This window comes from Serratia sp. NCCP-200 (assembly GCF_059697885.1).
This window is the reverse complement of record NZ_BAAKUJ010000003.1, coordinates 829451-885469: the sequence shown is the minus strand read 5'-3', so window position 1 is coordinate 885469 and position 56019 is coordinate 829451. Positions and strand designations below refer to the sequence as shown.

At 53.2% G+C, this 56019-nt stretch carries 57 protein-coding genes and 2 tRNA genes (1 of these 59 running past the window's edge); 31 read left to right on the top strand and 28 right to left on the bottom strand.

Translation table 11 applies throughout. The features are described 5' to 3' along the window. Both mdtJ and mdtI read left to right on the top strand, forming a co-directional pair. Window positions 1-256, top strand: the 3' portion of a protein-coding gene (gene mdtJ / locus AC6HVW_RS14215; RefSeq protein WP_021181165.1) for a multidrug/spermidine efflux SMR transporter subunit MdtJ. 113 nt of this gene lie to the left of the window's left edge; only the last 256 of its 369 coding nucleotides appear in the window; its start codon lies beyond the left edge, outside the window; it ends in the stop codon at window positions 254-256. Beyond that, complete coding sequence (gene mdtI, locus AC6HVW_RS14210; protein WP_021181166.1) at window positions 243-572, top strand: multidrug/spermidine efflux SMR transporter subunit MdtI; 330 nt, start codon at window positions 243-245, stop codon at window positions 570-572. The genes mdtJ and mdtI overlap by 14 nt, the downstream gene beginning before the upstream one ends. Window positions 573-635: 63 nt before the next feature. On the opposite strand, the gene AC6HVW_RS14205 is transcribed toward mdtI, so the two are convergent. Further along, window positions 636-980, bottom strand: a complete 345-nt coding sequence (locus AC6HVW_RS14205; RefSeq protein ID WP_021181167.1) for a RidA family protein — start codon at window positions 978-980, stop codon at window positions 636-638. A 133-nt stretch (window positions 981-1113) separates the two neighbouring features. Here AC6HVW_RS14205 and yoaA point away from each other — a divergent pair, with 133 nt between their 5' ends. The 5 genes from yoaA (at window position 1114) to rnd (ending at window position 7615) form a co-directional block, all read left to right on the top strand. Next, complete coding sequence (gene yoaA, locus AC6HVW_RS14200) at window positions 1114-3015, top strand: DNA repair helicase YoaA (protein ID WP_021181168.1); 1902 nt, start codon at window positions 1114-1116, stop codon at window positions 3013-3015. A gap of 72 nt (window positions 3016-3087) precedes the next feature. Further along, window positions 3088-3789 (top strand): tRNA (adenosine(37)-N6)-threonylcarbamoyltransferase complex dimerization subunit type 1 TsaB, encoded by a 702-nt coding sequence (gene tsaB, locus AC6HVW_RS14195; RefSeq protein WP_071683693.1) that lies wholly within the window; start codon window positions 3088-3090, stop codon window positions 3787-3789. A gap of 105 nt (window positions 3790-3894) precedes the next feature. Next, complete coding sequence (locus tag AC6HVW_RS14190) at window positions 3895-4485, top strand: Slp family lipoprotein (RefSeq protein ID WP_046808505.1); 591 nt, start codon at window positions 3895-3897, stop codon at window positions 4483-4485. Between the two features lie 230 nt (window positions 4486-4715). Then, window positions 4716-6404, top strand: coding sequence for a long-chain-fatty-acid--CoA ligase FadD (gene fadD, locus AC6HVW_RS14185; protein WP_497569491.1), 1689 nt, complete (start codon window positions 4716-4718; stop codon window positions 6402-6404). Window positions 6405-6493: 89 nt separating this feature from the next. Further along, window positions 6494-7615 carry a ribonuclease D gene (gene rnd / locus AC6HVW_RS14180; protein WP_497569490.1) on the top strand — a complete coding sequence of 374 codons (1122 nt, stop codon included), beginning with the start codon at window positions 6494-6496 and terminating at the stop codon, window positions 7613-7615. A gap of 234 nt (window positions 7616-7849) precedes the next feature. Here rnd and minE read toward each other — a convergent pair whose 3' ends face one another. Genes minE through minC form a run of 3 tightly spaced genes read right to left on the bottom strand, consistent with a single transcriptional unit; the run spans window position 7850 to window position 9653 of the window. After that, complete coding sequence (gene minE / locus AC6HVW_RS14175) at window positions 7850-8119, bottom strand: cell division topological specificity factor MinE (protein WP_021181173.1); 270 nt, start codon at window positions 8117-8119, stop codon at window positions 7850-7852. A gap of 3 nt (window positions 8120-8122) precedes the next feature. Then, complete coding sequence (gene minD, locus AC6HVW_RS14170) at window positions 8123-8935, bottom strand: septum site-determining protein MinD (protein ID WP_497569489.1); 813 nt, start codon at window positions 8933-8935, stop codon at window positions 8123-8125. Between the two features lie 25 nt (window positions 8936-8960). Continuing rightward, a complete protein-coding gene (gene minC, locus AC6HVW_RS14165) occupies window positions 8961-9653 on the bottom strand; it encodes a septum site-determining protein MinC (protein ID WP_021806639.1) in 693 nt (230 codons plus the stop codon). Window positions 9654-9788: 135 nt separating this feature from the next. Here minC and AC6HVW_RS14160 point away from each other — a divergent pair, with 135 nt between their 5' ends. The 4 genes from AC6HVW_RS14160 to ycgN all read left to right on the top strand — a co-directional run bounded on the left by AC6HVW_RS14160 (window position 9789) and on the right by ycgN (window position 12589). Further along, a complete protein-coding gene (locus AC6HVW_RS14160) occupies window positions 9789-10061 on the top strand; it encodes a YcgL domain-containing protein (protein WP_071683376.1) in 273 nt (90 codons plus the stop codon). 87 nt (window positions 10062-10148) lie between these two features. Beyond that, window positions 10149-11183 (top strand): lytic murein transglycosylase, encoded by a 1035-nt coding sequence (locus AC6HVW_RS14155; protein WP_071683377.1) that lies wholly within the window; start codon window positions 10149-10151, stop codon window positions 11181-11183. Window positions 11184-11273: 90 nt separating this feature from the next. Beyond that, window positions 11274-11930, top strand: coding sequence for a fumarylacetoacetate hydrolase family protein (locus AC6HVW_RS14150; RefSeq protein ID WP_021181178.1), 657 nt, complete (start codon window positions 11274-11276; stop codon window positions 11928-11930). 212 nt (window positions 11931-12142) lie between these two features. After that, complete coding sequence (gene ycgN / locus AC6HVW_RS14145) at window positions 12143-12589, top strand: cysteine cluster protein YcgN (RefSeq protein WP_021181179.1); 447 nt, start codon at window positions 12143-12145, stop codon at window positions 12587-12589. A 203-nt stretch (window positions 12590-12792) separates the two neighbouring features. Here ycgN and AC6HVW_RS14140 read toward each other — a convergent pair whose 3' ends face one another. From AC6HVW_RS14140 to nhaB, 4 genes are all read right to left on the bottom strand, one after another. Beyond that, the gene (locus AC6HVW_RS14140) at window positions 12793-13230 is read right to left on the bottom strand and encodes a universal stress protein (protein ID WP_094981347.1); all 438 of its coding nucleotides are present in this window, start codon (window positions 13228-13230) and stop codon (window positions 12793-12795) included. A 140-nt stretch (window positions 13231-13370) separates the two neighbouring features. After that, window positions 13371-14270 carry a Kdo hydroxylase KdoO gene (kdoO, locus tag AC6HVW_RS14135; protein ID WP_059200987.1) on the bottom strand — a complete coding sequence of 300 codons (900 nt, stop codon included), beginning with the start codon at window positions 14268-14270 and terminating at the stop codon, window positions 13371-13373. 669 nt (window positions 14271-14939) lie between these two features. Then, complete coding sequence (gene dsbB / locus AC6HVW_RS14130) at window positions 14940-15470, bottom strand: disulfide bond formation protein DsbB (RefSeq protein WP_021181182.1); 531 nt, start codon at window positions 15468-15470, stop codon at window positions 14940-14942. Between the two features lie 122 nt (window positions 15471-15592). After that, complete coding sequence (gene nhaB, locus AC6HVW_RS14125) at window positions 15593-17167, bottom strand: sodium/proton antiporter NhaB (protein WP_071683380.1); 1575 nt, start codon at window positions 17165-17167, stop codon at window positions 15593-15595. A gap of 243 nt (window positions 17168-17410) precedes the next feature. Here nhaB and fadR point away from each other — a divergent pair, with 243 nt between their 5' ends. Further along, the gene (fadR, locus tag AC6HVW_RS14120; protein WP_021181184.1) at window positions 17411-18130 is read left to right on the top strand and encodes a fatty acid metabolism transcriptional regulator FadR; all 720 of its coding nucleotides are present in this window, start codon (window positions 17411-17413) and stop codon (window positions 18128-18130) included. Between the two features lie 67 nt (window positions 18131-18197). Here fadR and AC6HVW_RS14115 read toward each other — a convergent pair whose 3' ends face one another. Beyond that, window positions 18198-19733, bottom strand: a complete 1536-nt coding sequence (locus AC6HVW_RS14115; RefSeq protein ID WP_065685847.1) for a SpoVR family protein — start codon at window positions 19731-19733, stop codon at window positions 18198-18200. A 526-nt stretch (window positions 19734-20259) separates the two neighbouring features. Between AC6HVW_RS14115 and AC6HVW_RS14110 the strand changes: the two genes are divergently transcribed. Both AC6HVW_RS14110 and dadX read left to right on the top strand, forming a co-directional pair. Continuing rightward, window positions 20260-21564: a D-amino acid dehydrogenase gene (locus AC6HVW_RS14110; RefSeq protein ID WP_059200983.1), complete on the top strand. Its 1305-nt coding sequence runs from the start codon at window positions 20260-20262 to the stop codon at window positions 21562-21564. Window positions 21565-21587: 23 nt separating this feature from the next. Then, window positions 21588-22664 carry a catabolic alanine racemase DadX gene (dadX, locus tag AC6HVW_RS14105; protein ID WP_071683381.1) on the top strand — a complete coding sequence of 359 codons (1077 nt, stop codon included), beginning with the start codon at window positions 21588-21590 and terminating at the stop codon, window positions 22662-22664. A gap of 2 nt (window positions 22665-22666) precedes the next feature. Here dadX and AC6HVW_RS14100 read toward each other — a convergent pair whose 3' ends face one another. The 3 genes from AC6HVW_RS14100 to AC6HVW_RS14090 form a co-directional block, all read right to left on the bottom strand. Then, complete coding sequence (locus AC6HVW_RS14100) at window positions 22667-23860, bottom strand: multidrug effflux MFS transporter (protein WP_071683382.1); 1194 nt, start codon at window positions 23858-23860, stop codon at window positions 22667-22669. A 122-nt stretch (window positions 23861-23982) separates the two neighbouring features. Continuing rightward, window positions 23983-24543, bottom strand: a complete 561-nt coding sequence (locus tag AC6HVW_RS14095) for a 3'-5' exonuclease (protein WP_021181189.1) — start codon at window positions 24541-24543, stop codon at window positions 23983-23985. A 295-nt stretch (window positions 24544-24838) separates the two neighbouring features. Continuing rightward, window positions 24839-25321: a hypothetical protein gene (locus tag AC6HVW_RS14090; protein ID WP_071683384.1), complete on the bottom strand. Its 483-nt coding sequence runs from the start codon at window positions 25319-25321 to the stop codon at window positions 24839-24841. Between the two features lie 324 nt (window positions 25322-25645). Here AC6HVW_RS14090 and AC6HVW_RS14085 point away from each other — a divergent pair, with 324 nt between their 5' ends. Next, window positions 25646-27763, top strand: coding sequence for a TonB-dependent siderophore receptor (locus tag AC6HVW_RS14085; protein ID WP_071683385.1), 2118 nt, complete (start codon window positions 25646-25648; stop codon window positions 27761-27763). A gap of 45 nt (window positions 27764-27808) precedes the next feature. On the opposite strand, the gene AC6HVW_RS14080 is transcribed toward AC6HVW_RS14085, so the two are convergent. Beyond that, the gene (locus tag AC6HVW_RS14080; RefSeq protein WP_021181193.1) at window positions 27809-27985 is read right to left on the bottom strand and encodes a GhoT/OrtT family toxin; all 177 of its coding nucleotides are present in this window, start codon (window positions 27983-27985) and stop codon (window positions 27809-27811) included. A 359-nt stretch (window positions 27986-28344) separates the two neighbouring features. Here AC6HVW_RS14080 and cspE point away from each other — a divergent pair, with 359 nt between their 5' ends. The 7 genes from cspE to lysC all read left to right on the top strand — a co-directional run bounded on the left by cspE (window position 28345) and on the right by lysC (window position 31955). After that, entirely contained in the window at window positions 28345-28557 is a 213-nt protein-coding gene (gene cspE, locus AC6HVW_RS14075) for a transcription antiterminator/RNA stability regulator CspE (protein WP_024485401.1), read from the top strand. Between the two features lie 412 nt (window positions 28558-28969). Then, on the top strand, window positions 28970-29530 hold the full coding sequence (locus tag AC6HVW_RS14070) for a fasciclin domain-containing protein (protein WP_497569488.1): 561 nt from the start codon (window positions 28970-28972) through the stop codon (window positions 29528-29530). Between the two features lie 60 nt (window positions 29531-29590). Further along, window positions 29591-30145: a sigma-70 family RNA polymerase sigma factor gene (locus AC6HVW_RS14065; protein ID WP_021181195.1), complete on the top strand. Its 555-nt coding sequence runs from the start codon at window positions 29591-29593 to the stop codon at window positions 30143-30145. Next, complete coding sequence (locus AC6HVW_RS14060; RefSeq protein ID WP_071683386.1) at window positions 30142-30804, top strand: anti-sigma factor; 663 nt, start codon at window positions 30142-30144, stop codon at window positions 30802-30804. The genes AC6HVW_RS14065 and AC6HVW_RS14060 overlap by 4 nt, the downstream gene beginning before the upstream one ends. Before the next feature lie 97 nt (window positions 30805-30901). Further along, a complete protein-coding gene (locus AC6HVW_RS14055) occupies window positions 30902-31153 on the top strand; it encodes a hypothetical protein (RefSeq protein ID WP_071683387.1) in 252 nt (83 codons plus the stop codon). A gap of 246 nt (window positions 31154-31399) precedes the next feature. After that, the gene (locus AC6HVW_RS14050; RefSeq protein ID WP_071683388.1) at window positions 31400-31834 is read left to right on the top strand and encodes a DUF2570 family protein; all 435 of its coding nucleotides are present in this window, start codon (window positions 31400-31402) and stop codon (window positions 31832-31834) included. After that, entirely contained in the window at window positions 31737-31955 is a 219-nt protein-coding gene (gene lysC / locus AC6HVW_RS14045; RefSeq protein WP_071683389.1) for an Rz1-like lysis system protein LysC, read from the top strand. Before AC6HVW_RS14050 ends, lysC begins: the two co-directional genes overlap by 98 nt. 101 nt (window positions 31956-32056) lie before the next feature. On the opposite strand, the gene AC6HVW_RS14040 is transcribed toward lysC, so the two are convergent. Together AC6HVW_RS14040 and yeaG are read right to left on the bottom strand one after the other, a co-directional pair. Continuing rightward, on the bottom strand, window positions 32057-33325 hold the full coding sequence (locus tag AC6HVW_RS14040) for a YeaH/YhbH family protein (RefSeq protein WP_037375997.1): 1269 nt from the start codon (window positions 33323-33325) through the stop codon (window positions 32057-32059). Window positions 33326-33442: 117 nt separating this feature from the next. Continuing rightward, a complete protein-coding gene (gene yeaG / locus AC6HVW_RS14035) occupies window positions 33443-35377 on the bottom strand; it encodes a protein kinase YeaG (RefSeq protein WP_021806619.1) in 1935 nt (644 codons plus the stop codon). Between the two features lie 493 nt (window positions 35378-35870). Here yeaG and AC6HVW_RS14030 point away from each other — a divergent pair, with 493 nt between their 5' ends. Further along, window positions 35871-36575, top strand: coding sequence for a MipA/OmpV family protein (locus tag AC6HVW_RS14030; protein ID WP_071683695.1), 705 nt, complete (start codon window positions 35871-35873; stop codon window positions 36573-36575). Window positions 36576-36696: 121 nt separating this feature from the next. Here the strand turns inward: AC6HVW_RS14030 and AC6HVW_RS14025 are convergent, their stop codons facing one another. Further along, window positions 36697-37572 (bottom strand): D-hexose-6-phosphate mutarotase, encoded by an 876-nt coding sequence (locus AC6HVW_RS14025; RefSeq protein WP_071683390.1) that lies wholly within the window; start codon window positions 37570-37572, stop codon window positions 36697-36699. Between the two features lie 83 nt (window positions 37573-37655). After that, window positions 37656-38651, bottom strand: a complete 996-nt coding sequence (gene gapA / locus AC6HVW_RS14020; RefSeq protein ID WP_021181204.1) for a glyceraldehyde-3-phosphate dehydrogenase — start codon at window positions 38649-38651, stop codon at window positions 37656-37658. Between the two features lie 347 nt (window positions 38652-38998). Here gapA and msrB point away from each other — a divergent pair, with 347 nt between their 5' ends. After that, entirely contained in the window at window positions 38999-39412 is a 414-nt protein-coding gene (gene msrB, locus AC6HVW_RS14015; RefSeq protein WP_021181205.1) for a peptide-methionine (R)-S-oxide reductase MsrB, read from the top strand. Between the two features lie 64 nt (window positions 39413-39476). Continuing rightward, the gene (locus AC6HVW_RS14010) at window positions 39477-39749 is read left to right on the top strand and encodes a YeaC family protein (RefSeq protein WP_021181206.1); all 273 of its coding nucleotides are present in this window, start codon (window positions 39477-39479) and stop codon (window positions 39747-39749) included. A gap of 41 nt (window positions 39750-39790) precedes the next feature. Here AC6HVW_RS14010 and chiD read toward each other — a convergent pair whose 3' ends face one another. The 4 genes from chiD to sppA all read right to left on the bottom strand — a co-directional run bounded on the left by chiD (window position 39791) and on the right by sppA (window position 44927). Continuing rightward, window positions 39791-41071 carry a chitinase ChiD gene (gene chiD, locus AC6HVW_RS14005; RefSeq protein ID WP_497569487.1) on the bottom strand — a complete coding sequence of 427 codons (1281 nt, stop codon included), beginning with the start codon at window positions 41069-41071 and terminating at the stop codon, window positions 39791-39793. 242 nt (window positions 41072-41313) lie between these two features. Continuing rightward, on the bottom strand, window positions 41314-41946 hold the full coding sequence (gene pncA / locus AC6HVW_RS14000) for a bifunctional nicotinamidase/pyrazinamidase (RefSeq protein ID WP_021806615.1): 633 nt from the start codon (window positions 41944-41946) through the stop codon (window positions 41314-41316). An 18-nt stretch (window positions 41947-41964) separates the two neighbouring features. Further along, the gene (gene ansA, locus AC6HVW_RS13995) at window positions 41965-42981 is read right to left on the bottom strand and encodes an asparaginase (RefSeq protein ID WP_021806614.1); all 1017 of its coding nucleotides are present in this window, start codon (window positions 42979-42981) and stop codon (window positions 41965-41967) included. Between the two features lie 92 nt (window positions 42982-43073). Further along, window positions 43074-44927 (bottom strand): signal peptide peptidase SppA, encoded by a 1854-nt coding sequence (gene sppA / locus AC6HVW_RS13990; protein WP_186486208.1) that lies wholly within the window; start codon window positions 44925-44927, stop codon window positions 43074-43076. A gap of 193 nt (window positions 44928-45120) precedes the next feature. Between sppA and AC6HVW_RS13985 the strand changes: the two genes are divergently transcribed. From AC6HVW_RS13985 to AC6HVW_RS13965, 5 genes are all read left to right on the top strand, one after another. Then, complete coding sequence (locus tag AC6HVW_RS13985; RefSeq protein ID WP_071683393.1) at window positions 45121-45672, top strand: NAD(P)H nitroreductase; 552 nt, start codon at window positions 45121-45123, stop codon at window positions 45670-45672. A 171-nt stretch (window positions 45673-45843) separates the two neighbouring features. Next, complete coding sequence (gene selD, locus AC6HVW_RS13980) at window positions 45844-46887, top strand: selenide, water dikinase SelD (RefSeq protein WP_021806611.1); 1044 nt, start codon at window positions 45844-45846, stop codon at window positions 46885-46887. Beyond that, a complete protein-coding gene (mnmH, locus tag AC6HVW_RS13975) occupies window positions 46887-48005 on the top strand; it encodes a tRNA 2-selenouridine(34) synthase MnmH (protein WP_071683394.1) in 1119 nt (372 codons plus the stop codon). Before selD ends, mnmH begins: the two co-directional genes overlap by 1 nt. Further along, window positions 48005-49930 carry a DNA topoisomerase III gene (locus AC6HVW_RS13970; protein WP_021806609.1) on the top strand — a complete coding sequence of 642 codons (1926 nt, stop codon included), beginning with the start codon at window positions 48005-48007 and terminating at the stop codon, window positions 49928-49930. Before mnmH ends, AC6HVW_RS13970 begins: the two co-directional genes overlap by 1 nt. After that, on the top strand, window positions 49927-50208 hold the full coding sequence (locus tag AC6HVW_RS13965) for a DUF1496 domain-containing protein (RefSeq protein ID WP_186486207.1): 282 nt from the start codon (window positions 49927-49929) through the stop codon (window positions 50206-50208). The genes AC6HVW_RS13970 and AC6HVW_RS13965 overlap by 4 nt, the downstream gene beginning before the upstream one ends. Window positions 50209-50315: 107 nt before the next feature. Here AC6HVW_RS13965 and AC6HVW_RS13960 read toward each other — a convergent pair whose 3' ends face one another. From AC6HVW_RS13960 to AC6HVW_RS13930, 7 genes are all read right to left on the bottom strand, one after another. Next, window positions 50316-50768 (bottom strand): pyrimidine (deoxy)nucleoside triphosphate diphosphatase, encoded by a 453-nt coding sequence (locus AC6HVW_RS13960; RefSeq protein WP_081367100.1) that lies wholly within the window; start codon window positions 50766-50768, stop codon window positions 50316-50318. A gap of 44 nt (window positions 50769-50812) precedes the next feature. Further along, the gene (xthA, locus tag AC6HVW_RS13955; RefSeq protein WP_071683395.1) at window positions 50813-51616 is read right to left on the bottom strand and encodes an exodeoxyribonuclease III; all 804 of its coding nucleotides are present in this window, start codon (window positions 51614-51616) and stop codon (window positions 50813-50815) included. 102 nt (window positions 51617-51718) lie between these two features. Further along, window positions 51719-52291 carry an LOG family protein gene (locus tag AC6HVW_RS13950; protein WP_024486669.1) on the bottom strand — a complete coding sequence of 191 codons (573 nt, stop codon included), beginning with the start codon at window positions 52289-52291 and terminating at the stop codon, window positions 51719-51721. A 631-nt stretch (window positions 52292-52922) separates the two neighbouring features. Next, a tRNA-Tyr gene (locus tag AC6HVW_RS13945) sits at window positions 52923-53007 on the bottom strand. Between the two features lie 226 nt (window positions 53008-53233). Continuing rightward, a tRNA-Tyr gene (locus tag AC6HVW_RS13940) sits at window positions 53234-53318 on the bottom strand. A gap of 223 nt (window positions 53319-53541) precedes the next feature. Next, window positions 53542-54390: a formyltetrahydrofolate deformylase gene (gene purU, locus AC6HVW_RS13935; RefSeq protein WP_021181219.1), complete on the bottom strand. Its 849-nt coding sequence runs from the start codon at window positions 54388-54390 to the stop codon at window positions 53542-53544. 37 nt (window positions 54391-54427) lie between these two features. Further along, entirely contained in the window at window positions 54428-54886 is a 459-nt protein-coding gene (locus AC6HVW_RS13930; RefSeq protein ID WP_059200970.1) for a YchJ family protein, read from the bottom strand. Window positions 54887-55032: 146 nt separating this feature from the next. On the opposite strand from AC6HVW_RS13930, the gene rssA reads away from it, so the two are divergent. After that, window positions 55033-55944, top strand: coding sequence for a patatin-like phospholipase RssA (gene rssA, locus AC6HVW_RS13925; protein ID WP_071683396.1), 912 nt, complete (start codon window positions 55033-55035; stop codon window positions 55942-55944). The last annotated feature ends 75 nt before the right edge of the window (window positions 55945-56019 follow it).

Sequence of the window (56019 nt, the reverse complement as noted above, 5' to 3'; positions counted from 1 at the left end):
GATGATCACCCTGTCTTACATCATGCTGTCATTAGCGGTAAAACGCGTGGCCTTGGGCGTTGCTTACGCCTTATGGGAGGGGATCGGCATCCTGTTTATTACCCTGTTTAGCGTGATGCTGTTTGATGAGCCAATCTCTGCGCTGAAAGTGCTGGGTCTGGTGGCGTTGATTGCCGGGATCCTGCTGGTGAAATCCGGCACCCGCAAGCCACGAAAACAGGTCAGCCCGCGAGGTAACAACCATGCAACAGCTTGAGTTGTACCACATTGGGTTTCTGGCCTTGGCCATCGTACTGGAGATTGTGGCCAACATCTTTCTGAAGATGTCGAACGGTTTTAGCCGAGTTTGGCTGGGGCTGTTGTCTCTGGTGTCGGTATTAGGGGCGTTCAGCGCGCTGGCACAGGCGGTGAAGGGGATCGATCTTTCGGTCGCTTATGCGCTGTGGGGCGGTTTCGGTATTGCTGCCACCATCGCTGCCGGTTGGATCCTGTTCGGTCAACGGCTCAATGCCAAAGGCTGGATGGGGCTGGCCCTGTTATTGACGGGTATGGTCATCATCAAACTGGCTTAACGGCCAAATAAAAACCGCAGGTAACTCCTCTTGGATTAAGGGTATGACCTGCGGTTTTTTGTTTTACAGCGCCGCGATGATCTTGATTTCAACTTTGTATTTAGGATTCATCAGACGCGCTTCTACGGTACAACGTACCGGCGCGCTGCCTGCAACTACCCAGGCATCCCAGGCGGCATTCATGGCGGCAAAATCATCGCCGTTGGCCAGGAAAATGGTGGCGTCTAAAATCCGGCTCTTGTCCGAACCCACTCGCTCCAACAGCACATCGATAGCGGCCAAGGTGTTGGCGGTTTGCGCTGTAGCGTCATCGTCCAGATTTTCCGGGACGCTGGTGTAATAAACGGTGTCATTGTGGATCACCGCTTCTGACCAGCGCTGTGCCGGATCAATTCGTTCGATATTCATGCAATTATCTCCTTATCATCAACGTCATAAGCGTATCACAGCCAGCAATGGATGTGTGTGTGGATAAAGTCGGTGGTAGCGGCGTGGCAGGCTTGGCATAATCACCGCTGAATGATACCGGCAGAGAGATAGCGTGGCAGACGATTTCGCACCAGAAGGCGCATTGGCGCAGGCAATTAAAGGGTTCAAACCCCGTGAACCGCAAAGATTGATGGCAGAGGCGGTAACGGAAGCCATCAATTTCAAACAGGAACTGGTCGTCGAGGCAGGAACTGGCACCGGTAAAACCTACGCCTATCTGGCACCGGCGCTGCGTTCAAAGCGCAAGGTGATTATTTCCACCGGTTCCAAAGCCTTGCAGGATCAGCTTTACGCCCGAGATCTGCCCACCGTGGCCAAGGCATTAAAATACAAAGGCAAGCTGGCGCTGCTGAAGGGGCGTTCCAACTATCTGTGCCTGGAACGTCTGGAGCAGCAATCCATGGCCGGTGGCGATCTGGCTGGCCAGACGCTGATCGATTTGGTCCGGCTGCGCAGTTGGTCAACCCTGACGGAAGAAGGGGATATCAGCTCCTGTAGCGATGTGGCGGAAGACAGCTTTGTCTGGCCGCTGGTGACCAGCACCAACGATAACTGTCTGGGAAGCGATTGCCCGCTGTATAAAGAGTGCTTCGTCGTCAAGGCTCGACGCCGGGCAATGGATGCCGACGTGGTGGTGGTTAACCATCATCTGTTTCTGGCGGATATGGTGGTCAAGGAGGGCGGTTTTGCCGAACTGATCCCGGAAGCGGACGTGATGATCTTCGATGAAGCGCATCAGATCCCGGATATCGCCAGCCAATACTTCGGCAAGCAGCTCACCAGCCGTCAACTGATGGATCTGGCTAAAGATATCACCATTGCTTACCGTACCGAGGTGCGCGACAGCGCACAGTTGCAAAAGAGCGCCGATCGACTCAGCCAGAGCACGCAGGATTTCCGTTTGGCGCTGGGAGAACCAGGTTTTCGCGGTAACCTTCGTGAGGTGCTCACTCAACCTAACGTCCAGCGTGCCTTGCTGCTGCTCGATGATGCGTTGGAGCTGTGTTACGACGTGGTCAAGCTTTCCCTTGGCCGTTCGGCGTTGCTGGATGCCGCCTTCGAGCGTGCGACGCAGTTCCGCGCCCGTCTTAAGCGGCTCAAAGAGGTCAACGAACCCGGCTTCAGCTATTGGTATGAATGTAACTCGCGCAGTTTTGTGTTGGCGCTCACGCCATTGACGGTATCAGACCGCTTCCGCGAGATGCTGGACGAAAAGCCGGGCAGTTGGATTTTCACCTCGGCAACGCTGTCGGTGAATGAGCAAATGGGCCATTTTACCGATCGCTTGGGGCTGAATAAGGCCAAAACCCTACTGCTACCCAGCCCGTTTGACTATGCCAATCAGGCGTTGCTCTGTGTGCCACGTTTCCTGCCCTCGCCGAATCAACCCGGTGGTGCACGTCAGCTGGCCCGAATGCTGCGGCCAATGATTGAGGCTAACCAGGGCCGCTGTTTCTTCCTGTGCACCTCGCATCAGATGATGCGTGAGCTGGCCGAAGAGTTCCGCGCCACCTTGACGCTGCCGGTGCTGTTGCAAGGGGAAACCAGCAAGGGTCAACTGTTGGCGCAGTTTGTCGAAGCGGGCAATGCGTTACTGGTGGCAACCAGCAGCTTCTGGGAAGGGGTTGACGTGCGCGGTGATGCGCTCTCCTGCGTGATTATCGATAAGTTGCCCTTTACCTCGCCGGACGATCCGTTGCTGAAGGCGCGCATTGAAGATTGCCGTTTACGCGGCGGTGACCCGTTCAATGATGTGCAACTGCCCGATGCAGTGATTACGCTCAAGCAGGGGGTTGGCCGTCTGATCCGCGATACCGACGATCGGGGCGTGCTGGTGATTTGTGATAACCGCCTGGTGATGCGCCCTTATGGTGAAGTGTTTCTCAACAGCCTGCCACCAACGCCACGTACCCGCGATCTGGCACAGGCTATTGCCTTCCTCAAGGGTGAATAGGCGCGACTTCTGGGGTGTGCTACAATGCGCGCCCTGTATGAAACCACTGATATTTCCCGCCTGAGGTTTGGCATGTCCACGCGAATTTTAGCGATCGATACGGCGACGGAAGCATGTTCTGTCGCAATCTGGAATCAAGGCGAAGTTCATGCCCTGTTTGAACTGTGCCCACGCGAGCACACCCAGCGCATTTTGCCGCTGGTGCAGCAGGTGCTGGCCGAATCCGGATTATCCCTTTCACAACTCGATGCCTTGGCCTTTGGCCGTGGCCCCGGTAGCTTTACCGGCGTGCGTATCGGCATTGGTATTGCCCAAGGGTTGGCGCTCGGCGCCGAACTGCCGATGATCGGGATTTCCACGTTGCAAACCATGGCGCAAGGTGCCTGGCGCATGACCAGCGCGCAACGAGTGTTGGCGGCGATAGATGCCCGCATGGGCGAAGTCTATTGGGGCCAGTTTGAACGCCAGCCTGATGGCCAGTGGCTGGAAAGCGCAGGGGAAGCGGTGCTGTCTCCACAGCAGGCTCTGGAGCGAGCGCAACATTTGCAAGGCGATTGGGCCCATGTGGGGACTGGTTGGCAAACCTACCCAGATTTGGTTGCAGGTTCCTCGCTGCACGTTACCGACGGGCAAATGCTGTTGCCGCAGGCCGAAGATATGCTGCCTCTGGCGCTACAGGCTTGGCAACAAGGCCTGGCGGTTAGCGTGGAGAATGCTGAACCGACCTATTTGCGTAACGAAGTCACCTGGAAGAAGCTACCGGGGCGCGAATAGTTTCCTATAGTTAATCTAAAGTTGCCGCCGATAGAAAACAGCTCCGCCTGCAACTTGCACTGATGAACGTTGTCGAAGTTACAGCTAATTCAGGAGATTGCGATGATCTTAACCCGTACTGTGAGTAAAAAGCTGTTAACGCTGGCAATCGCAAGCAGCGTGTTGGCGCTCTCTGGCTGCGTGACCATTCCGGATGCCATCCAAGGCACCAGCCCCACGCCGGTCGATCGGCTGTCGGTGGTGCAAAACGCACCGAAACAGTTTACCGGCGCGGAGGCACGCTTCGGCGGTACCGTGGTTGCGGTGGCTAATGAACGTGGGCGCACCATTCTGGAGATTGCGGCGGTACCGCTGGATTCTGGCGCTCGCCCGATATTGGGGGAACCTTCGCAAGGCCGTTTGCTGGCTTCGGTTAACGGCTTCCTCGACCCGGTCGACTTCAGAGGACAACTTGTTACCGTGGTTGGGCCGATTACCGGCCTGCGGGATGGTAAGATTGGCATGACGCCTTACCGCTTTGTCACCATGGATGCGACCGGTTTCAAGCGTTGGCGCATCGCTCAGCAGATTGTGATGCCGCCACAGCCAATGGGGCCGTGGGGCTGGCATAATGGCCCATGGGGCCCAGGTTGGGGCGGGGGTTATGGCTGGTATAATCCAGGTCCGGCGCAGGTGCAAACTTTCGTTACGGAGTAAGGACGCAGATCTGAGGCTTCGGCAAGTAGGATAGTTTTTATACTTTAGGGCGGCTTAATGGCCGCCTTAACTTTTTTTGTTATGCGGTTGCGTCGGCAATTAGTGACGCACATCGCAACCTGAATATTGTTTAAAACCCAAACTGGTACGCTGAGTTAAAATATTGTTAAAGTTTGGCTGCAATTTTGGGGGCTACGATGATAATTAGTAATGATTTCAGGAGTAATAGCTTGGAAAAGGTCTGGTTAAAACGTTACCCGGCGGATGTTCCGGCAGAAATCGATGCCGATCAATACTCATCCCTGATCGAAATGTTTGAGAATGCGGTTGCCCGTTACGCGGATCAACCCGCCTTTATCAACATGGGTGAGGTGATGACCTTCCGCAAGCTGGAAGAGCGCAGCCGAGCATTTGCCGCCTACCTGCAAAACGAGTTGGGGCTGAAGAAGGGCGACCGTGTGGCACTGATGATGCCCAACCTGTTGCAATACCCGATCGCTCTGTTCGGTATTTTGCGGGCGGGAATGGTGGTGGTTAACGTCAACCCGCTGTATACCCCTCGTGAGTTGGAACATCAACTGAACGACAGCGGTGCCAGCGCGATTGTCATCGTTTCCAATTTCGCCCACACCTTGGAAAAGGTGGTGTTCAAAACCCAGGTTAAACACGTCATTCTGACCCGCATGGGCGACCAGCTTTCTGCAGCCAAAGGCACGTTGGTCAACTTTGTGGTGAAGTACATCAAGCGGCTGGTGCCTAAATACGACCTGCCGGATGCCATCTCGTTTCGCAGCGCGTTGCAGCGTGGCCGCCGCCTGCAATACGTGAAGCCAGATATTATCAATACCGATCTGGCCTTCCTGCAGTATACCGGCGGTACTACCGGCGTGGCGAAAGGGGCGATGCTGACCCACCGCAACATGCAGGCCAATCTGGTACAGGCCAAAGCGGCTTATGTGCCGTTACTGCGTGAAGGGCAGGAGTTGGTGGTTACCGCCTTGCCGCTGTATCACATCTTTGCGTTGACGGTGAACTGCCTACTGTTTATCGAGTTGGGCGGCCGTAGCCTGCTGATCACCAACCCACGTGATATTCCGGGGCTGGTGAAGGAACTGGCAAAATACCCGTTCAGCGCCATGACCGGGGTAAATACCCTGTTTAATGCGTTATTGAACAATGAAGATTTCCAGAAGCTGGACTTCTCCACGCTGCGGCTTTCCGTTGGCGGAGGGATGTCGGTGCAGAAATCGGTGGCGGAAAAGTGGGAAAAGCTGACCGGCCATCATTTGCTGGAAGGCTATGGGCTGACGGAGTGCTCTCCGCTAGTCTCTGGCAACCCGCATGATTTGAAACACTATAGCGGCAGCATTGGCCTGCCGGTGCCATCTACCGATATCCGTTTGGTGGATGATGAAGGCAAAGATGTGCCGGTCGGTCAACCCGGTGAACTTTGGGTTAAAGGGCCGCAAGTTATGTTAGGCTATTGGCAACGCCCTGACGCGACGGACGAAGTGTTGCGCGATGGCTGGCTGGCGACTGGGGATGTGGTTACCGTGGATGATGAGGGCTTTATCCGCATCGTTGACCGTAAGAAAGATATGATCCTGGTTTCTGGTTTTAACGTCTACCCGAACGAGATCGAAGAGATCGTTAGCCAGCACCCTAAAGTGCTGGAATGTGCGGCCATTGGGGTACCCTGCGATGCTTCGGGTGAAGCGGTGAAGATTTGTGTGGTGAAGAAAGATCAGACACTCACCAAAGAAGAGTTGCTAACCCATTGCCGTCGGCACCTGACAGGGTATAAAGTGCCAAAAATTGTTGAGTTCCGTGACGAGTTGCCGAAGTCGAACGTCGGCAAAATCTTACGACGGGAACTGCGTGACGAACAGAAAAAGCCCAAGGCTGACGATGCCGCCTAGGCCAATCGTTGCTCCCCTTTTCAACAGCGCCGGTGAATAAGCCGGCGTTGTTGTGTTTGAATCCTAAAAATGACCAAGAGAATGATGTTTTGAATTATCAGTTGATCACTACCGACGCCGGATTGCAGCAGGTCTGCGAGCAGGCAAGAAACTACGCCCAGGTGGCGCTGGATACCGAGTTCGTCCGCACGCGTACCTATTATCCGCAGTTAGGCCTGATCCAGTTATATGATGGTGAACAACTTTCCCTGATCGATCCTCTCCCCATCAAGCAGTGGCAACCCTTTATCGACCTGCTGGCCGATACCGCCGTCGTGAAATTCTTGCACGCTGGTAGCGAAGATCTTGAGGTGTTTCTGAACGCCTTCAAGACGCTGCCGACACCGATGGTCGATACCCAAATCCTGGCGGCCTTCAGCGGCCATACGCTGTCCTGTGGCTTTGCCAAGCTGGTGACGGAGTACATGCAGGTCGATCTCGATAAGAGTGAATCGCGTACCGACTGGGTGGCGCGGCCATTGACCGAGCGCCAATGCGTTTATGCCGCAGCTGATGTGTTCTACCTGTTGCCGATGGCCAAGCAACTGGTGCAGGAGACCGAGGAGGCGGGTTGGACCGCTGCAGCCGATAACGAGTGCCGTTTGCTCTGCCAACGGCGCAGTGAAGCGCTGGCGCCGGAATTGGCCTATCGCGAAATCACCAATGCCTGGCAGTTACGTCCGCGTCAGTTGGCTTGCCTGCAAAAACTGGCCGAGTGGCGTTTACGTCAGGCGCGTGAACGCGATCTGGCGGTGAACTTTGTCGTGCGTGAAGAGAACCTATGGGCCGTGGCGCGCTATATGCCGGGTTCGCTGGGTGAACTGGAGGCGCTGGGGCTGAGTGGCCCGGAGATCCGCTATCATGGTAAAACCCTGGTGGCGCTGGTGGCGGAGGCTAACGCTCTCGAAGAATCAGCCTTGCCGGCACCGTTGAGTAATCTGGTCGATCATCCTGGCTATAAGAAAGTATTCAAAGAGATTAAGGCTGCCATTACGTTGGTGAGTGAGCAGAGTGGCCTTAGCGTCGAACTGCTGGCTTCGCGGCGGCAGATTAACCAGTTGCTGAATTGGCACTGGAAATTGAAAGAGAGTGAGTCACAGCCTGAGTTAATCAGTGGTTGGCGTGGTGAGCTATTGGCCGCGCCGTTGCAGGCGATCCTACAGGATTATTAATCGTTAAAGATCGGGCGGGGCAGTTTAAATCAAACTGTTCCGTTTTATCTCGCTAAAAATAAGGCGAAGAAAATATTAATCGCCAGCCTTCACCATAAAGAAAGTGGTGTCAAAAAGAACTGAGAGTCGTCTCAATAGTGCGGATTTTTTATTTTTTCACGCGCGTTTATAACTGGACGAATATACAGTTGCCCCCTGTATAAAAATATACAGGGGGCACTCATTGCATCGCAATCATTTAGGTGTTTCTTCCGATTCCGGTAGCGTCACGTTAAGTTCAAGTACCGAAATATCGTCCCCTTTCTGCTCGAATTGCACGTGCAGCATTTCGGGGTCGATCTGAATGTATTTACAAATTACCGCTAGAATATCGCGCTTTAAATCAGGCAGATAGTGGGGTTCGCTGTCCCCACGACGACGTTCTGCGACGATAATCTGTAGCCGTTCCTTGGCTACACTGGCTGTCGATTTTTTGCGGGACAGAAAGAAGTCTAACAGAGCCATGGTTTATCCCCCAAAAAGGCGTTTCAGGAAGCCCTTTTTCTCTTCTTCGATGAAGCGGAACTGGCGTTCTTCCCCTAACAGGCGGTGAACGGTATCGTCATAGGCCTTACCGGCATCGGACTCACTATCAAGAATAACAGGTTCACCCTGGTTAGAGGCACGTAATACCGACTGATCTTCCGGGATCACGCCAAGCAGCGGGATACGCAGGATTTCCAGCACGTCTTCCATGCTCAACATGTCGCCACGGCTGACGCGGCCCGGGTTGTAACGGGTTAGCAGCAGATGTTCCTTGATCGGGGATTCCCCTCTCTCGGCACGGCGCGATTTGGAAGCCAGAATGCCCAGGATACGGTCGGAGTCACGTACTGAAGACACTTCCGGGTTGGTGGTGATGATGGCTTCATCGGCAAAGTACAGCGCCATCAAGGCACCGGATTCGATCCCTGCGGGTGAGTCGCAAACCACAAATTCGAAGGCCATCTCGTCGAGATCGCTGAGTATTTTTTCCACGCCTTCACGGGTCAGGGCGTCTTTGTCACGGGTTTGCGAAGCGGGCAGAATGAAGAGGTTGTCGGTGCGCTTGTCTTTGATTAACGCCTGGTTCAGCGTGGCGTCACCTTGGATAACGTTCACGAAATCGTAAACGACCCGGCGTTCACACCCCATGATGAGGTCAAGATTACGCAGACCGATATCAAAGTCGATCACCACGGTTTTCTTGCCTTTCTGGGCCAAGCCGGTCGCAATGGCCGCACTTGATGTGGTCTTGCCAACGCCCCCTTTACCCGATGTAACAACAATAATGCGTGCCATGAAATGGATTCCTTGTCAAAAGGGCTTAATTTAAAGGTTGTATGGTTAAAGCATTATCCAACAGGCTGAGCCTTGCTGCCTGCCCGAGGTACTCGGACGGGATCTGATCGCTCAACCAGTACTGCCCTGCGATAGAGACTAGCTCAGCACCCAGGTGCGTGCAAAAAATCTGACACTGGGTATCGCCAGAGGCGCCAGCCAGTGCGCGGCCACGCATGCTACCGTAAATATGAATATTGCCGTCGGCAATCAGTTCTGCACCGGCGCTGACGCTGCTGGTGACGATCAAATCGCTGTTACGGGCGTAAATCTGTTGGCCTGAACGGACAGGAGTACTGATGATGCGCGTTTTGGCTGGGGCATTATCAGGGACCGGCGCAATCACCGGAGCCTGCGGGGCCGCCTTCTGGCCTTTGCCTTCATTGAGCAGTGGCAAACCGGCGCGGGCGATGGACCGCTTCTGCCGCTCATCTTTGCAACCGCTGATGCCGACCACGCGCAGCCCAGCCGCAGTGACCGCCCGTTGAATTTCTTTCCAGTCTGCGTCGCCGTTAAGCGTAGCAACATTAATAACAACAGGGGCATTTTTGAGAAAAGCGGGCGCTTGTTCCACCTTTTCTTGCAGTGCCTGGCGTATTACCTCGGGTTCGCAATTATGTAAATGAACCACCGATAGGGTAAAACTGCTGCCTTTTAGCTCAATTGGCGATTGTGACATCTATCCTGACTCAGTCTCAGCAACTTAAATCCCCGGAATACCACTCGGGGTGCGATATTCCGAAGTACTATAAGCATGTTATAGTCAGAGTTATATCCAGGCAAGACGCTGCCTCAATTAAATAGAGTTTTAAAAATGTTTTGTGTCATCTATAGAAGCGCCAAGCGCGATCAGACTTATCTTTATGTCGAAAAAAAAGACGATTTCTCTCGGGTGCCGGAAGATCTGATGAAAAGTTTTGGCACTCCGCAGTATGCCATGATGCTGTCGCTCGACGGGCGTAAGAAATTGGCCTCAGCGGATATCGAGAAGGTGAAAGAAGCTCTAAAACAGGAAGGGTTTTATCTGCAGTTCCCACCGCCGGTGGAAAACCTATTAAACCTTCATTTGTCTGACGCCCAAAAATAACCGGGCGTCGATTTTCAACCCTGTGTTAACGCCAGCTTTTTAGCATCATCTGCATCTGGCGGCAGGTCGTCACAGGTAGGGAAAATCATGAAGAAGATGTCGGTGATGCTAACGCTGGCCCTTTTAGCTGGCTGCGTTAAACCGGTGGGGGCGGCTCCTGCGGCAGCACCTGTTGCACACCCTGCCGGGAGTACGCTGGCCGAAACCGGGCGTGATCCCGCGGAGTTCCCGGCCTATGTGGAACAACTGAAGCGGCGGGCCATCAAGCAGGGTATCCCTGCGGCTACCGTTGAGGATGCCTTTGCCAACGCGCATTTTGTCGATCGGGTGATTAATGCCGATCGCAATCAGTTGGAAAAGAAAATCACGCTGGATGATTACCTCAGCCGGGTGCTGCCTGCTTGGAAAATCCAGCGGGGCCGCGAGATGCGCCAGCAATATCAGCCACGGTTGGCGCGAGTGACTGCGCGCTATGGCGTTCCGGAACACTATATTGTCGCGCTATGGGGGATGGAAAGCGCCTTTGGCAAGATACAGGGTAAGGAAGATGTTGTTTCTGCCCTGGCGACGCTGGCGTTTGAAGGCCGGCGCGAAGCGTTCTTTACCAAACAGCTGATGGCGGCCTTAAAGATTATTGAGCAGGGCCACGTTGATGCGGGCAACCTGAAAGGATCTTGGGCGGGAGCGATGGGGCAGAGCCAGTTTATGCCAACCTCGTTTTTGACCTATGCCGCAGATGGGGATGGCGACGGTAAAATCGATATCTGGAATAATCTCGACGATGTGTTTGCCTCTACCGCCAACTACCTGGCTACCGAAGGCTGGCAGCCTGGGGTTGGTTGGGGCCGTGAAGTCAAATTGCCCGCGCAATTCAACGCTGAACAACTGGGGTTGAAAGACTCCCAGGGGCATCGCGAAGAGCAGTGGGCGGCCAAAGGGGTGGTGTTAGCGGATGGTTCACCCTTACCAGTCTCTGGCTTGCGTAGTTGGGTGATCGCTCCAGATGATATGCAAGGACGCGCATTCTTGGTTTATGATAACTTCCGTACTCTCATGCATTGGAATCGTTCGTATTATTTCGCGATCAGCGTGGGAATGATGGCCGACGGTATCGGTCAATAGGTCGGTAACTACCAGGTGCCTGGAATGGCACCCCGTACGTATCATGGGCTGAGGTTATCTGGCCCCTACACTGTGGTTGGGAGAGGCGGTATGTATCAACATAGAGACTGGCAAGGAGCGTTGCTTGATTTCCCGGTAAGCAAAGTGGTTTGCGTAGGCAGCAACTACAGCGATCATATCAAGGAGATGGGGAGTGCAACCCCGCCTGAGCCGGTGTTGTTTATCAAACCTGAAACGGCATTGTGTGATATTCGTCAACCAGTAGCGATCCCCAAGGGGCTGGGGTCGATTCATCATGAAGTCGAGTTGGCGGTGCTGATTGGTACCCCGTTAAAGCAGGCCAATGAAGATCGCGTGGCCCGTGCCATTGCGGGTTATGGCGTGGCGCTGGACTTGACCTTGCGCGATCTGCAGGCCGGGTTCAAGAAGGCGGGTCAACCTTGGGAAAAAGCCAAGGCATTTGATGGCTCTTGCCCAATCTCTGGCTTTATTCCGGTGGCTGAATTTGGCGATCCGCAAAATGCCGAGCTGTCTTTGTCGATCAATGACGAACTGCGCCAGCAGGGCAATACCCGCGATATGATCAACCCCATCTTGCCGCTGATCGCCTATATGAGCCGTTTCTTTACGCTGCGTGCGGGCGACATCATTCTGACCGGGACTCCTCAAGGGGTCGGGCCAATGGTTTCTGGCGATATGCTGAAAATCTCGCTTAACGGTAAGACCCTCAGTACCCGAGTGATTTAATCCCGCTCTGTCTTTCTGCCTGCCGGGCCTTCCGGGTGTTGCAGGCAGAAACCTCTTTGGTCACTTACACTGTTATTATCCACGTTGGATATCGTTACGGCAGGCATGGGCAGTTGGGGAAACGTTTCCTTTTGCGCTGAGTGTCTATATAGTGTGCCCCCTTGAACCTGCTTGCAGGTAGTTTGTTCATTTACCTATTTTCGGAAGTCGATATGTCACAACTCCCTTTTTGGCAACAGAAGACGCTAGACGAAATGTCTGAGGCAGAGTGGGAATCGCTGTGCGACGGATGTGGGCAATGCTGTCTGAACAAGCTGATCGATGAAGATACCGATGAGATTTACTTCACCAACGTGGCCTGCGATCAGCTCAATATCAAATCTTGCCAGTGCCGCAATTACGAGCGCCGCTTTGAGCTGGAAGAAGACTGCATCAAGCTGACGCGCGAAAACCTCACCACGTTCGACTGGCTGCCGCCAACCTGCGCCTATCGCCTGATCGGCGAGGGCAAACCCTTGTTCGACTGGCACCCGTTGGTCAGCGGATCAAAAGCGGCAATGCACGGTGAGCGTATTACCGTACGCCATATCGCGGTGCGCGAAAGCGAAGTCGTGGATTGGCAGGACCATATCCTCAACAAACCTAGCTGGGCCAGGTAAGTGATGGTATGTGGGAATAAACAAAGTAGCTGTATCGAATAGTGTTACAGGTGGGAGTCATGCAGAACGCCGACACGCCGTGAACCCGTCCATGGGGGCTCGTATCGCGCATCCCTGCGCTCAACGGTCGGCTAACCTGCAATGACTCCCACCTGTCTCAAGCTTAAGGTGTCGCGGTATTAAAGGCAGCCTGCGCAGTAGCCTTATCGCACCACCAGGACCGAGGTTTTGGCATACCTGACGACCGATGATGCCGTTGTGCCAAGCAAGAAAGTAGTGATACTTGGTCTACGCGAACCGACAACGATCAAATCGGCGTTGATCTCATCGGCAAAATTCAAAATCCGATCCCGTGGCGCGCCGATCTCTACCGAACAGTGCACTCGGCCTTCCGGAATATCAAACGCCGTAACGGCTTTCTTTAACTCCGCCAGTGCAATCTGTATCCGCTCATCATCGCTGGGCAGCAACCGCTCGGGGTGCGATAGCCCATATTCATAATAAGAGAGCATAGGGGAGAGGACGGCGAAAAAATGGATATGCGGGTAGTCGATGTTTGCCAGTGAATTAATCGTGGGAATGACTTTCTGTGTTAACTCGATTTCAGCCAAATCAATGGGCGCTAAGATAGTCTTGTACATACAACCTCCATAATGAGTAGGTGATGTGCATACTACTGCGTGATTAATATACCAAATTTGCTGCCCAAATGGGGTGACACAGATCGAAGTTATGGCCGATCCAGCGAATAACCCGCGGATCGGCTGAAAAGTCAGGCTTTCTATATCAATGGCTTGTGTAACAACGCTTGCAAGACGTTCAGCGGCGCATGCTGCGGGGTTTTCATGGCGCTCACCGGTAAAATAAAGGTCTGTTCCAGCATATACTGCCCGGCCATGGCGGCATGGGGAGTTTGATCGGAAAAACAGATCCAGCTGCTTCCTGGGGGGAATTCAACCGCCTGCTGGGGGCCGCTTTCCTGATAGTCTTTATCTGCCTTCATCGCATCATGCATTTGCAGCATCAGATGATCGTAGTGACTACGGCGCGTTTTGGTAATACCCACTTTATCCTGCAACCAACTGGCAAAGGGCGAATAACGCTTCAGGCGTGGCAGAAAACGTTGCGCCAGCTCAGGGAACGGCTCCCCGACGCGCCACTGGCGGCTTTCACCATGAGGGTTGATATTGGTGAAGATGCGTAAAATACGGTTGCCATAATTGGGGCGAGAAGGGAACGCATCGACATGCAGGCGGCGGTCGTCCTTGCGCCATGAAGTCGAGGCTGTCCATGCAGAGATCGGGTGCAGACGCAGGCTATTGGTGGGCATTTGCACTGCGTGCCGATATTCGGGCAGGACGGAATTGATCAAATGCTGGCAGGCTTGATAGTGCCGAGCCATTAATTTATGTACCGCTTCGCGTTTGGCCTCAAGGGCAACCCCCGTCAGCTTTTGCTGTTCAGGCTGATAGCTAATATTCTTGCGTTTGGGATCGACCAACTCTGGAGTGAGTAAGGTTTTTTCCGCGTCGGTCAGATTAAAGGCCAGATGAGGGAAATAGAGTACCTTGCCGCTTTCCAACTCGGCTACGGCATCCAAAGTAGCAGAATAGGTGGCATTCCAGTCTAAATAGGGCAGCGTCGTGATGGCCGATTGCAGATTGATTTTATTTTCTAACATAGTGATCCCTTGATCAAAATACTCTGTCTATTTTTTTGGCTGCGACTGTTCAGTGTTTGAGCGCCTGCTGCCCTGGTAGACGTAGGCGTTTTATCATGCAGAGCATAGCCGAAATCGTGTGCTAACCGGGTGGTCAGGTTAAACAAAAGTTAAACGAGAGAGGAAATAAATCAGGGTGGATGAGGGGAGTGGCTTATATATGTCATCATTTTATTAGTGCCCGCCCTAAAGTATTAATACGGTGAATGAAAAACGGCCAGTCAGAGATTAAGTGTAGCCAATATATCTGTGCTTGGAAGGGATGAATTACCAAAGGTTGGACGGTATATCGGCGGGGAATCGCAACAAAACTTAATGTTATGTAAATTACGACGTAATCGCCTGGTGTACGCTTCTTTTTAAACAAAATCTTAGGTAGCTTGTCGGCACCTCCGCCTATGATGAGAATGTGATGATGAAGATGGTACGCCTGTTTGCCGTGGCCGGAGTACTGATCGTGCTCGTGTATTACTTTACCCATACTTGATGTTGCTTGCCTACCACACACGATGCCATTGATTATCCAAACGGGCGCAGCATGCAGCGGCCCTACTCGGTAAGCCTGGTGATAGGGTGTCAGTAGCAATAAAAAACGGCGCCCTTAGGCGCCGTTTTTGCGATGTTCTAGCGTTAGCGGCCAAACAGATCGCGTTTACGTTGGCGGACAAATTGGCTGAGCAGAACCACAATCCCGATCAGCAAATAGGCAGCAAAAATCCCCACCAACCATTGTGGCATTTCCAAAGACAGGAACTGCCACTGACGCACCGAGCAGTCACCGGACGCGTGGAACACCGCTGGCGCCCATTTGTCTAGTGGCAGCCAGGAAGGGAAGCTGACAAAGAAATCACAGGTATTAAACGGCGATGGATGCAGCTGGATCATAGTGTGTTTCCAGGCTAACTGCAGGCCTTCCCAGGCGCTGTATATCCACAACAGGATCGCCACATAGCGTAGCGGCGACTTCGGTGCCAATGCACCAAGCAGCGACGCTCCCAAAATCCCGAATAGCGCGACGCGTTCGTAGATACACATTACGCAAGGCTGTAACAGCATCACGTGCTGAAAATAGAGGGCGGCCAACTCCAGTACCAATGCAGTCAGAGCCAACAACAGCCAAGCACCGCGCCCCTGCGAGCAGCGGTTAAAGAATTGCAACATATCTATATTCTTCCATGCAGTAAGCAATTGAACCGGCAGTGTAAACCAATTCATCCCCGCTGCCAGCTATCTAACGACGATTCAGTGAAAAATATCGTCGTTTGCGGGGACGGTTATGGCGGCTAATGTGCAGCGATTGGGGCCGTTGCGTCAAGCGGTAGCGGCATTAGCCACTGCCATTGGGTAAACAGGTCCGTTACCGGTGCCAGAGTATGCTGCACACACAGCAGGCCAACCAGGGTCAGCACCACCGTGTAAGGCAATGCCATCCAGACCATGCGACCATAAGACAGACGTACCAACGGTGCCAGAGCAGAGGTCAGCAGGAACAGGAAAGCAGCCTGCCCGTTGGGTGTAGCCACCGAAGGCAGATTGGTGCCGGTATTAATCGCTACCGCCAACAGTTCGAACTGTTGCAGTGAAATTGCTCCTTCCGCCAGTGCCGCCCGCGCTTCGTTAATGTAAACCGTACCGACAAAAACGTTATCAGAAACGGAAGAGAGCAGGCCGTTGAACAGATAAAACAGGGAAAGCTGTGAGCTCGGCGGTGCTTGTAGCACATAGTGGATCACCGGAGAAAACAGCTGCTGTTCAATGATCACTGCCACAACGGTGAAGAACACCGTCAGCAGCGCGGTAAAGGGCAGGGCTTCCTGGAAAGCCTTGCCGATCGCATGCTCATCGGTTACGCCGCAAAGCGAGGTTGCCAAAATGATCACCGAGAGGCCAATCAGCCCCACCTCCGCCAGGTGGAAGGCCAAGGCAATCACCAACCAGAGGCCGATTAACGCCTGTACCACCAACTTCATTTTTTCCTGGCGGCTACGCTTGGCCGTTGCCTGGCGATCGAACTCTTTCAGTACGCTACGCACCTGGTCCGGCAGTTTGGTGCCGTAGCCAAATACCGCAAAACGTTCAACCAGCAGGCATACCAACAGACCGCAAACGAACACCGGCAGCGTGACGGGGGTCATGCGCAGGAAAAATTCGCCAAAGCCCCAACCGGCGCTTTTGGCGATGATCAGGTTCTGCGGCTCGCCCACCATGGTCATCACGCCCCCGAGAGCGGTGCCCACGCCGGCATGCATCAGCAGGCTGCGCAGAAAGCCGCGGAACTGTTCCAGCGTCTGTTTATGGTCGTCATCTTCCAGGCGGCTATCGTCACTAATATCGATTTTCTGATTGGAGGCGACGTTATGGTAGATCGAATAAAAACCCGTGCCGACGCTGATCACTACCGCCACCACGGTCAGGGCATCCAGGAAGGCAGAAAGCAGTGCCGCGGCAACGCAGAAGGACAGCGATAGCAGCATCTTTGAGCGGATGTTCAGCAGCAGTTTGGTAAATACAAACAGCAGCAACTGCTTCATAAAGTAGATGCCTGCCACCATAAACACCAGCAGCAATAACACCTCAAGATTACTGGCAATTTCCGCGCTGACGTGTGCGGGGCTGGTCATGCCGATCAACACTGCTTCAATGGCCAATAGTCCACCGGGTTGTAACGGGTAGCATTTCAGCGCCATAGCCAGCGTAAAGATGAACTCGATAACCAGTAACCAGCCCGCCACGAAAGGGCTGATCAGGAAAAACACCAAGGGATTGATCACCAGAAAACTGATGATGGCCAGTTTGTACCAATCGGGGGACGTCCCGAGAAAGTTCTTTACCAATGCCGAACGTATTGTCATATCCATGCTTGTTTTTGCGAAACCTTAAAGTGAGTTGGCTCGTCATACCCTAACAACGGCAGTGGGCCTGATGCAAACAAGGAAGCCCTAATAGCCTGAAATTTCGGCGAAGTGGTTTTTTTCATCTTTTTGCCAGCTTATGCACACTTTCGTTTAATGTTTTTGGCTCGCGCTATGTGATGCCCCGGCGATCTGGTATGATCTGCCGATTACAATTACTGATTATCGTCGTTACGGAACATCAAACACATGGTTATAAAGGCGCAGAGTCCTGCCGGTTTCGCGGAAGAGTATATTATTGAAAGTATTTGGAATAACCGCTTCCCTCCCGGCTCTATTTTGCCCGCGGAACGTGAGCTTTCAGAACTGATTGGCGTCACGCGCACCACATTACGTGAGGTTCTGCAGCGACTGGCCCGTGATGGCTGGCTGACTATTCAGCACGGCAAACCGACCAAAGTGAACAATTTTTGGGAAACTTCCGGCCTTAATATTCTGGAAACCCTGGCCCGGCTCGATCACAACAGCGTACCGCAGCTGATCGACAATCTGCTGTCGGTGCGGACCAATATTGCCTCGATCTTTATCCGTGCGGCGGTGCGTAACCACCCGGAGCAGGCGCAGGAAGTGTTGGCGAAAGCGGCGCTGGTTGACGATCAGGCGGATGCTTTCAACCAGCTCGACTATGAAATTTTCCGTGGCTTGGCCTTTGCCTCAGGCAACCCGATTTACGGCCTGATCCTCAATGGTTTGAAAGGGCTGTATACCCGCGTTGGCCGTTATTACTTCTCCAACCCGGAAGCGCGCAAACTCGCACTGACCTTCTACAACAAGCTGTCTAGCCTGTGTCATGAGAAGATGTACGATCAGGTGATGGATTGCGTGCGTAACTACGGTAAAGAGAGCGGGGCTATTTGGCAGAGTATGCAGGGCACTATGCCAAGCGATCTGACAGAAGCGCGTCGTTAATTCGCGTCATTCCCGTAATCAGTTAGTTGAAGGGGCGCTGTATGCGCCCCTTTGTCATATTGCAGCTTTATAACGCGTTGGGCCTTGGTGGGCAGCGGTCCAGCAACTCAACGCTGCCATCTTCGTTTTGCTGCTCCAGAATAATGTCAAACCCCCACAGACGATGCAGATGCTTCATCACCTCACGGCGGCTTTTATCCAATGGCGCACGGTCCTGCGGAATATAGCGCAGCGTTAATGAACGGTCGCCACGCAGGTCCACATTCCAGACCTGAATATTGGGCTCGTGGTTACTCAGGTTGTACTGAGCCGACAGCTCCTGGCGTATCGCCCGGTAGCCCGCTTCGTTATGGATCGCTGAAATCTCCAGGTAATTATTGCGATCGTCATCCAGCACGGTAAACAAGCGGAAATCACGCATCACCTTCGGTGACAGGAACTGGCTGATAAAGCTCTCATCCTTGAAGTCACGCATGGCGAAGTGCAGAGTATCCAACCAGTCTTTGCCAGCGAAATCCGGGAACCAGTAGCGATCTTCCTCGGTCGGCGACTGACAGATCCGTTTGATGTCCTGGAACATGGCAAAGCCAAGCGCGTACGGGTTGATGCCATTGTAGTATTGGCTGTTGTACGGTGGCTGGTAGACCACATTGGTATGGCTGTGCAAGAACTCGAGCATAAAGCGATCCGTCACGCGCCCTTCGTCGTACAGGTGGTTAAGGATGCTGTAGTGCCAGAAGGTGGCCCAGCCCTCGTTCATCACCTGCGTCTGTTTTTGCGGGTAGAAATACTGGCTTACCTTACGCACGATGCGCAGCACTTCACGCTGCCAGGATTCCAGCAACGGGGCGTTTTTCTCCATAAAGTAGAGAATGTTTTCCTGCGGCTCCCGTGGAAAACGTACGGCCTGTTCCGGCAGGGCTTCGCGATCGACTCGCGGCAAGGTTTTCCACAGCGAGTTGACCTGGCTTTGCAGATACTCCTCACGGCTCTTTTGGCGGGCTTTTTCTTCCACCAGCGAGATTTTTTGTGGCCGTTTGTAGCGATCGACCCCGTAATTCATCAGCGCATGGCAGGAGTCCAACAGCTTTTCTACCTCTTCCACGCCATAGCGTTCCTCACACTCGCTGATGTAATGGCGGGCAAACAGCAGATAATCGACAATCGAACTGGCGTCGGTCCAACTGCGGAATAGATAGTTATTTTTGAAAAACGAGTTGTGCCCATAGCAGGCATGAGCCATAACCAGTGCCTGCATGGTGATGGTGTTTTCTTCCATCAGATAGGCAATACACGGGTTGGAGTTGATCACGATCTCATAGGCCAACCCCTGCTGGCCATGCTTATAGCGCTGCTCGGTTTCGATGAACTTTTTACCGAATGACCAGTGGGTATAGTTGATCGGCATCCCGACGCTGGAATAGGCATCCATCATCTGCTCGGAGGTAATGACCTCGATCTGATGCGGATAGGTGTCGAGCCGGTAATGCTTGGCAACCCGGTCGATCTGTTCCAGATACACCTGCAACAGGTCGAATGTCCAGTCCGGTCCATCGCTCAGACGTTTATCTTCCTTAACCTTTTTCTGTGTCGAAGTAGTCATCAGCGCACCCTCGTTATGAACGGCGTCGGCTCTTTTGGCAGACCCTTTAACAATGATAGTCCAAGTCGTAATAAATCGTTTGAAATCATCCATGCTGAGCACTGATAACCACTTGGGCTAGCTAAGCTTAAACCAGCTTTGCGGCCTGTGGCGGTACTCAACCTGGCATTTGGACCGTGAAGCAGAGGAAACTGATGTGCAATGGTCGTAGTTGGAATTATTAGCCTGAAATATTTAATTAAACAGATTTATATTCCAGACTATGAAGGTTGATATTCCATATGGCGCTGGTTGTTTTCGCTGATGTGTTTGGGGGACGAATAGCCTGTTTTATCGGCAAAATGCGCTTTAACAGTATCTTATCGTTATTTTTTAACCACTATTGCAAAAGCCGGGCGCATCAACGATAAAATAATTGTGAATATTGTCACGATTAATAAACGATTTGTTGAGTAGTTTTTTCCACTGAGTTAATTTCCTGTTATTGGTAGATTGTGCTTTATCGATCCTTGAGCTGGAGTCAGCGATGAGAGTGGTTATTTTAGGTAGCGGAGTGGTAGGAGTTGCCAGTGCCTGGTACTTGGCAAAAGCGGGCCATGAGGTGACGGTGATCGATCGTCAACCCGGGCCAGCTTTGGAAACCAGTGCGGCCAATGCCGGGCAAATATCTCCGGGTTATGCCGCACCTTGGGCAGCACCTGGGGTACCGTTGAAGGCGATTAAATGGATGTTCCAGCGTCACGCGCCGTTGGCAGTCCGCCTAGACGGCAGCAGTTTCCAACTGCGCTGGATGTGGCAGATGCTGAAAAACTGCGATACCGCCCACTATATGACCAACAAAGGCCGTATGGTGCGTCTGGCGGAATACAGCCGCGACTGCATTAAAGCCCTGCGTCAGGAAACCGGCATCCAGTACGAAGGTCGTCAAGGCGGCACGCTGCAGCTGTTCCGCACCCAGCAGCAGTTTGACAGCGCAGCCAAGGACATTGCCGTGCTGGAGGACGCCGGAGTGCCTTACAAACTGCTGGAGGCCAGCCAGTTGGCGACGGTCGAACCGGCGTTGTCGCAGGTTGCTCACAAGCTTACCGGCGGTTTACAGCTGCCGAATGATGAAACCGGGGACTGCCAACTGTTCACCCAGCAGTTGGCCAAGTTGGCGCAGCAGGCCGGAGTCAACTTCCTGTTTAACCGCAACGTTGAACGCTTGCTGGTGGAAGGAGATAAAATTACCGGCGTGCAGTGTGATGGCGAAATCATGACTGCCGATAGCTATGTTGTGGCGTTCGGCGCCTATTCTACCGCGCTACTGCGCGATCTGGTGTCCATTCCGGTTTATCCGTTGAAAGGTTACTCATTAACCATCCCGATAACCGATGAAGCGGCAGCGCCGTTCTCTACCGTGCTGGACGAAACCTATAAAATTGCCATTACTCGCTTCGATAAGCGCATCCGCGTCGGCGGTATGGCGGAGATTGTTGGCTTCAATACCCAGTTGGAGCAGAAGCGGCGTGAAACGCTGGAAATGGTGGTACGCGATCTGTATCCGAACGGTGGGCGGGTTGAAGAGGCCACATTCTGGACAGGGCTGCGCCCGATGACGCCAGATGGCACGCCGATTGTGGGGCGCACCCCGCTGAAAAATCTCTATTTGAATACCGGGCATGGCACCTTGGGTTGGACGATGGCCTGCGGCTCCGGTCAGTTGCTTGCCGACTTGATCTCTGGGGTCACCCCGGCCATAGCTTCAGACGATCTGGCGGTGGCGCGTTACCGTGCAGACTTTCGGCAGGGACCTGTTGTTCCCTTGAATGACGTGCACCCGGCACGCTGAACCCCAATCTGATAGGAGAGCTCATGCCTCGCCCGATTACCGCTACGCTGCATTTGGCCGCGTTGACCAATAACCTGCAGGTAGTTCGTCGTTTTGCACCCTCGGCTAAAATCTGGGCCGTTGTTAAGGCCAACGCTTATGGCCATGGTTTGCAGCACGTCTGGCGCAGCCTGGGAGAGAATAGCGATGGTTTTGCCTTGCTCGATCTGAACGAGGCAGTGTTACTACGCGAATCTGGTTGGCAGGGGCCCATCTTGCTATTGGAGGGTTTTTTCCAACCCGCAGACCTGATGCTGATCGATCGTTATCGCTTAACCACCGCGGTGAACAGCGACTGGCAACTACAGGCGATTGCCGAAGCGCATTTACAGGCGCCGCTGGATGTTTATCTCAAGTTGAACAGTGGGATGAATCGCCTAGGGTTTGCCCCGGAGCGGTTGCACAGCGCTTGGTTAACCGCAAAGGAGCTGCACAATATTGGTTCGATAACGCTAATGAGCCACTTCGCCACCGCCGACGGTGCTGAAGGCGTAACGGAGCAAATGGCCGTGATTGAACGCGCTACTGCTGCGATTGATCTGCCTCGTTGTCTGGCTAACTCCGCGGCCACCTTGTGGCACCCACAGACGCAGGGGGAATGGGTGAGGCCGGGGGTTATACTTTATGGTGCATCACCCAGCGGCAACTGGCAGGACATTGCCGCCACCGGATTGCAACCGGCGATGACGCTGAGCAGCAAGATCATTGGCATCCAACATCTGCAAGCGGGAGACCGTGTGGGGTATGGTTGGCGCTATGCCGCTGGTGGGGCGCAGCGTATCGGCGTCGTAGCCTGTGGTTATGCGGATGGTTATCCTCGCCATGCGCCCACCGGGACTCCAGTCTGGGTGGATGGCGTGTTGACACATACGGTAGGTTCGGTTTCCATGGATATGATGACGGTGGATCTGACACCGTGCCCGCAGGCAATCATTGGAACTGACGTAGAACTGTGGGGGAGGAAACTGCCCGTTGATGATGTGGCTGCCGCAGCCGGAACCTTGGGTTACGAGCTGCTGACAGCCTTGGCGGCACGGGTGCCTATTGTTATTGAGAAATAAGCTCAGCCAATCTTTTTCAACTGCCCTTTGATTTGCTTGCTGCGCTGCCGTGCGTGTAGCGCAAGCAGGCAACCTACCAACATCACCAACGCCAGCGACATTTTCGGTTGCAGTGGTAACGCCATCGCGATCAGGCCCAGCGCGGCCCCCCCGGCCATCTGAATAAAACCTACCAGTGCTGAAGCCACACCCGCTTCGTTAGAGTAAGGCTCCAACGCATAGCTGGTTGACGGCCCCATGACAAAAGCCAATCCGGCGCAGGCGCAGGCCACGGGCAGGATATACGCCAACCAATGGCTTTGTGCAGCGTCACCCAGTAGTGCCACGCCCAACACTAACGCGAGACATCCTAACCCCATCAGTATGCCGCCGGTCGCCAGGCAGAAAGGGCGGCCAATCTTGTGAATGATGCGGTTGGCGACAAAGCTGACCAGCATGATCCAGAAACCGTTGGCACCAAATACCAAAGAGAACTGCAGCGGTGATAGCCCGGCGGTGCCCATCAGCACGTTAGGTGCCAATGAAACATAAGTTAGCGCCATCCCCATCGCCCCGGCATTGACCACCGCAAAGGAGATAAACCGGCGATCGCCAAGAATGCGCAGATACTGTCGTACCGGGAGTCCTTTGACGGCTACGGTGGTAGCGGGGCGGGTTTCCGGCAGGAAGAAGATGACCAGCAATAACACCACAGCGGCGTAACCGACCAGGAACCAGAATGGGGCTCGCCAGCCGAAGGCCTCTGCCAGCAAGCCACCGAGCAGCGGGGCCAGTGCAGGAATGATATTCAGCGTGCCGTTGAGGAAACCAAAAGCGCGTGCGGCGTCATCACCATTCATCCGATCGCGCACGCCACTGAATGCTACAACGGCGGTACAGCAAACTGCCACGCCTTGCATCAGGCGTGAAGCGACAAAGATTTCCGCTGTTGTCGCCAGCGCGGCCATGGCTGCACCCACCATATAAATCAGGATCCCGGCGATAGCCACAGGCTTACGACCGTAATTATCCACCAGTGGACCGGCGATCACCTGGCCAAGACCCAATACCAGAATAAACAGCGAAATGGTGGATTGGATCAAGGCTTCGCTGCTGTTAAGGCCCAGGGCAATGGCAGGAATGGTGGGCAGATAAAGATCGATTCCCAGAGGGCCGAGCAACACCAGGCTTAGCAGGAGAAAGAGAAATTTTTGCATAACAAAAATGGCACATCCGAATGACAAAGAGAACTAGAGTAGAGATCCCAACCGCAAATGGGAAGCGATAACGTATTGATGACAGACAGGAAACCGTTTGCGCTTGATTTTACCTGGCGCGATCATTTTGCCGCGGGTTGGCGGTAATAAAGCGCTGAAATGGTATCTGCAACGTAGCGCGCCTGGTGTTTGGCATCATCCAGCGCCCGGTGTGGTGTGCCTTCAAACGGACGCTGTTTCTTGGGGTTGAAACCATGCAACTCTGCCAGCGTAATGATAGTGCGGGCGTCTTGGGTATCCCAGAACTTCCAGGGGCAGGGCATTGCCAACTGGTGGTAGGCATGTTCCAGGATTGAGCAGTCAAACTCTTTGCCATTGCCCCAGACTTTCACCGTATCGGTGCTGTGCATATGAATAAAACGACTCAGGTTGGTCAAGACCCGCTTGAGACTTTCGCTGCCTCCGAAGGCCAGTTTACGAGCTTCGTCAGACTGTTTTGCCCACCAGGCCACGGTATCCAGGCTGATTGTCCGACCCGGTTGTTCCTGCTGGCTGTTCACTGCCGCTTCAAATTCTGCCCCTAACTCACCGGTCTTGGGGTTAAAAAACACGCCGGCAACCACCAGGATCACCGCGCTCGGGGTAATATCCAGCGTTTCAATATCTAGCATCAAATGGTTCATGGGGTCTCCAGGCTGAACAAGCTAGTAATGGTACTGCATACAGTCTGGCAGAATATCCAGTTACTTTGAAATAGGCGAAAACGGTCTGATCACGGTATGATGACTTTAGTCATGTTGCAGAGTTGGTAGCTAGCGTTGAGAACACTTATTTTTATTCTATGTATGATCGGCTATCTGCTGGTATTAGGCTATTTTGGCGTTTACGTTACCGATAAAATCTGCGAAAACGCGCAAAACTTAAGTAAAATCTGCCGCATGGTGGATATCTCTGAACCTCACATCCCGCAGTCACCCGTCACCCCAGATAGTCGCGGGTGACTAATAGCGTCAATATCGCCGCTATCCCGATTAACACGGCCCATTGGCGCCAACCAAAGCGCGCCAACCATTCCTGTTGCCCCTTGGTAGCGTTGAATTGCCTAACGGTTAGAGTACCAGCCAGTAACATTGTCATGACGACCCAAACCAGGCTCAGGCTGGCGGCGGAGAACTCAGTGTGCAAAATATTGGCGTAATACAGGCGCATGGACATAAAGTAAATCAGCAATACCCAGCTGAACCCTCTTCGTTTCTTCAGGATCTGGCTGAGCAGAAAAGCGATAAACAGGCTATGAGCCATGGAGATTAACGGTGATTCAAAGGGGTGGCGAACGCAAGTGTTGTATACCGCCAGATAGAGGTTAAAGACCAGTAACGCATACACCGTATAAACATACCAGCCATAGACCACTTTCAGTCTTCTGGAGGGGGCTGAGATGGGATTTGCTGTTTGAGTCATGCACTCTCCTTGAGTTATCCAGATTTATAGCATTTAAAAGCTAAATGAAAACTAAACAGCTCAGGAGCATAACCTGCTGAGAAAACGGTTTTTTTCATGATGACGTACCAATCATAAGCCAATAAACCCGCCTGAAACGCCCAGCCCCAGAGTGTATTTTGCTACTTGAATTCATTGATGGTAAAGATAATAATTATTATTGTTATTAGTATTTGTCATCTAACAACATCAGAGCACCGTGACTTCTTTACGCCAAACTGGCCAGCGTTGCCGGCGCGGTACGTTTTCGGTGCAATTTCAATAGATCACATGGGGAATACAGGTATGCCTGCGTTTTTTCCTGCCAGTCGTTCTTATTTTTACTGCTCGTTAGCGATTTTCCTGCCACTGACCTCATTTGCTGAAGATACCCTCGTGGTAACGGCAAAACCCGCCGATATGGCGGAAACGGCAACGCATGGCTATGAGGCCAGCACCAGCCAGGGGGCCACTAAAACGGATCGGCCCCTGATACTCACTGCGCAATCCGTCTCCGTAGTAACACGCCAACAGATGAGCGACCAAGGGGCTTTGACGGTTAACGATGCGCTGAAATATACCCCAGGCGTATTCACTAACTTCTCTGGTGGCGCGACGCGTTACGATACTATCGCTCTGCGCGGTTTCCACGGTGGCGACGTCAATAACACCTTCCTGAACGGCCTACGACTGCTTAGCGACGGCGGCAGTTATAACGCTTTGCAGATCGACCCTTGGTTCCTGGAACGTATTGACGTGATTAAGGGCCCGTCTTCCGTGATGTATGGGCAAAGCATCCCTGGTGGGTTGGTGGCGATGACTAGCAAACGGCCGCAGTTTGCCAGTGAAAACCACGTCAATGTGATGGCCGGTAACAACAATACCAAAGGCGGTGCATTTGATTCGACGGGGGCGCTGAACGATCAGTGGGCATACCGTTTGACCGGCATTACCCGCACCAGTGACACCATGTATGACCATCAGCGTGAAGAGCGCTATGCGATTTCGCCTTCGTTGCTGTGGCAACCGGATGAAAATACCTCATTATTGTTGCAGGCCAATCTGCAAAAAGATCCTTCCGGTGGCTACCACAGCGCGGTACCGTCAGACGGCAGCATTTATACCACCAGTGGGGACAAACTGGGCCGGGGATTTTTTGACGGCGAAAGCAGCCGCAACGTGTTCAAACGTTGGCAGCAAATCTACAGTTATGACTTCTCGCATAGTTTTAACGACGTCTGGTCATTCCGTCAAAACGCCAGCTACACCCACTCCAACGTAGAGCTGGAGCAGGTTTACCAGATTGGCTGGAACGCCGACCGCAGCGAGTTGAACCGTTGGTACAGCGGCTCCAATACGTCGTTGGATGCTTATGCCGTGGATAACCAACTGGCGGCGGAGTTCGCGACGGGTGCGTTGGAACACAAGGTGATGCTGGGGCTGGATTATCAACGTTTTACCAATAACCTGTGGGAAGAGTCTGGTTCGGCCACGCCGTTGAACCCGTTCACCGGCGTTTCCGGCGGGCCAGATATCACTATTCTCAGCCATACCGACTCTAAACGGCGTTATGAGCAGACCGGCGTCTATCTGCAGGACGAAGTCAGCCTCTATAACTGGTATCTCAATCTTTCCGGGCGCGTTGACCGTTTGGAAACCAAGAATACCGTGCTGAATACCGATTCTACCGATGCCCGTACTGACGACCACTTTACGGGCCGAGCTTCTTTGCTGTACCACTTTGACAGCGGTTTCTCGCCGTATATGAGTTACAGCTCCGCGGTGACACCAGCGGTCCTGGCCGATAAAGAGGGGCATCTGCTCAAACCGACCACCAGCGAGCAATATGAGACCGGGCTGAAGTATCAGCCTCCTGGTAGCAGCTCGATCTACAGCATTGCCCTCTACGATCTGACGCAGAATGACGTAGCCAACCGCGTGGTGAAGGACAGCTACTATGTGCCTGCCGGTAAGGTACATTCGCAAGGGATTGAACTGGAGGCCCGTAGCCAGGTGAGCGAGCGCCTGAATGTCATTGCCGGTTACAGCTACAACAAAGTGAAATTCAAAGACGCCGTTGACGGTAACGATGGCAATACGCCATACCTGGCGCCTAATCAGATGGCTTCTTTATGGGGGCAGTACAAGGCTGGGCTGGGTATCAATCTGGGGGCTGGCGTGCGTTATATTGGCAAACAGTGGGCGGATAATGAGAATACTCTGCGTATTCCTTCGGTCACGCTGCTGGATGCTTCGGTGCGCATGGAGCTGGACAGCGTAAAACCGTCGTTGAAAGGGGCTTATGTGCAGCTGAACGCGAATAATCTGACGGATCGGGAATATGTTGCTGGCTGCTATGGCACTGGCTACTGCTATTGGGGAGCGGGGCGTTCAGTTATCGCTACCGTGGGGTATGACTTTTAACGGTTAAACCGTACTCATCCCGCTGAACGTGAGCGGGATGAGGCGCTAAAACAGCGAAAACAACAGCACCACGGGCAGGCTGAGTGGCCAGGTCAGGCCGATAATCAGCGCACTGAGCAGGCGGATGGGGAGGGTATCGCGGCTGACCAGAAAAGTGACAATCATCGAAACCAACAGGCCAATAAAATAAACGTATTGCGTGACTTCCCACAGCGATAACATGAAAACCATCCCGGTAATGTTTTCCGCTCATTTTAGGCGGCTCCCCGCAAGTAATCAATGTGTTAATGCGGTGTAAAAGGGTGGAAGGAGTGTCTTGTCGCACGGCTGAAAGAGCGCCTTATCGAAATTAATTATAAATAGCCCTTGCTAATAACTCTGGGTTATGAGTAAATAGCGTCATCGGTTTGAAGTACAGACCTTATGAAAGCAGTTTTAGTAAAGTAGTTCTCAGTATTAGCGATATCCGACAGATACCTCTTCTTCCGCGAATTTCCTTCTAGTGCCCCCATAAGTTTCCACTGAATTGCAGACCTCATTCGCCATTATGGCGGCCTAAAAAAACAATGAAGGAAGTATCTATGTCTAATAAAATGACTGGTTTAGTAAAATGGTTTGACGCTGGTAAAGGTTTTGGTTTCATTTCTCCTGCTGATGGCAGCAAAGACGTGTTCGTACACTTCTCTGCAATCCAGGGTAATGATTACAAGACGCTTGATGAAGGCCAGCAGGTTGAATTCAGCATCGAAAATGGTGCCAAAGGCCCATCAGCAGTCAACGTTACAGCAATGTAATGTGACTCGGTAGTGCGGTTGAAACTTGCAATAGCGATGATGGTGTAGACCGGAGCAGACAAGCGATATCGACACTACCACATCAATCCCGGCCTGGTGCCGGGGTTGAATATATCCTCCTTGCCATGAGGGTAGACAGAAAAGCCAATTTCACCAAAGTTTGCTTTTCTGTTGTGAAAAGGCCGTGCTTAGGCTGTGCAATGCTGGAGTGTTCGATGGACGCTTGCACCGCATCATGACAGCCGGGAAAGCGACCGGCACTACTTTTAACCCTGGCGTTTACGCCGGGGTTTTTTACATCCATTTTCCCCGCTCGAAAAATATTTTCAGATTACTGCATCCAATATTCTCGTTCACTACGTATATGGCTATGTGAGGACATCTTCCCACATCACCCTTCGAGGATATGACCATGAAAAAGCTTCTCTGTACTGCCCTGTGTTCATCACTGTTGTTCAGTAGCGTCTCAATGGCTGCCATGATGTCCGATACGGTAATGGTAGGTGGTGCCGCCATGTACCCCAGCAAAAATATTGTCGAGAATACCCTCAATTCCAAAGATCACACCACGCTGGTTGCTGCGGTGAAGGCTGCTGGCCTGGTTGACACTCTGCAAGGTGCAGGCCCGTTTACGGTGTTTGCTCCGACTAATGAAGCCTTTGCCAAACTGCCTGCCGGGACGGTCGATACCTTGCTCAAACCTGAGAATAAGGCGGCGCTGACCGGCGTGTTGACCTACCATGTGGTTGCTGGCCGCTATGATATGAAACAGCTGGAGAAGAAAATCAAGGAAGGGCACGGCACGGCCGAGCTGAAAACGGTCAATGGCCAACCGCTGTGGATTATGAATAATGGCCCCCACAATATTCAGCTCAAGGATGGCCAAGGTCATATTGCCAACATCAGCACCTATGATGTCTATCAGAAAAATGGCGTGATCAACGTTATCGATAGCGTTCTGTTGCCAAAATAAATCCCGTCTATACTAGGTGCAGGCTGCCAAAAGGCTGCCCGCACCTTGATAGGACAGGACATGACCAAAGCACTTCCCGAACAGCATGTCGAATTGATGCAGGCCGTTGCGCTTGGCGACCGCAACGCGTTTGAGCAACTCTATCGGCAAACCTCGCCCCGCTTGTTTGCCGTTGCTCTGCGTTTACTGCGCCGCCAATCCTGGGCCGAAGAGGTGCTGCACGAAAGCTTTATCAGCGTGTGGAATCGCGCTGCCAGCTATGACCCCAATCTCAGTTCCCCTTTGACCTGGCTGACGCACATTGTGCGCAACAAGGCTATTGATTGGTTGCGCAGTGCTGGAGGCCGGGCGGGACAAACGGAAGAGGAGTGGCTGGATGACCTGGGGGCGAGCACGGAAGAACCAGCTAGTCAGTTGCTGTTGGGTGAGGAGGCTGGAAAGCTGGCCGAGTGCCTGAATCATCTGAACGTTGAACAACGTCAGAGCATTGTGTTGGCTTACTACCAAGGCATGTCTCATGGCGAGGTTTCGGCACATCTGCAACAACCGCTTGGCACGATCAAAAGCTGGATCCGCCGGGCACTGGATCATTTGAAAAACTGTGTGGGCCTATGAAAAGCAAAGGTGAGTATGACTCGGCTTTAGCCGCAGAATATGCCTTGGGCACGTTGCGCGGGCCTGCGCGGTTGAACTTTGAACAGCGTATCCAGCGGGAGCCGACGCTGGCCGCCTTGGTGGCACGTTGGCAAACGCTGCTGGCTCCGTTGGATCTGGCATTGACCCCGGTATTGCCACCGGAACGCGTGTGGAAAAAGATCCAACTCAGTTTGCCCATTAAGGTAGTGCCACGGCGTAAACGCTGGGACTACCTTGGCTGGGCGCTAGCTGCCGGTTTGGCCGCGTTGTTGCTGGTGCCGCGCTTTATCACCCAGCCGCAGGATTTTGCTCCGGCAGTGGTGCTCAATGCAGGTCAGCAGGGCAGTGGGCAATGGATTGTCAGCATGGACAGTGGCAAACGCCATCTGAGGCTAACCCCGCTTAACCCGCAAACGTTAGCCGTAGCCAATAGCCTGCAACTGTGGGCGATCTCGCCGGGTGAAAAGCCGCGTTCATTAGGGTTGGTTGCTGCAGAGAAGCCGACCGAGCTGGCAGTGAACTCGATGACGTTGGCGCAGGGCATGACCATTGCCATCAGCCTGGAGCCAGCGGGTGGCTCACCTACAGGGCTTCCAACCGGTCCGGTACTGTACAGCGGCCAGTTAACATCACTGTGATCTGATTGATATTCTTGCCGATGAATTTTCGCTGAAGGCGACGATATTCCTGTTTACGACCATACTAAAGTTATCAACCATCGTTACAGGTGACTTTATGATATGGATCGAGCAAGGGTTGTACTTGAGAGTGGTGCAGATGGAAAATGCACCCAAGCCTTATCCGTTGGATAGCGGATTCAGCCCGCATACGGCCTATCGTGCATTGGGGATGTATAATCCTTCGGAAACCGCCGATGCTTATTTCATCCTCTCGAACGACCGGGATGAGATCTGGTTTATCTGCAACCGCCATCTTAGGACGGTGGGCCTGTTCCCTGATATCCACGATTTTAGGTATTTGTTGTGATATCGAAACATCTTCGCCTTATGGCTGCCTGAACCATTTTGTGAATCACCAAAAATCTCGCTTCGGTGAGATTTTTGCCATTTGAGTCCTAACGATTAGTTGTGGCATGGCTAGTACAACCCTCGCGAATACTCCTCATCCTTCTGCTTTGAGATACTGCTTATCTAAGCCGTGTTTTGGCTTCAACGGAGGAATTCAAATGCAGATAAATAGACAAGGTGATACCGAACGCGAGGTGTTGCTGTCATGAGCCTGGCGGGGTTAATTCAGTTTTCCAAAGGTCATTGGCAACTATTACTGGTCTGCTTGCTTGCAGCCCTGTTGTTCAGCATGCGTCAACGCATCGAAGATTTGAATAGGGACATCGACCAGTCTCAAAAAGATAACCAGGAGTTGAGCAGTGCATTGAATGGCAGGGATGAAACCCTTCAGGCGCTGAAAGGTGCCGCGGATGCAGATCGTCGTGCTACCGAACAACAGCTCAAGATTGAACAGCAAAAGAGAGTAAAGGCCGATGCTGAAAATAGAACGTTACGCAAAGCGCTGGAGGATAACGACTGCGGTCATCAGCGGTTGCCTGCTGATGCTCTCGATATCCTGCGCGGAGCGACCAAAACCGGTGCCACCGGCTCCGCAACTGATCTACGTATATCCGCCAGCGGTATTGCTACAGCAGTGTGAGAAGACACCGTTTACCGGGGAGACTTTCGGGGATGTCGTTATGGCCTTACAAGTGAGCCAGAGTGAGCTTGATATCTGCGCCTCACGGATCGAAGCGTTGATCAAATGGCGGTGTTGTTGAGTTTATAGCGGTTGTGGCTGGCTGGCGAGGATGCAGCATTCCTATGAGTTAAAACGGCCAGCTAACTCTCGTTACTGGCCGTTTTCTATTATGCATATCAATCACGCGGTCTGCTTATGAAACAGTTCCCTGAACACCGGATAGATATCATCCGGCTCGCGAATATGCTGCATGGCAAAGTTTTCAAACGTCGCCTGCAGATGTTCATATTCACGCCACAGCGTCTGGTGAGCACGGCGGGTAATTTCGATATAGCTGTAGTAACGCACCATCGGCAGAATGTTTTTTGCCAACAGTTCATGGCACAGTGGCGAATCATCAGCCCAGTTATCCCCGTCCGAAGCCTGAGCGGCATAGATATTCCACTGTGCAGGATCGTAACGCTCCTCGACCACTTCGTTCATCAGCTTGAGGGCGCTGGAAACGATGGTGCCGCCGGTTTCCTGTGAGTAGAAGAACTCCTGCTCATCCACTTCTTTAGCCTGGGTATGGTGACGAATATAGACCACCTCAACGTTCTTATAGGTTCGGCTGAGGAACAGATACAGCAGAATATAAAAGCGCTTGGCCATGTCTTTGGTTGCCTGATCCATCGAGCCTGATACGTCCATCAGGCAGAACATGACCGCCTGGCTGGAGGGTTCAGGCCGACGTTCGTAGTTCTTGTAGCGCAGGTCGAAGGTGTCGATAAACGGCACGCTGTCGATTTTTTTGCGCAACTCGGCAATCTCCTTACGCATGCGCTCTTCTTCCAGCAGTTGCACCGGTTCGGTGTTTTCCAACTGGGCAAGGCTGTCTTCAAGCTCATGCAGAGCACGTCGCTTACCGGCGGTCATGGCGGTTCGACGCGCCAGCGAGTTTTGCAGCGAACGCACCACGCTGATATTGGCCGGTACGCCGTTGGCGGTGTAGCCTGCACGGTGGGTTTTGTATTCGGTCAGCTGTTTGTACTGATTTTTCTTCAGGTTGGGCAGCGCCAGATCCTCGAACAACAGGTCGAGATACTCATCTTTGGAGATCTGGAAGACAAATTCATCCTGGCCATCCCCATCCTGGCTGGCATTGCCCTGGCCGCCACCACCACCGCCGCCGCCTTGTGGGCGTTCAACGCGGTCATTTTGTACGAAGTGATCGTTACCGGGATGAACGCGATGGCGTTTACCGCCGCGCCCTTGATGGAACATTGGCTCGTTGATATCGCCACCGGGGATCGATACCGATTCCCCGCTGTCCACGTCGGTAACCGAACGCTTGTTGATGGCTTCGGCAATCGACTGTTTGATTTGCGACTTATAGCGACGCAAGAAGCGCTGGCGGTTCACCATGCTCTTGTTTTTGCCATTCAGCCGTCGGTCAATGAAATACGCCATACATCCCCCAAACAACGTTGCCAACTTTCTCTACCTTGGGTGTTTCAGGCTGTAGCCGTTAGGCTACAACCCGAAATCCTCAGGTATAGGCTATCTATGACGTCAGCGGTCGTCGGTTTATGAAGATTTTCTCACCCGCAGATACCATTCGCACAGTAGGCGAACCTGCTTGCGGGTGTAGCCTTTCTCCATCATCCGGTCGACGAAGTCATCGTGTTTTTTCTGCTCATCCGTTGAGGTTTTAGCATTAAAGGAAATGACTGGCAGCAGCTCTTCGGTGTTTGAGAACATTTTCTTCTCGATGACCGTACGCAGCTTCTCGTAACTGGTCCAGTTCGGGTTCCGACCGCTGTTATTGGCACGGGCACGCAGGACAAAGTTGACGATTTCGTTGCGGAAATCTTTCGGGTTGCTGATACCCGCTGGCTTCTCGATTTTCTCCAGTTCAGCGTTCAAGGACTCACGGTCAAACAGCTGGCCGGTATCCGGATCACGGTACTCCTGATCCTGGATCCAGAAGTCTGCATAGGTCACGTAGCGGTCAAAAATGTTCTGACCGTATTCGGAGTACGATTCCAGATAGGCGGTCTGGATCTCTTTGCCGATAAACTCGGCGTATTTCGGGATCAGGTAGCCTTTCAGGTGCTCCAGGTATTTCTCCGCCAGATCCTGCGGGAACTGCTCACGCTCGATCTGCTGTTCCAGGATATAGAACAGGTGTACCGGGTTAGCCGCGACTTCGGCATGGTCAAAGTTGAACACCCGAGACAGAATTTTGAAGGCGAAACGGGTCGAGAGGCCGTTCATACCTTCATCCACCCCGGCATAGTCACGATACTCCTGATACGACTTGGCCTTCGGATCGGTGTCTTTCAGGCTTTCACCATCGTAGACACGCATCTTCGAATAGATGCTGGAGTTGTCTGGCTCTTTCATACGCGACAGTACGGTAAAGCGAGCCAGCGTTTCCAACGTGCCAGGGGCGCAAGGCGCGTGGGTCAGTTCGCTGTTATCGAGCAGTTTGTCGTAGATTTTAATCTCTTCCGACACCCGCAGGCAGTAAGGCACCTTGACGATGTAAACACGGTCGAGGAAGGCCTCGTTATTTTTGTTGTTGCGGAAGGTCACCCATTCCGATTCGTTAGAGTGCGCCAAGATAATCCCGCTGAACGGCAGGGCAGAGATCCCCTCGGTACCGTTGTAGTTACCTTCCTGGGTGGCGGTCAACAGAGGATGTAGCACCTTGATCGGCGCTTTGAACATCTCCACAAACTCCATGATCCCTTGGTTGGCGCGGCACAGTGCGCCGGAGTAGCCATAGGCATCCGGATCGTTCTGCGCGTGATTTTCCAACTTACGGATATCCACTTTACCGACCAACGCAGAAATATCCTGGTTGTTCTCATCGCCCGGTTCGGTTTTGGCGATGGCAATTTGTTCAAGTATTGAAGGACGAACCTTCACCACTTTGAATTTGGTGATGTCCCCGCCGAACTCATGCAGGCGTTTAGCGGCCCACGGCGACATTATGGTGCCAAGATAGCGCGTCGGGATGTTGTATTCTTTTTCCAGAATAGTGGCATCCTCCTGCGGGTTGAACAGGCACAGCGGATGGTCATTGACCGGGCTGCGCTCGCCGTTGGCGCTCAGGGTGTAAATCGGCACGCGCTGCATCAAGGCTTTCAGCCGTTCTGCCAGCGAGGATTTACCGCCACCCACCGGGCCCAACAGATAAAGGATTTGTTTCTTCTCTTCGAGGCCCTGGGCAGCGTGTTTCAGGTAAGAAACTATCTGTTCGATAGCTTCTTCCATGCCGTAGAACTCCTCGAATGCCGGATAGCGTGCGATCACGCGGTTGGAGAACAGGCGAGACATACGCGACTCAAGCGCGGTATCGACCATCACTGGTTCACCGATAGCCATGAGTAGACGTTCTGCCGCATTGGCATAGGCACTGCGATCTTGCCGGCAGATGGAAAGAAATTCCTGCAGTGTGAACTCTTCGTCCTTGGCAGCTTCGTAGCGCTGGCGATAGTGGTCAAATATGTTCATGGCGATGCCCGTCCTTTCGTTATTAGCACAGGTTAAAAAAGGAGCTGGTGTTGGTATTCTGGCTCCCGAAAGCGTGAAGCTATGACTGAGTACAGCAACCCGTATGCCAACTTGGTGCGCTTATTCTCGCGAGTTGCGCTGTATTGCCACTGGGCTCAGCCTAAATTCACCTTCTGATTTTAAGCTTAGTTGCATACTGGAAAATTTCCTGCAAGAGAAAGGGTCTTTTTTAAGTCATTTCAATGACTCAGTTAGGGCGGGGGGCGGCAAATGCCTTGTCTGGCGCGGGTTGCGGCAAAAAACGTCATCTTTTTGCCATCAATAATTCATCTTTGGGTTCTAAGTTATTCGATCTTGGTTGTTTTCTATTGTAAAGATCCGGCAGGCTGGTCGGTTTTCACATAAACTATAGTCGTTAATTACATCTTGTTATCTATGGAAAAAGCCAGTGAAGATATCTAAACTCAAAACGCTAGCAATTATCGCTTCCGCAATGGTTTGTGCGCACAGTGCTCAGGCAGGAAGCTGGTCACTCGGTGCTTCAGCGCTGGTTAGCCCAGATCCTTATCGTGGTTATCAGGATCGTGTCTATCCCGTTCCTATTATCAATTACGATGGCGATGATTTTTACTTCCATACGCTGTTGGCTGGTTACAACCTGTGGAAAGATCAGCAAAATCAGCTGAGCCTGATCGCCTATTACTCACCGTTGCACTATAAGCCAGGCGACAGTGACGACGACCGCATGAAGCAGTTGGACAAGCGCCGTAGCACAATGATGGCCGGTGTGGCCTTTACACACAGGGCCGAGTGGGGGTCGATCCGTACGGCCTTCTCTGGCGATATGCTGGACAACAGTAACGGCCTGGTGGGCGATATTGCCTATCTCTATAAGTTCCAGGTGGACTCCTGGAGCTTTGCTCCTGGCATCGGGGTAAACTGGAACAGCTCAAACCAGAACCAATATTACTATGGTATCAATGGTGATGAGTCCCGCCGTAGTACCTTCAACACCTATAAGCCGAGCGATAGCTGGTCGCCATACGTCGAATTGACCACCAACTATAATATCAACGCTAACTGGAATGCTTTCTTCTCGGGCCGTTATTTGCGCCTGGACAGCGAGGTTAAAAACAGCCCAATGGTGGATAAATCTTATACCGGCATGCTGTGGACGGGTGTGACTTACACCTTCTAAGCGTACGGCGCATTATCTTGGTGCAGTGAGTGCATTGAAAAGGGGCGGAAACGCTCCTTTTGCACATCTATAGTGCGGTGGGTGACCAGGAAAAGGGGCGAAATGATTCGCCCCAGTTTGATCAGCTATTTTTAATGCTGCGGATTTTCATCGCCAAGCGGGCAGGTTGCTCCCCAGAGGCGATCAGTGGCTTGCTTACGCGCCCGGTTTCAACACACACCATGGTTTTGTAACCGTCGTTTGGCATGTCGGCCATGCTGCAGGAAAGCTCGACGCCTGGGTTCCAGGCGATCACATCACTCATATAGTGATGATTGACCTCGATGGTCCGTTGCAATACCGGGTCCTTGATCAGGCTGCAAGGCGTGGCCTGGGTGTAGACGCGATCGGTTTGCCCGGTAAACTCCAGCTCGCCAACCTGACGAGCCTCGATCCCCTTCGCCACCTTATCGATATAATGCTCGCCCAAACCTGCAACTTTCACCTTGTCGATGTCGCCGATCTGGAAATAGCTGTGCAGAGCGGCGGTAGCCTGGTAGTCACCGTGTGATTCCAGCTCCATCTCGCACTCTTCACCCAGCTTGAAGCGGGCGATCAGGGTGAAAGCATGTGGCCACAATTTACGGGTTTGTTCGTTGTCTTGCAGCGTGAAGGTCAGGATCACGCCGTTTTCATCTTCATCGTGCGCAGTAAGCTGCCACGGCTGATTACGGGCAAAGCCGTGGGATGGGCTACCTGCCGGGCCAAACCAAGGCCAGCAGATCGGTACGCCGCCGCGGATCGCCACGCCGCTTTTGAATGGCGTATTGTTGCTCAGCCAAAGCACCGGTTTATCACCGCTTGGCTGCCAGGCCAGCAGATGAGCCCCTTGCAGAGTAATGGCCGCACGGACTTTCGGGTGAGAAACCACCACCACGGGCAGTTCGTCCAGTTGGCGTTGGCTGATAAAAGGGGTGATTTGTTCGCTAACGGGTAGGGTGAAGATTTTTTCGTTCATGTTGTTGCCTTCTTTTCGCCGCAAAAACAAATAAAAAGGGCGACACTAGTGTCGCCCTCTATAATCAACTGCGCAACAAGCCATTACTTGGAGATGTGAGCGATCAGGTCCAGTACTTTGTTTGAGTAGCCAGTTTCGTTATCGTACCAAGAAACCAGTTTCACAAAGGTGTCGCTCAGCGCGATACCGGCTTTAGCATCGAATACAGAAGTCAGTTTCTCGCCGTTGAAATCGGTAGAAACCACTTCGTCTTCGGTGTAGCCCAGCACGCCTTTCAGCTCGCCTTCTGAAGCGGCTTTGATAGCAGCACAGATTTCTTTGTAAGAAGCTGGTTTTGCCAGACGGGCAGTCAGGTCAACCACAGACACGTTCGGAGTAGGAACGCGGAACGCCATACCGGTCAGTTTGCCGTTCAGTTCTGGGATGACTTTACCTACAGCTTTAGCAGCACCGGTAGAAGAAGGGATGATGTTCTGGGATGCGCCGCGGCCGCCGCGCCAGTCTTTGTGAGACGGGCCATCAACGGTTTTCTGAGTTGCGGTAGTCGCATGCACGGTGGTCATCAGAGCTTCAACGATGCCGAACTTGTCGTTGATTACTTTAGCCAGTGGTGCCAGGCAGTTGGTGGTACAAGAAGCGTTGGAAACGATTTCTTGGCCAGCGTAAGACTTGTGGTTCACGCCCATAACGAACATAGGGGTATCATCTTTAGATGGGCCAGTCAGAACAACTTTCTTAGCACCTGCAGCGATGTGTTTACGTGCAGTTTCGTCAGTCAGGAACAGGCCAGTTGCTTCAGCAACGACGTCAACGTTGACTTCGTTCCACTTCAGGTTAGCCGGATCTCTTTCTGAGGTACAACGGATGGTTTTGCCGTTAACAACCAGGTGGCCGTCTTTAACTTCTACAGTACCGTCGAAACGGCCGTGAGTAGAGTCATACTTCAGCATGTAAGCCATGTACTCTGCGTCTAACAGGTCGTTGATTGCAACGATTTCGATGTCAGAACGTTCCTGAGCAGCACGGAAAACAATGCGACCGATACGGCCAAAACCGTTGATACCTACTTTGATAGTCATATATTCCACCAGCTATTTGTTAGTGAATAAAAGGTTGGTTGTAAAATTACAAAAACCTTACCGAGCGTCAAGCGGAATCGTGTCAATTCTTGCTGCAAGTCAAACCAGAGGCCCGGTTTTGCACACAAATCGCACATTCCATTTACGTTTGTCCTCCCATCGATATGGGGGCAAACCGCCAAGTATAAAGTCAGCACGTGCAAGATATGTGATCGAAGTCACATATGGCGGCAGCGTAACCTTTATGCCGTACAGTTTAGGCTAAAAAGGCCTGCAGCGTTGTTAATTTTTTGTTATTATTACTCATTGTTTTCGTTGACATTATCCACATTGCGGGAATAGCACAAATGGCTAAAGAGACAACCCCTAAGACACCGCTCACGGAACTGAATGAAATCCAACGTTATGTGACACAAGAGCGTGGCACCGAAGCCCCCTATAGCGGTAAATTACTGCATAACCAGCGTGAGGGCGTGTACCACTGCCTGTGCTGTAACGCGCCGCTGTTCTTCTCCGCCAGCAAGTTTGATTCTGGCTGCGGCTGGCCCAGCTTCTATCAGCCCGTTTCGGACGATGCTATTCGTTATCTTGATGATAATTCACATAATATGCATCGAGTCGAGATCCGCTGTGGTAACTGCGACGCGCATTTGGGGCACGTATTCCCCGATGGTCCGCAGCCGACTGGCGAACGCTACTGTGTCAACTCCGCGTCACTGAATTTCACCGACGACGAGAATGGCGAGCAGACGGCAGGTTAAGCTGTAACTAAACCAACAAAATCGATTCAGCTAATTATTCATCCCCGGGTGAGGACATGCTCTGATGGAAGTAAAAGATCTGATTGCGGCCATGACGCCGGAAATCTACCAGCGGCTGGTGCTGGCTGTGGAACTGGGCAAATGGCCTGATGGTGTGGCACTGACGCCAGAGCAGAAAGAACACAGCTTGCAGGCGGTGATGCTGTGGCAGTCGATGAACAATGCGGACCCGCAACATATGAGCATTGGCACCGACGGGCAAATCGTGATGAAAAGCAAACAGGAGCTGAAGCAGCAGTTTATGGCCGAGCCGTTGGCCAAGCTGAAGCCGCAGTAATCTGTTGCTGGCAGGGCGATGTTGCTATCGCCCTGAAGGTTTTACTGCTTCTGCGGGCTCAAGCCTAAGCTTTCGGCTAACTGGTGGGCCAGGCGGTTGTTATCGTCCGCGCCATACTCCCAGAACATCGCTCCTCCCAATCCTTTGCTCTTGATGTACTCGGCCTTGATGGCTACCGAGCGCGGGTTTTCATAGCTTATCGCGAACAGCGGTTTGCCTGCGGATGACTTCATCATCAGATAGGGCACCTTAGCCTCGCTATCCCAATGCGCGGTGAAGCGCCGTTGTGGGTCTTTCAGCATCTTGTTCACGATATCGTTGTACTTGATGTAACTGTCTTTATCCAAATCCACGCCCAGCGACTTGAAGACGTCTTTTTCACGTGTGGTGAAATAGGGCTGGGTGACGGGATGCTTGGCCGCATTTGCCACATCCCAATCAATACCCGACTCGGTGGCGCGTTTAGGTACCCGGCCATAGAAACCGATCCCCAGATTGAGCTGAGTTGGCTTCAGCCCGGCGGCCAGATAGTTGTTGACCACAAAGTCGGCGCTGTACTTGTCGGCGGCGGCCACGGTTGGCCATTGTTTGGAGTCATAGAGATTGGAATTGAAATACTGGGTACCGTACGCCATGTCGTAGGTCATCAGATTGATGTAGTTCAGATAGGGCGCGATAGCCTTAACGTCTACCCATTCCTGCGGACTTTTGACATTGGCCCCGACGGCGATGGTCAGCAGTTTTTCTTTACCCAACGCCTGATGCAGTTCGCTCAGTAGGGCGGTGAAATTGGCTCTGTCAGTGGGTTGGCTTTCCACCAATCCCCAGGCACCGTTAACCGGGTATTCCCAATCCAGATCGATACCATCTAGCTGATACTTGGCAATCACCTCCTGCACCGAACGAATAAACACCGCCCGGCTTTCCGGTGTGGCTGCCGCGCCGGAGAACCCACGAGCTCCCCATCCGCCAACGGACAGCAAAACCTTCAGCGCCGGATTTTGCTGGCGCAATACGGGTAATAGCTTTAAGTCTGCTTCGACTTTAGGGGAGAGATAGATTTGGTGTAGGCGGGAGGGATCTTTCAGTGCCGGGTTGGTTTCCTCTTTTTCAGCGTTATAAATCAGGCCAAAAGAGTAGTTGAGGTGGGTGATCTGGCTGACGTCAAGCTGGTTGATATCACCGCCCGGCCCGGCGGTTACGTCGCCACCGCCGTTGAAGTAGCCGACAGAGAGATAAGGTGCCGCGTGAGCCATGCCCACGCCAGCCACACCGAGTTGCACCGCTACCAGCAAGGGTAGCAGTTTACGGGTTAAAGCCATGTTGTCTCCTTTGGTCAGCAAGGCCGACCTGAACCGCCTGGGGCGGTATCAATAAAGCCGGGCTCGGTAGGCCCCGGATGCGTATAACTTATTGATGCCTATGCATCAGATGCCATAACAGCAAAAGAGACGGGAGGGGACAAGATGAGCGCGCAGAAGAATGGTGAGAATGTGAGCAGCGTCGAAAATAAGGCGGTTGGCAGAGGATATGGGGCGCTGAGGTCAAGCAGCCCCAAAAACCGTTAGCGTTGAGTAAACTGTGACAGTGTAACTAACTGTGCGCCAGCCGACTGCATTTCTGCCAACGCCTGCTCGCTGTCATCGGGGCTTAAATTGACGCCGCGGCAGCCATCGATGATGACCTGGGTCTGATAACCTAAACGCAAGGCATCTAACACGCTGAACTTGACGCAATAATCGGTGGCCAGCCCCATCACGGCGAGATGAGTGATGCCTCGTTCCTTCAGCCAGCCATCGAGCGCCGTTTGTGCCCGGTGGCCATTATCAAAAAAAGCACTATAGCTATCGATATCCGGGTTCTCGCCCTTACGGAATATCGCTGCGATGGGTTGCTTATCAAGCTGAGGATGAAGTTCTGCGCCAGGGGTACCCTGAACGCAGTGCTCCGGCCACCAAACCTGAGGCAGGCCTTCCAGTTCTCCAAGCGTACCAATCTGCGCGTTGGAGTTAATCGCAAAACTGCGATGATCCGCCGGGTGCCAGTCCTGGCTGGCAATCACCGTTTCGTTACGGGCCAGGCTGGCTGCGATAGCCTGATTGGCGACGTCAATGGTGGCATCACCTTCTGCCACGCCTAAGGCGCCGCCGGGGCAAAAGTCGTTTTGTAAATCAATCAGCAACAGAGCAGTTTTCATCAGAGTTCCCACTTCGGATTAGCCCGCAGCGCTTAATTCGCCACGCAGGTCTTGTTGCATCAGGCTGCGGATCTCTTCTGGGGTTAACGGCTGGCTCAACAGGTAATGCAGCTTGGTCAGCGCGGCTTCCACCGTCATATCAAAACCGCTGATGACGCCGGCATGAGCCAGGGCATTACCGGTCGCATAGCCCTCCATATTGACCCGGCCAGAGATGCATTGTGTCAGGTTGACGACTACGATGCCACGCTCGGAGGCATCACGCAATTCATCCACCAGTTCGGCCTTTTGCGGCGCGTTACCGACGCCGTAAGAGCGCAGGATCAAGGCTTTGACCGGTTGCAGCAGGAAGTTACGCACCACGGCACCGGAAATTCCCGGATAAATCGTCACCACGCCGATGGGCTGTGGCGTGATGTTATGCACGATCAATTCCCCGTTGCACACCGGAGAGGCGATGCCGGTCTGGCGACGTATGTGGATACCTGCTTCCAGCAAGGGAGGTAGATTGGGGGAGGCAAAAGCATCAAAGCCGTCGGCATGTGCCTTGGTGGTGCGGTTGCCACGAAACAGCTTGTTGTTGAAAAACAGGCTGACCTCGTTCACCGGGTGATTGGCGGCCAGATAGAGGGCATTCAACAGGTTGGTTTGGCCGTCGGAGCGCAATTCTGCCAGCGGGATTTGCGACCCGGTGACGATCACCGGCTTATCCAGGTTCTCCAGCATGAAAGACAGGGCTGAAGCGGTAAACGCCATGGTGTCAGTGCCGTGCAGAATAACGAAGCCGTCATAGCGAGAGTAATTCTGTTTGATGTCGTCGGCGATATGCTGCCAGTCTTCGGGGGTCATATCCGAAGAGTCGATCAACGGGGCATATTCATGAATGGTGAAATCCGGCATCTCTGGGCGATGGAACTCGGGCATCAGTGCCAACTGGCGCTGTAGGTGGCCGGAAACCGGGATGTATCCCTGTTCTGAACGCTGCATACCGATAGTGCCGCCGGTATAGGCGACGTAAATGGATTTCTTTTGCATGGCTTCGATCTTGTGGCTGTCAGATAGGCTGAATTATAGGGAGATAGCAGGAGAAAAAAAGCCCGGCGGGTGCCGGGCTAGAGATTTATTTGTTAACGGACCTCTCCGCAAGTCAGGCATATGGCATAACGATGCTGCGGATCGTTCAGGTTATTAAACAGGCCAGGCTGTTCTTTCACCGCCAGCGCAACCGATGCCAACGGGGCTGGCAGCATTGACTGGATCGCCTCAGGCAGCATGGCGTGGATAGAAACGCCAAACTGGCTGAGCAGCATATCCGTCATACTAGGAGCATCGATAAACCAGTTGAGTTGCCACTGTGGCAGCTTGGCCAGCTCTGCCGCTTTCTTCACGGCGTCGTCAAAGTCGCCCAGTTGGTCGATCAGGCCATTTTTCTTGGCGTCGCTACCGATCCAGACGTGACCTTGAGCAATTTGATCGACCTGCTCTGGCGTCATCTTCCGGGCGGTTGCCACCAGGTCGATGAAGTTTTTATAACCGTTCTCGATGTTCAACTGCATCATCTGTGAGAATTCTGGCGGCAGTGCTTTGGTCACGGCCAGGTCGGCCAGTGGTGACGTCGCGACGCCGTCGGTATGTACCCCAACGCTGTCCAAGGTGTTCTCATAGGTGTTGATCACACCGAAGATACCGATGGATCCGGTGAGGGTGCTCGGGCTGGCAATGATGTAATCTGCCGGGGTCGACACCCAGTAACCGCCAGACGCGGCCATTCCACCCATGGAAACCACTACTGGTTTACCTGCGGCGCGAACCGCTGCCAACTCGGAACGGATCACTTCTGAAGCGCTGACGCTACCTCCAGGGCTATTGACGCGTAGGATAACGGCTTTGATTTTCGGATCCAGACGCGCCTGACGCAGTTGTGAGGCCGTGGTGTCGCCACCGACCGATCCTGGCGTCTGCGGGCCATCCATGATCGCGCCATTGACAAAGATGACGGCGATCTCACCGCCCTGATCCGGTGACGGCTGCGGCTGGTAATCGTAGATGCTGACCGCATTGAAATTATTGCTCTGCTTGTCCCAACCGAAGGTTTTCACCAACTGTGTTTCTATCGCAGTGCGAGAGGCCAGTTCATCGACCAGTTTGCTGTTCAGGGCGAACTGCGCGGTGTCGCCACCCGTCGCCTTTAAACCACTGAGAATATCTGCTGCGCCTGGGAACAACTGATCTGGCGTAAGTTGACGGTTAGCCGCCACCGTATCCAGATAGTTTTGCCACAGCCCGCCAACCCAGCGGCTATCGGCTTCCCGCGCAGCCGGTGACATATCATCACGGATCAGCGGTTCTACGGCCGATTTATAGGTGCCCACGCGGAAAATATTGGTGGTGACCTTCAGCTTCTCCAACAGGGATTTGTAATAAAGGTTGTTGGTGGCGAAACCATGCAGATCGACGGCACCCTGAGGTGACAGGTAGATCTTGTTGGCGTAGCTGGCCAGATAGTATTGCGTTTGGTTATAACTGTCGCCGATGGCAAAGATCGGTTTACCACTGTCGCGGAACTCACGTAGTGCCTTGCCGATGTATTGCAGGGAAGGCTGATCCGCCCCGGCAAAATCATTCAGCTGCAACACCATACCGGTGATGTTTTTATCCTCTTTGGCCTTGCGAATGGTATCCACCACGTCAAACAGTGAGTTTTCCTGCAGACGGTTGCTGGAGGCGCCCAACAGTTCGCGTCCCCACTGACGAACACGGTTGTTTACCGAAGGTTGATCGACCACCACGCCGCTGAGATCGACCAGCAGTGCGCCATGCGGTGTTACTGCCGAAGAATTGCCTTGGAGTGAAAGATAAATACCGACCCCGACCAGGATCAAGAAAATCAGGAACAAGTTCAGGATAAGTTCCCTGACGAAATTCAGCAGACGCCATGTCCATCTGAAAATACCAGCAATAATTCGCCCCAATGTGCGCATGTGCTCTCCAACAAGAGTCTAGAATGTTCCGCTATCCTAATGAGCGGCCGAAGAAATGTCAGCTTTAAATCATCTGCCATTTATCCCCCTGCAGCCTGAGTGGCAACGGGTATAGACAGTATTACAGAGGCTGTAACTCTATGTAGAGCTATGTTAACGTGATTTAAACGAAAATTGTTATCAGGAGTTAATGATGGATGCTCTGGATCTTTTACTCAATCGCCGTTCTGCGTCACGCCTGACCGCACCGGCACCCGCAGGTGAAGTGCGTCAGAATATCATCAACGCCGGGCTGCGCGCGCCGGATCACGGTACGTTACAGCCGTGGCGTTTTATCCTGATCGAGGATCAGGGTCTGCAACGTTTCAGTGAATTGCTGCAAGCCGCCGCCAGACAAGATGAACTGGATGAGAGTGCGGTAGAAAAGGCCAAACAGGCACCTTTTCGTGCGCCATTGATTATCACGGTGGTTGCTCATTGCAGTGAAAATCCGAAAGTGCCGCGCTGGGAGCAGGTCGTCTCTGCCGGTTGCGCGGTGCAGGCGATGCAAATGGCGGCTTTGGCGCAGGGCTTTAATGGCATCTGGCGCAGCGGTGCCTGGACAGAGAATCCGTTGGTGCGCGAAGCCTTCGCCTGCCGCGAGCAGGACGAGATCGTCGGTTTCCTCTATCTAGGCACGCCGCAGTTAAAAGGTGCTACTAAAGTGGTCGCTCCGGACAGTACGCCTTTCGTCCGCTACTTCTGATCCGCCATGCGGGAGCTCGCCGAGAATGCGCGATAACCCGCAGTTTTGTACTGTTTCTGAGCAGGTCGCACGCATAATGCCAACCTGCTCTTATCAATCCCCTCGGCAAGCGCTACCCTATATCCCATTGTGATATCCTTACGTTCGTTTGTTACCCAGAGGGAGTGGACTATGACATCGCCGGCCATTCGTTTGACCCAGTACAGCCACGGCGCTGGCTGCGGCTGTAAAATCTCACCCAAAGTGCTTGAAACGATACTGCACAGCGAGCAGGAAAAGTTTATCGATCCCCATCTGCTGGTGGGTAATGAAACGCGTGATGATGCCGCAGTGTATGACATCGGTAACGGCGTGGGCATTATCAGCACCACTGATTTCTTTATGCCGATCGTCGACGATCCGTTTGATTTTGGCCGTATTGCGGCAGCCAACGCCATCAGCGACGTGTATGCGATGGGCGGTAAACCGATCATGGCCATCGCTATTCTTGGCTGGCCGATTGCCAAGCTGCCCGCAGAGGTTGCCCAACAGGTGATCGACGGTGGCCGCTATGCTTGCCAGCAGGCGGGGATTGCATTGGCGGGTGGCCATTCTATTGATGCCCCAGAGCCGATTTTTGGCTTGGCGGTAACCGGCATCGTCAAAACCGAGCTGGTGAAGAAAAACAGTGCGGCGCAGGCAGGCACCAAGCTATTCCTGACCAAACCGCTGGGCATTGGCGTGCTGACCACCGCAGAGAAGAAAAGCAAACTGCTGGCCGAACACCAAGGCTTGGCTACTGAGGTCATGTGCCAGTTGAACAAGCCTGGGGCAGACTTTGCCGAAGTGGCAGGCGTAACGGCGATGACCGATGTTACCGGCTTTGGCCTGCTTGGCCACCTTAGCGAGATGTGCCAGGGTTCCGATCTGCAGGCAACCGTATGGTTCGAATGCGTACCGAAGCTACCGGATGTGGAACGTTATATCAGCGAAGGCTGCGTACCGGGCGGTACCGGGCGTAACTTTGAAAGCTATGGTCATCTGGTTGGCGCCATGAGCGATCTGCAACGTCAATTGCTGTGCGATCCGCAAACCTCCGGCGGTTTGCTGCTGGCAGTATTGCCGGAAGCCGAAGCCGAAGTGCAGGCGATAGCGGCCCGTCATGGCATCACGCTGAACGCGATTGGTGAATTGCAGGCCGCACAGGCGGGTAAACCACTGATCGAGGTTGTCTAGTGTCAACGGTGCAGACTCGACAGGATACGCAAGACTACCAGCGCCTTTTTCTACAGGATGTGCCGCTGATTGACGTGCGCGCGCCGATAGAGTTTACGCAGGGGGCATTCCCCTGTTCAGTTAATCTGCCGTTGATGAGCGACAGTGAACGTCAGGCGGTGGGCACCTGCTACAAGCAGCATGGTCAACAAGCTGCGATCGCTCTTGGGCACAGCCTGGTCAATGGTAAACTGCGTGAGCAGCGCACGCAGGCCTGGATCGAACAGTGTGCCCGGCAGCCAGAAGGTTATATCTACTGTTTCCGCGGTGGTCTACGTTCGCAATTGGTGCAACAGTGGCTGAGAGAGGCTGGTGTTGACTATTCACGCGTGGTAGGCGGCTACAAGGCGCTGCGCAATTTTTTGCTCGGTGCGCTTGAGGCCGCCGCTACGTTGCCTATGCTGATCGTTGGCGGTAACACCGGTTGTGGCAAGACGCTGTTGATTAATGAATTGGCGGCCGGTATCGATCTGGAAGGGATCGCTCATCATCGCGGTTCGTCTTTTGGCCGTACGCTGGTGAAACAGCCCACCCAAATCAATTTTGAGAATCAGCTGGCTACGTGCATGTTGAAGAAACAGCACGGTGGCTGCCGCCATTGGGTGCTGGAGGATGAAAGCCGGATCATCGGTTCGAATAATCTCCCATTAGGGCTGTTCAATGGTATGCAACAGGCTGCCCTGGTGGTGATTGACGATCCGTTTGATGTGAGAGTGGCACGCCTGCAAGATGAGTATATCGACCGGATGCGCATTGCCTTTGAGCAAGCCTATGGCGAGCAAGACGGCTGGCGGCAATATGATGAATATTTGCACCATGGCCTGTTTGCCATCCGCCGCCGCCTGGGGCTGGAACTGTTCCAGCAGTTGACGCTGCGTCTCGAATCGGCGCTGCAGGTACAACGGCTCACAGGCCAAAGCGAAGCGCATCAACAATGGCTGGTGCCGCTGCTGCAACACTATTACGATCCGATGTATCGCTACCAATTAGAGAAGAAAACCCAACGTGTGATCTTTCGCGGTAATTACGCGCAAGTCAGAGAGTTCCTGATGACGTATAGCCAGAATAACGGTGAATAATGCGACTGTTTATAGCCGAAAAACCGAGTTTGGCCCGCGCCATTGCTGATGTCTTACCCAAGCCCCATCGTCGAGGTGACGGCTTTATTGCCTGTGGCAGCAACGATGTGGTGACCTGGTGCGTTGGGCACCTGTTAGAACAGGCCCAGCCGGATGCTTACGACAGCCGTTACGCGCGCTGGTCGTTGGCCGACTTACCGATAATCCCGCAGAAGTGGTTGTTGCAGCCGCGCCCTTCGGTCAGCAAGCAGCTGAACGCGATCAAAAAGCTGCTGGCAGAAGCCGACGAAGTGATCCACGCGGGTGACCCGGATCGGGAAGGGCAGTTGCTGGTGGATGAGGTGCTGGATTATCTGGCATTGACTCAGGAGAAGCGCCAGAACGTGCGGCGTTGCCTGATCAACGATCTTAACCCACAGGCGGTGGAGCGTGCGGTACAGCGTCTGCGTGATAACCGTGACTTTATCCCGCTGTGCGTTTCCGCGTTGGCGCGTGCGCGTGCCGACTGGCTTTACGGCATCAACATGACCCGGGCTTATACGCTGCTTGGGCGTAACGCGGGCTACGACGGCGTGCTGTCGGTTGGGCGGGTACAGACGCCGGTACTGGGGCTGGTGGTGCGGCGCGATGAAGAGATCGAAAACTTCGTTTCGAAAGACTTCTTTGAGGTGAAAGCGCATATCGTCACGCCGAAGGAAGAACGCTTTGTCGCCCTGTGGCAGCCGAGTGAATCTTGTGAGCCTTACCAGGATGAGGAGGGGCGTTTACTGCACCGGCCGTTGGCCGAACACGTGGTTAAACGCATCGAAGGCGCACCTGCGCTGGTCACCTCGTATAATGATAAACGGGAATCAGATACCGCTCCGCTGCCGTTTTCCCTTTCAACGCTGCAGATTGAAGCGTCGAAACGCTTTAACCTCAGCGCCCAGCAGGTGTTGGACGTTTGCCAACGGCTGTATGAAACTCACAAGCTGATCACTTACCCGCGTTCTGACTGCCGTTATCTGCCAGAGGAACACTTTGCAGGGCGTCATGCCGTGTTGAACGCCATCAGCGTACATCAGCCGGATCTCTATCCACAGGAAATAATCGATAGTGAACGCCGTAACCGCTGTTGGGACGATAAAAAGGTTGATGCGCACCACGCGATTATTCCCACGGCGCGTGCCAGCAAGGCCAGCCTGAGCCAGGATGAACAAAACGTTTACAGTTTGGTGGCCCGGCAGTATCTGATGCAGTTTTGCCCGGATGCGATGTTCCGCAAGTGCGTCATCGAGCTGGATATCGCTGGCGGCAAGTTTATCGCCAAGGCACGTTTCCTGGCCGAAGCGGGCTGGCGCACTCTGCTGGGTAGTAAAGAGCGTGATGAGGAAAACGAAGGTGCACCGCTGCCTGTTGTCGCCAAAGACGATGAATTACTGTGCGAGCGTGGCGAAGTGGTAGAACGCCAGACTCAACCGCCACGGCCTTTTACGGATGCCAGCCTGTTGTCGGCCATGACCGGAATTGCGCGTTTTGTGCAGGATAAAGCGCTAAAGAAAATCCTGCGAGCGACCGATGGTTTAGGAACAGAGGCAACGCGCGCAGGCATTATCGAGCTGCTCTTTAAGCGGGCGTTCCTCTACAAGAAAGGGCGCTATATTCACTCCAGCGAAACCGGGCGGGCACTGATCCATTCATTGCCAGACCTGGCGGCACGCCCTGATATGACGGCGCAGTGGGAGTCTACGTTGACGCAAATCAGCGAAAAATCCTGCCGTTATCAGGACTTTATGCAACCGCTGGAGGGCACGCTGCAACAGCTGATCTATCAGGCTAAGCAGAGCCGGGCCAGTATAGCGTTTCGTGGCTTGTCGCCTGCACCGTCAGCCGGGGCGAAAAAGCGTAAAAAAAGTGCCGGAAAGGCACGGGAGAAAAGTGAATGAGCCGCATATCCTTGTTGATCGGTTGTTTGGCATTGTTTTCCACCGGCGTATTGGCCAATCGCGGTAACGTCGATGTCGTCGTGCCGGTGTCTCCTGAAATATGGGGCACCGCACGTACCGCGACAACGCCGCCGCCCTGCAACCGTTGCTGCATTTATCAGAATCAAAACTATTCTGAAGGTGCGCTGCTGAAAGTGGGCGACGAGATGATGCAGTGCGCGCGCGACCCTAACGTCACGGGCACCAATCCATTAATCTGGATCCGCCTCAAGCGGTGATAGCAGCAGAATACGCCCCTCACCCTAACCCTCTCCCACAGGGAGAGGGGACTGAACGTGCTACATATCTATCCTTGTGTTCAGCTTGAGCGAGCCACAAATCGACTTCAATTCCCGACTACCGCACCGCTGCAGCTCCCTCTCCCTGTGGGAGAGGGTTGGGGTGAGGGGAATTGTAAGCGAATATAACTTTCCAGCAGAGGAATATCGGCGGGGGCTAGCGGGTAATCTCTGGCCTGTTCGGGAGTAACCCAAGCAAATGCGCTATGGCAATGTAGCTGTAATTCCCCGCAAAAGGAGACAATCTGCCAGGCATGTAGCCGAATAATCCTCTCCTTTTGCGGCCACTGATTGCTGGCCACGAAGCTTCCCACTTTGGCGATAATGCCCAACTCTTCCCTTAGTTCACGCTCGAGCGCCTGGGGCTGGCTCTCAGCCATTTCGACCTTACCGCCGGGAAACTCCCATAGGCCAGCCTGATCGCTGCTGCTATCGCGTTGAGCGAGCAGGATCTTGCCGTCTTGTTCGATAATGGCGGCAACGACATCAATGATTTTCATAGCTTGGATTCAATATCGCCCCGACGTGCATCGGGGCAGGGGGATTACAGTGCGAACTCGGCCCAGACAGGAGCATGGTCTGAAGGTTTCTCCATACCACGGATCTGATAATCAATGCCGGTGGCGGTACAGCGCGCAGCCAATGAGGTGTTAGCCAACAGTAGATCGATACGCAGACCACGGTTTTCATCAAAACCGCGCGAACGATAGTCAAACCACGAGAACTCATCGTTACGCTCAGGGTTGGCATGACGATAGGTATCTACCAGACCCCAGTCCAGCAGGCGGCCCATCCACTCACGCTCTTCCGGCAGGAAGGAGCATTTGCCGGTGCGCAACCAACGTTTGCGGCTCTCTTCACCAATACCGATGTCCAGATCGCTTGGACTGATGTTCATATCGCCCATGATCAATACCTGCGACTCTGCTGGCAGTTGTTGCAGATAATTTTGCAGATCTTGATAAAAGCGGGTTTTGGCTGGGAATTTGATAGGGTGGTCGCGGCTTTCTCCTTGCGGGAAGTAACCATTAATCACCGTCAATGTGCCTTGTGGCGTCGCCAGATCGGCCATGATGATACGACGCTGCGCATCTTCTTCATCAGTAGGAAAACCACGGCGTACGGCAAGAGGTTCATCTTTAGTCAGCAACGCCACGCCGTAATGGCCTTTCTGCCCATGATAGAACACGTGATAGCCGTGTTGGCTGACTTCTTCCAGCGGGAACATATCGTCGTGGACTTTGGTTTCCTGCAGGCCGATCACATCCGGCTGATGCTGCTCGATAATTGCTGCCAGCTGATGCGGACGTGCACGCAGTCCATTGATATTAAAAGAAACAAACTTCATGAGCGCTGCCGTTTTTATCCGAAAAAATGTGTTCAGATAGTAGCAGAGTTTGGCCGAAAATGTAACGCGGACCAGCGGCGGTATGCCGCTGGTAGCTAGGGATTATTTCGCCCAGCGGTCGTAATTCTGCGGCTGATAGTCATCAAACAGCTGGATTAAGGCTGCCGGAGAATCGCTGATATGCAGGGTCTTGAGATAATCATGTCGCATAAAGCCTTGATCGGCGACGTGCTGTAAAAACTGGCTTAGCGGGTGGTAAAAACCGTTAACATCCAGCAGCCCGACCGGCTTGCTGTGGTAACCGATTTGCCCCCAGGTCCAGATTTCGAACAGCTCTTCCAGCGTACCGATACCGCCAGGCAGGGCAATAAAGCCGTCGGCCAGTTCAGCCATCCGCGCTTTACGGGTGTGCATGTCAGGGACGATTTCCAACTCGGTCAGGCCACGGTGAGCCGTTTCGGCCTCGACCAATCGCTGGGGAATGATGCCTATTGCTTCGCCACCGGCCTCTAGCACCGCGTCCGCTACCACACCCATTAACCCTTTTTTACCACCGCCATACACCAGACGCCGCCCTTGGGTGGCAAGCAGATGACCTAGTTGGCGGGCATGTTCGACATAGGCTGGATTATTGCCCTCGCTGGCACCACAAAAGATACAAATGTTGTTACGCATGACTTTCCCTTGCTGCTTTTAACGAAGCCAGTGGTATAGCGAATTGTAGGGTTTAGTTCAAGGGGAATTGGTGTTGCGATGGTGGTGAGGAGGAGGACTTCGTACAGGCGTCACTAGTTGTCTGAGTAATAGTGTTTTATACCGCTACACCCAAGCTTGAGGCAGGTGGGAGTCATTGCAGGTTAGGCGACCGTTGAGCGCATGGATGCGCGATTGCGAGCCCCCAGGGACGGGTTTACGGTGTGTCGGCGTTCTGCATGACTTCCACCTGTAGCATAATAAGGAGCAGCTATTTCGTTCGGTGGTACATGATGATTTGACGGAAATATTTAGTCTGTGAGGGGTATACAAGGATGGTGGTAGTGAGGATGACCGCGCAAGCGCGTTGTCCACTGCGTGGACTCGAACCTTGATCGAAGCTTCTCATCCTTCCCTGCTCAATGCTGCATGGGAATGAGATGATGATTTAAAACTGGGAATAGATATGAAGAGATGGTGGTGGGGAGGATGACCGCGCAAGCGCGTTGTCCACTGCGTTGACTCGAACCTAGGTCGAAGCTTCTCATCCTTCCCTGCTCAGTGCTGTATGGGAATGAGATGATGATTTAAAACTGGGGAGGTATATAAGAGATGGTGGTGGGGGAAGGATTCGAACCTTCGAAGTCTGTGACGGCAGATTTACAGTCTGCTCCCTTTGGCCGCTCGGGAACCCCACCATGGTATTCATGGTTGCTAATTTTGAACAGAAAGTTGGCAAAATCTTTCTGGTAGTACTGTGTCATCCATCTCTCTGACCACAGTTACGGTGGTGGTGAGAAGGATGACCGCGCAAGCGCGTTGTCCACCGCGTGGACTCGAACCTTGGTCGAAGCTTCTCATCCTTCCCCTTCAGTGCTAAATGAAAGTCTGAACAATATTTCATTTCAGTGACCGAGGAAGAGATGGTGGTGGGGGAAGGATTCGAACCTTCGAAGTCTGTGACGGCAGATTTACAGTCTGCTCCCTTTGGCCGCTCGGGAACCCCACCATGATATTCATGGTTGCTAATTTTTAACAGAAAGTTGGCAAACCCTTTCTGGTAGAACTGAAACTCTTTCCTTTGCTTGCGAAACGTCTGTCTCGGTAAGCGGGGCGCATCATATCAAATGAAGCGCTTGTGTAAAGCATTGAAATGCAGAAAATGAATTGTTTGTCGCTTTTTTATTCTCAGCGGTGCTTCCGTGAACGAAAGACACCGCTTTGTTAACCAATTACAGGATCACCGTGCGGTTACCGTAGACGAACACGCGTTGAGCCAGTACACGATACAGTGCGCGGCTAAGCACGTTTTTCTCCACGTCACGCCCGGCACGCATCATATCTTCTGCCGAATAGGTGTGATCGACATGAATAACGTCCTGCATAATGATTGGGCCTTCATCCAGGCTGTCGTTCACATAGTGCGCCGTTGCCCCGATGATCTTCACGCCACGCTCATAAGCCTGGTGATAAGGGCGTGCACCGATAAAGGCTGGCAGGAACGAATGGTGAATATTGATCACCTGGTTCGGGTAATGCTGAACAAAAGCCGGGGTCAGCACGCGCATATACTTGGCCAAGACTACGTAATCAGGCTGATATTGGTCGATCTGCGCGATCATCTGTTGATCATGCTGCTCACGCGTCAGCCCTTCGTGGCTGACCAGATGGAACGGAATGTCAAAGCGTTCAACCAGCGTCTGCAACGTGGTGTGGTTGCCAATGACGGCGGCAATCTCAACGTCCAGGCCGCCATAGGCGCTTTTCATCAGCAGATCGCCCAGGCAGTGGGCTTCTTTGGTGACCAGCACCACAATACGGCGGCGGCCTGCGCTGTGCAGTTCGCGCTCCGAACCCTCTGGTAACGCGCCGTCCAGATCGGCCAACAGCGTCGTATCATTGAAGATCCCTTCCAGCTCGGTACGCATAAAGAAACGACCGGTGAGGTGATCGACAAACTCATTGTTCTGCACAATGTTCAATTCGTGCTTGTAACAAATGTTGGTGATCTTGGCGATCAGCCCTTTGGCATCGGGGCAGATGGTGCGTAAAATTTTTCTTTGTACGTTTTGCTGTGGCATGAGTGTGTCGATTCCGTCTGATTCTGAACCCGCAGGCTTATTGCCCGCAGCACTTTTTATATTTTTTGCCTGAACCGCAGGGGCAAACGGCATTTCTGCCCGGTTGAGGTTTGGTTCCGTCGATATAGTACCAGCGTTGTTCAAGACGAAGGAAGCGGGAACGCTCATGCATGGCACTCTCGCTTTCTCCATCGCGCGAACGGGCGATGAATTCCACGAACCCTTCATCGGCGCTATTGCCAGCGGTTTCCGCTACCACCGTCAGCCCAAGCCATTCGGTATCGCCAAAGCTGCTGCTGATGGCGCTGCGCCACTCTTCGGGGTTGCAGTCTGGGTGCCAGGTCGCAATTAGATAATCCACATCCCGTTTTACATAGGCGGAATATCTCGAACGCATTAATATGCCCGGCGACATAGCGTATTGAGTACCTGTTATATAGGGCGCACAGCAAGCGCTGTAGTCCTGCCCGCTGCCGCAGGGGCATAGCTCAGTCAAAATAACGCCTCTCAGTAGTTAGCTCGCACGATGTATAGCCGCGGCTAAAATCAATTTAACGCATATGTTACCTAACATCATTCGTTGATGACAATGTACCCTGCGATTGGGTTGAGTGAATTCACCGAGCAAAGGATAGGCAAAGCATGCGGAAAGTTAAAATCGGGTTGGCATTAGGGGCCGGTGCCGCCAAGGGGTGGGCGCATATCGGCGTGATTAACGCACTGCGTAAGCTGGGTATCGAAGCCGATATTGTTGCAGGATGTTCCGTGGGAGCACTGGTTGGGGCGGCGTTTGCCAGCCATCGGTTGCCAGCGATGGAGAAGTGGGTACGATCATTCAGCTACTGGGACGTAATCAGACTGATGGACCTGTCCTGGCAGCGCGGTGGTTTATTACGCGGTGAACGCGTATTTAACGTCGTTGGCCAAATACTGAAAATTAACGACTTTACCGACTGCTCATTGAAATTCGGTGCGGTGACCACCAACCTCAGTACCGGCCGTGAGCTGTGGATGACCAAAGGGGATATCCACCAGGCCATTCGTGCCTCCTGTAGCATGCCGGGTTTGTTGGCACCGGTCTGGTTTGACGGATATTGGTTGGTGGATGGTGCCTTGGTCAACCCGGTTCCTGTTTCATTGGCCAGGGCGATGGGGGCAGACATCGTGATTGCCGTGGATTTGCAACATGACGCGCACCTGATGCAGCAGGATCTGTTTTCGGTACGCAATGACGCTGGCGAGCAGAGTGAAACAAGCATTAGCGATGCCAATAACTGGCGCGACCGCTTGCGGGAACGCATGAATAAAATGATGCTGAAGAAAACCAGCTTCACCCCCACGGCGATGGAAATCATGAGCACCTCGATTCAGATGCTGGAGAATCGAGTGAAGCGAACCCGTATGGCCAGTGATCCACCGGACGTGCTGATCCAGCCGTATTGCCCACAGATATCTACCCTGGATTTCCATCGCGCCAGCGAGGCGATAGAGGCGGGCCGCTTGGCAGTCGAAAAACAGATAGATGTTTTGGCACCATTGATAAAAAATAAATAATTACCATTTGTTAGGGTGGAATGATGCTATTGGGCGTGTTTTCGACAGGCACAAGTGCTCATTATGAGCCACTAT

Bases quoted from the DNA above. Each gene is read 5' to 3' on its own strand.
- mdtI (WP_021181166.1), top strand. From the start codon at position 243: ATGCAACAGCTTGAGTTGTACCACATTGGGTTTCTGGCCTTGGCCATC.
- AC6HVW_RS14205 (WP_021181167.1), bottom strand. From the start codon at position 980: ATGAATATCGAACGAATTGATCCGGCACAGCGCTGGTCAGAAGCGGTG.
- tsaB (WP_071683693.1), top strand. From the start codon at position 3,088: ATGTCCACGCGAATTTTAGCGATCGATACGGCGACGGAAGCATGTTCT.
- minE (WP_021181173.1), bottom strand. From the start codon at position 8,119: ATGGCTCTGTTAGACTTCTTTCTGTCCCGCAAAAAATCGACAGCCAGT.
- minD (WP_497569489.1), bottom strand. From the start codon at position 8,935: ATGGCACGCATTATTGTTGTTACATCGGGTAAAGGGGGCGTTGGCAAG.
- minC (WP_021806639.1), bottom strand. From the start codon at position 9,653: ATGTCACAATCGCCAATTGAGCTAAAAGGCAGCAGTTTTACCCTATCG.
- AC6HVW_RS14160 (WP_071683376.1), top strand. From the start codon at position 9,789: ATGTTTTGTGTCATCTATAGAAGCGCCAAGCGCGATCAGACTTATCTT.
- AC6HVW_RS14155 (WP_071683377.1), top strand. From the start codon at position 10,149: ATGAAGAAGATGTCGGTGATGCTAACGCTGGCCCTTTTAGCTGGCTGC.
- AC6HVW_RS14150 (WP_021181178.1), top strand. From the start codon at position 11,274: ATGTATCAACATAGAGACTGGCAAGGAGCGTTGCTTGATTTCCCGGTA.
- ycgN (WP_021181179.1), top strand. From the start codon at position 12,143: ATGTCACAACTCCCTTTTTGGCAACAGAAGACGCTAGACGAAATGTCT.
- AC6HVW_RS14140 (WP_094981347.1), bottom strand. From the start codon at position 13,230: ATGTACAAGACTATCTTAGCGCCCATTGATTTGGCTGAAATCGAGTTA.
- kdoO (WP_059200987.1), bottom strand. From the start codon at position 14,270: ATGTTAGAAAATAAAATCAATCTGCAATCGGCCATCACGACGCTGCCC.
- dsbB (WP_021181182.1), bottom strand. From the start codon at position 15,470: ATGTTGCAATTCTTTAACCGCTGCTCGCAGGGGCGCGGTGCTTGGCTG.
- nhaB (WP_071683380.1), bottom strand. From the start codon at position 17,167: ATGGATATGACAATACGTTCGGCATTGGTAAAGAACTTTCTCGGGACG.
- fadR (WP_021181184.1), top strand. From the start codon at position 17,411: ATGGTTATAAAGGCGCAGAGTCCTGCCGGTTTCGCGGAAGAGTATATT.
- AC6HVW_RS14115 (WP_065685847.1), bottom strand. From the start codon at position 19,733: ATGACTACTTCGACACAGAAAAAGGTTAAGGAAGATAAACGTCTGAGC.
- AC6HVW_RS14110 (WP_059200983.1), top strand. From the start codon at position 20,260: ATGAGAGTGGTTATTTTAGGTAGCGGAGTGGTAGGAGTTGCCAGTGCC.
- dadX (WP_071683381.1), top strand. From the start codon at position 21,588: ATGCCTCGCCCGATTACCGCTACGCTGCATTTGGCCGCGTTGACCAAT.
- AC6HVW_RS14100 (WP_071683382.1), bottom strand. From the start codon at position 23,860: ATGCAAAAATTTCTCTTTCTCCTGCTAAGCCTGGTGTTGCTCGGCCCT.
- AC6HVW_RS14095 (WP_021181189.1), bottom strand. From the start codon at position 24,543: ATGAACCATTTGATGCTAGATATTGAAACGCTGGATATTACCCCGAGC.
- AC6HVW_RS14090 (WP_071683384.1), bottom strand. From the start codon at position 25,321: ATGACTCAAACAGCAAATCCCATCTCAGCCCCCTCCAGAAGACTGAAA.
- AC6HVW_RS14085 (WP_071683385.1), top strand. From the start codon at position 25,646: ATGCCTGCGTTTTTTCCTGCCAGTCGTTCTTATTTTTACTGCTCGTTA.
- AC6HVW_RS14080 (WP_021181193.1), bottom strand. From the start codon at position 27,985: ATGTTATCGCTGTGGGAAGTCACGCAATACGTTTATTTTATTGGCCTG.
- cspE (WP_024485401.1), top strand. From the start codon at position 28,345: ATGTCTAATAAAATGACTGGTTTAGTAAAATGGTTTGACGCTGGTAAA.
- AC6HVW_RS14070 (WP_497569488.1), top strand. From the start codon at position 28,970: ATGAAAAAGCTTCTCTGTACTGCCCTGTGTTCATCACTGTTGTTCAGT.
- AC6HVW_RS14065 (WP_021181195.1), top strand. From the start codon at position 29,591: ATGACCAAAGCACTTCCCGAACAGCATGTCGAATTGATGCAGGCCGTT.
- AC6HVW_RS14060 (WP_071683386.1), top strand. From the start codon at position 30,142: ATGAAAAGCAAAGGTGAGTATGACTCGGCTTTAGCCGCAGAATATGCC.
- AC6HVW_RS14055 (WP_071683387.1), top strand. From the start codon at position 30,902: ATGATATGGATCGAGCAAGGGTTGTACTTGAGAGTGGTGCAGATGGAA.
- AC6HVW_RS14050 (WP_071683388.1), top strand. From the start codon at position 31,400: ATGAGCCTGGCGGGGTTAATTCAGTTTTCCAAAGGTCATTGGCAACTA.
- lysC (WP_071683389.1), top strand. From the start codon at position 31,737: ATGCTCTCGATATCCTGCGCGGAGCGACCAAAACCGGTGCCACCGGCT.
- AC6HVW_RS14040 (WP_037375997.1), bottom strand. From the start codon at position 33,325: ATGGCGTATTTCATTGACCGACGGCTGAATGGCAAAAACAAGAGCATG.
- yeaG (WP_021806619.1), bottom strand. From the start codon at position 35,377: ATGAACATATTTGACCACTATCGCCAGCGCTACGAAGCTGCCAAGGAC.
- AC6HVW_RS14030 (WP_071683695.1), top strand. From the start codon at position 35,871: ATGGTTTGTGCGCACAGTGCTCAGGCAGGAAGCTGGTCACTCGGTGCT.
- AC6HVW_RS14025 (WP_071683390.1), bottom strand. From the start codon at position 37,572: ATGAACGAAAAAATCTTCACCCTACCCGTTAGCGAACAAATCACCCCT.
- gapA (WP_021181204.1), bottom strand. From the start codon at position 38,651: ATGACTATCAAAGTAGGTATCAACGGTTTTGGCCGTATCGGTCGCATT.
- msrB (WP_021181205.1), top strand. From the start codon at position 38,999: ATGGCTAAAGAGACAACCCCTAAGACACCGCTCACGGAACTGAATGAA.
- AC6HVW_RS14010 (WP_021181206.1), top strand. From the start codon at position 39,477: ATGGAAGTAAAAGATCTGATTGCGGCCATGACGCCGGAAATCTACCAG.
- chiD (WP_497569487.1), bottom strand. From the start codon at position 41,071: ATGGCTTTAACCCGTAAACTGCTACCCTTGCTGGTAGCGGTGCAACTC.
- pncA (WP_021806615.1), bottom strand. From the start codon at position 41,946: ATGAAAACTGCTCTGTTGCTGATTGATTTACAAAACGACTTTTGCCCC.
- ansA (WP_021806614.1), bottom strand. From the start codon at position 42,981: ATGCAAAAGAAATCCATTTACGTCGCCTATACCGGCGGCACTATCGGT.
- sppA (WP_186486208.1), bottom strand. From the start codon at position 44,927: ATGCGCACATTGGGGCGAATTATTGCTGGTATTTTCAGATGGACATGG.
- AC6HVW_RS13985 (WP_071683393.1), top strand. From the start codon at position 45,121: ATGGATGCTCTGGATCTTTTACTCAATCGCCGTTCTGCGTCACGCCTG.
- selD (WP_021806611.1), top strand. From the start codon at position 45,844: ATGACATCGCCGGCCATTCGTTTGACCCAGTACAGCCACGGCGCTGGC.
- AC6HVW_RS13970 (WP_021806609.1), top strand. From the start codon at position 48,005: ATGCGACTGTTTATAGCCGAAAAACCGAGTTTGGCCCGCGCCATTGCT.
- AC6HVW_RS13965 (WP_186486207.1), top strand. From the start codon at position 49,927: ATGAGCCGCATATCCTTGTTGATCGGTTGTTTGGCATTGTTTTCCACC.
- AC6HVW_RS13960 (WP_081367100.1), bottom strand. From the start codon at position 50,768: ATGAAAATCATTGATGTCGTTGCCGCCATTATCGAACAAGACGGCAAG.
- xthA (WP_071683395.1), bottom strand. From the start codon at position 51,616: ATGAAGTTTGTTTCTTTTAATATCAATGGACTGCGTGCACGTCCGCAT.
- AC6HVW_RS13950 (WP_024486669.1), bottom strand. From the start codon at position 52,291: ATGCGTAACAACATTTGTATCTTTTGTGGTGCCAGCGAGGGCAATAAT.
- purU (WP_021181219.1), bottom strand. From the start codon at position 54,390: ATGCCACAGCAAAACGTACAAAGAAAAATTTTACGCACCATCTGCCCC.
- rssA (WP_071683396.1), top strand. From the start codon at position 55,033: ATGCGGAAAGTTAAAATCGGGTTGGCATTAGGGGCCGGTGCCGCCAAG.